Genomic DNA, 57,671 nt, shown 5'->3' with positions numbered 1-57,671 from the left:
TCGCAACTTGTGTTGTATAAAAGACATTTAGTCTTCTACCTTTATCTGTTGGAGTAGGATTCATTGAAATTGCATCAGTCACTACTTCGTTTAATGTTGAACTTTGTACACGTTTTTTATGATTTTCACTTGCCTCTTTAATATAAGGGAATAACGTTTTCAATCTTAATTGTTCTTTAGCTGAGACAAAGGCAATTTGTGCGTAGTCTAAGAATTGGAATTCTTTTCTAACGTCTTCTGTAAATTTCTTCATCGTTTTACTGTCTTTTTCTACTGTATCCCATTTATTAACAACAATGACGATTGCTTTACCTTCTTCATGCGCATATCCAGCGACACGTTTATCTTGTTCAATAATACCTTGTTCTGCATCGATAACAACTAAGACGACATTTGAACGTTCAATTGCTTTTAATGCTCTTAAGACTGAATACTTTTCTGTAGATTCGTATACTTTACCTTTTTTACGCATTCCAGCTGTATCTATTAACACGTAATCTTGACCGTCGAATGAATATTCTGTATCGACAGCATCTCTTGTAGTACCAGCAACATTAGAAACAATGACACGTTCTTCACCTAAAATGGCATTGACTAAACTAGATTTCCCTACATTTGGGCGACCAATAATTGATAAACGAATTGTATCATCATCGTATGGGTCTTCTTGTTCTTCACCAAAGTTTTCAACGACGGCATCTAATAGATCACCTAAACCTAAACCGTGCGAACCTGAAATTGGATAAGGTTCTCCAAATCCTAAAGAATAAAAATCATAGATGTCGTTACGCATTTCTAAGTTATCTACTTTGTTTACTGCGAGAACGACAGGTTTCTTACTTTTATAGAGCATTTGTGCTACCATTTCATCGCTTTGTGTTAATCCTTCTCTAACATTAACCATAAATACGATAACGTCCGCTTCGTCGATGGCTATTTCTGCTTGTGCTCTAATTTGTGTTTGGAATGGTGCATCTCCTATTTCAATACCACCTGTATCTATAATATTGAATTCATGAGTTAACCATTCACCTGATGAATAGATTCGGTCTCTGGTTACACCAGGCGTGTCTTCAACGATAGAAACACGTTCGCCGACTACTCTATTAAAAATTGTAGATTTCCCTACATTAGGCTTGCCTACAATTGCTACTATAGGTTTAGTCATTTGTTAACTTCCTCTCTTTCTTAATCTCTATAATTTTATCACATGCAAGCACTGATTCAAAATACGTTTGTAACAAACGACTAAATATATTAAATAATACTTGAGAAGATGTAAAAAAACACTCCAATTAAAGAGATAACTCTAATTGGAGTGTAAATATAATTTATTGTTTATTAAAATTTAAGGTCTTTAAATTTATCACCAAAGACATCACCTAAAGTAGGGTTATCCTCTTCAGTATCTTTATTTAAATAAGATTGTGTTGTAGAAGCATCACTTTCAACTACATCTTCGTTTGGTAAAGTAGCTTTGATAGATAATGATACACGTTCATTGTCTTCATCAATACCTAAGATTTTAACACTAACTTGTTGACCTGGTTCTAATACTTCACCTGGTGTACCAATGTGCTTATGATCAATTTCTGAGATATGAACTAAGCCTTGTACTCCAGGAGCAATTTCAACGAATGCACCGAAGTTAGCTAATCTTACAACTGTACCTTCGATAACATCATTTTCATGGAATTGACCTTTAATTTGTTCGAATGGTGTTGGTAAAGTATCTTTGATTGATAATGAAATACGTTCAGTATCTTTATCAACTGATTTTACTTTTACTTTCACTTTTTCGCCAACTGAAACAACCTCTTCTGGAGATTGAACATGTTGATGTGATAATTCAGAAACGTGAACTAATCCATCTACACCACCAATATCAACAAAAGCACCAAAGTTTGTTAAGCGAGCAACTGTACCTTCAATCACGTCTCCATCATTAAGTGATTCTAATAATGATGCTTTTTTAACGTCATTTTCAGCTTGTTCAACAGCTTTACGGCTTAAGATTACACGGTTATTTTCAGGATCTAATTCTTCAACTTTAATTTTGATTGTTTGTCCTTCAAAGTCAGAGAAATCTTCGATAAAGTCTGTTGAAATTAATGAAGCAGGTACGAAACCACGTTGCCCTACATCGACAACTAATCCGCCTTTCACAACTTCTGTTACTTTAGCTTCAATTATTTCATTGTTATCAAGTTTTTCTTGTAAATAGTCATATGATTTTTCAGTTTCAAGTTGTCTTTTAGATAAAATATATGCACCTGAATCATTTTCTTCATCAAATTCAATTTTCGTTACATAGGCTTCTATTTCATCGCCTTCTTTAACTACTTCATTAGTTTTTTCAATATGATGTGTGGATAATTGGCTAATAGGGATTATACCATTGTATTTTCCACCATTAATATGCACAACTACTTGTTTATCTTCAACCTGTTGTACTTCTCCAGTGACTTTGTCACCTTCTTTAATATCTTTAATCATTGATTCGTTGAATTCTTCAGTCATCTTGTCTGCCTCCTTATACACTACATAAGTATAACATCTTACAAACTGACTGAATTGTCAAGAAATTCCCCTTTTACACTTTAAGAAACTTTATGTTGATTTCGTAGATGCAATTAAAAAGTGAATTTTTTAAATAAATTTCAATTTAAAGTTGAAGATGTATATTTATAGTGTTTATTAATATTAAGATTCAATCTAATTCTATTATAAGGGATAATAAAAGCTATATAAACGTTTCTGCTTATAACGTTTACATAGCTTTTAGTTAATTATTTAATTTGATCCACCATTTTTAAAATTTCGTTAGTTACTGTTTCAATAGATTTACCTGTTGTATCTAATGTAACGGCATCATCAGCTTTTCTTAGTGGTGAAATCTCTCTATTCATGTCATAGTTATCTCGTTGTTCAATTTCAGTTTTTAATTGTTCCAAGTTTGACTCGATGCCACGTAATTCATTTTCTTTTTGACGACGTTCAGCGCGTTCCTCAACAGAAGCAATCATATATACTTTTAGTTCAGCATTTGGAAGAACAACTGTACCGATATCTCTTCCATCCATAACAATACCTTTTTTAGCAGCTAAGTCTTTTTGCTTTTTAACTGCAAATGATCTAACTGGTTCTTTTGAAGCGACATATGAAACGTTGTTAGTAACATCATTTTCTCTTAAATAATCTGTTACATCTTCATTATCAAGCATTACACGTTGGCCTTTTGTTTCGTCATAAGTTAATTCTAATGTTGTATTTTTAATCAGTGCTTCAAAATCTTCTGTTTGGTTTGTACGTATATATTTGTATGTAATTGCTCTATACATAGCACCAGTATCTACATAAATCATAGAAAGCTTACTAGCAACTTGTTTAGCAATTGTACTTTTACCTGCAGCTGCAGGACCATCTAAAGCAATATTAATTAAACTCATTATCGAAATACCTACCTTGTTGTTTGATGAATAATATTTTATCATAAATATGTATTTTATTAATAGGAGGAAAAGTATGAAACGTCTACTTGTTATTCATACCGGTGGCACAATCAGCATGTCACAGGATAGTTCTAATAGAGTTATTACAAATAAAGAAAATCCAATTTCGCAACATCAAGATATTATTAAACAATATGCACAAGTAGATGAGATTCATCCTATGAATGTACCATCTCCACATATGTCTATACAACATGTGAAGCAATTAAGAGATATCATTGTAGAAGCTCATCATGATAAAGACAATTCATATGACGGATTTGTCATTACTCATGGAACAGATACTCTTGAAGAAACTGCATACCTTTTAGATTTATTATTAGATATAGATGAACCAGTTGTTATAACAGGTGCTATGAGATCTGCCAATGAAATAGGTTCTGATGGTCTATACAATTTTATTTCAGCGATTAGAGTGGCCTCTTCTGCAAAATCTCGTCGTATGGGTGTTATGGTCGTATTTAATGATGAAATACATACAGCACGCAATGTGACTAAGACACATACATCTAATACGAATACATTTCAAAGCCCTAACCATGGCCCATTAGGTGTACTAACAAAAGATAATGTACAATATCACCATCATCCTTTAAGTCATACAAGTTATCATAATATAAATCCTGGCTTAAATGTCCCACTCGTTAAATCATACATGGATATGCCAAGTGATATATTTAAATTTTATGCATCACAAGAAATCGATGGTTTAGTAATCGAAGCTATGGGACAAGGTAATCTTCCACCTACTTGTTTAGATGGACTAAATGCCTGCATAGATAAGAATATTCCTATCGTCATGGTATCTCGTTCATTTAATGGCATTGTAAGTCCAGTTTATGCCTACGAAGGTGGCGGATATCAACTTGCTAACAAAGGATTAATATTTTCTAATGGGTTGAATGGACCCAAAGCACGGTTGAAATTATTAGTGAGTTTAAGTAATGAACTTGAACGACACGATATTAGACAATATTTTGAAGAGTAAAATAAAAAATAATGGCGTAGAATTGATTTGATACTATCAATCTACGCCATTTATTTATGATTCTAAAGGTGTTTGCTTTTTAGCAAGAATACTTTGTGTTATTAAACCACCATGATATTTACCATTTTCTATAAAGATAGTATTGGCATCGTTGCCTGCTGCAATTACTCCGGCAATATAACAGTTTTCAACATTTGTTTCGTATGTTTCGCGGTTATATACGGGTGCAGTGCCGAATTCATTCGTATTAATATCTATTCCGATAGATTTTAAGAATTCATAGTCAGGGTGATAACCTATCATAGCAAATACATAATCATTAGGTATTTCAATAGTGTTACCATCTTTTTCGTAAACTACTTTATCCTCTGTAATTTGAGTTACATTGGCATTAAATTCCATTGTAATTTTTTCATGATTGACTAGTGATTCAAAATTAGGAAGAATCCACGGTTTAATTGCTTTAGGATAACGATCTCCTCGATATATTACAGTGACATTTGCGCCAGCTTTTTCCAATTCTAAGGCTGCATCTACAGCAGAATTTTTACCGCCTATAATGACTACATTTTGGTCGAAATAAGGGTGTGCTTCTTTAAAATAATGACTTACTTTTGGTAAATCAGCACCTTCAACTTCTAATGTATTATGCTGACCATAATATCCTGTCGCTACAGTTAAAAATTTACATTCGTACACATCTTTAGTAGTTGTAATTGTAAATCGGTTATTCATCTTTTTAACAGTTAATACTTCTTCAAATGGATTAATATTTAATTGATGATGTTTAACTACTTCACGATAGTATACTAATGCTTGGTTTCTATGTGGTTTACTTTGTTCAACGATGAATGGTACATCGCCAATTGATAATTTATCGCTTGAAGAAAAGAATGTTTGATGTGTTGGATAATTGTAAATAGCTTCAACAACATTACCTTTTTCAATAACTAATGTTTCAATACCTTTTTTCTTTTGTTCAATGGCTGCACTTAAGCCACAAGGTCCACCACCAATGATGATACTTTCTATTTTTTGCATGTCATACGGCCTCCTTTAATCACCAAACTATTATATCAGTTATGATCTATTTACGCGAAGTCCTTGATTAAGAAAAATTTATAATTTTAGTGACGTTTTAAGAAATGGAAAATAAATGATTTTGGATAAATAAAAAAACTGTGAGCAATGATTTAACATTACTCACAGTCTATAAATGGTTATAAATAAAACCTATGGTATTACTAATGTTTGACCATCATGGATATCATTACCACTTATACCATTTGCTTGTCTAATTTTTTGAACATTGGCTGGTGAACCACTGCCATAATATTGAATTGCAATTCTGTATAAGTTCTCTTTACCATTAACAGTATGTGTTTGTTTACCTTGTTGGCTATTACTGCTTTGACTATTATTTGATTGTTGACCGTTTTGTTGAGAATTTTGACTTTGGCCATTTTGGTTATTGCTGCTATTTTGACTATTTGTAGCTTGAGAATTAGCACTATTACTATCATCATTTGAGCTATTACTACTTGAGCCATTGTCGTCTGAATCTGAATCAGATGCTGAATTACTATTTGAAGAATCATTTGATGTTGCTTTATCTTTATCAGAATCACTTGATTTATCTTTGTCTTTAGAGCTATCTTTATCTTTTTTGCTATCTTTGTCTTTGCTTGTATCATTATTTTTCATGCCGTCTTTGCTGTCTTCATTAGCTACTTTATTATCATTATTTCCACTATTGTTGTGGTTATTTAAAGCCATACCAGCAAAAATAGCTATAGCACCTAAAATTAATACAGCAGCGATAATTGGTAAGATGATCTTCATGAAGCCGCCCTTTTTCTTACCATGATTATTATCATCATGGTCATGATCATCATTATGATTGTTATCATGGTCATGATCTTTTGCTTCATTTTTATCATGATGATGTTTAGCTAACCCAGCGGCACCTGCAGTCCCAGCAGCACCTGCTCCTACTGCAGCCGCTTTTTTACCTTTGCCTGATTTTTCGTTATCTTTTTTAGGTTCGTTGTTATCATCTTTATGATCGTGTTTGTCATCATGCTTATCATCGTGTTTTGAATCATGTTTGTCAGCATGCTTATCATTTTTATCGTGATGATGTTTAGCTAATCCGGCTGCACCTGCAGCTCCAGCAACTCCTGCGCCTGTAGCGGCAGCTTTTTTACCTTTGTTATCTTTCTTATCTTGACGGTCAGCATCTTCATGACGAGTATCTTCATCTTTGTGACCACGTTGATCATTGTCATGATCTTTTAAGTTATCGTCATGTTGTTTATCATTTGTTGTATCATGGTTATCACTATTTAGATGCTTATCATCGTGTTTTGAATCGTGTTTGTCAGTATGCTTATCATTTTTATCGTGATGATGTTTAGCTAGTCCGGCAGCACCTGCAGCGCCAGCAACCCCAGCGCCTGTTGCAGCTGCTTTTTTACCTTTATTATCTTTTTTATCTTGATGGTCAACATCTTCATGACGAGTGTCTTCATCTTTATGACTACGTTTTAATGTTTCGTCTTGTCGAGAGTCTTTGTCAGATTCGTGGTTTGAAGTATTGTCATGTGTTGTTTCTTGTCTGTGATCATTATTTACTGTTTGATGCTCTTGTGATTTGCTTGAAACATCCTTAGATGAAGCATCATAGTTTTTGTTGTCTCCGTTATGTAATGATGTATCATCGAATCTATCATCTAATGAGCCATCTTGGTTAGAACTAGTTTGTGATTCAGATTGACGATTATTATTTGTAGCGACATCTCTACGACGTTTACGTCTCTGCGCATTTCTTGGTGGGAATTGTTGATTCGCTTTTTCTTCTACTTTGTCTGTAGGTTTGTCTTCATGATGTTCGTTTGAAGATGTGTGTTCTTTATGATCTTCTGAGTCTATAGATTGACGATTCTTTTCAAAATCATCTTTGAAGTTATTATTAGACACATTCATCATCCTCTCTATTTTAATTTTGTTTTGATACATAAACTATACCCACAAAATAAATGATTATGTATGTTAATCAAGAATTTTTAAAGGTATTAAAGAATTGTTCATAGATTAATTATAGCTTGAATATTTCGTTAAGCAAAATGAAATCTATAGCTCTAATAAATTTTGAAGCTTTTCTTTATAATTTAGCTTACGTTTTACCTTTTTACGGTTAATGACTTTAATTTCAGATAGTTCTGTATCATTATCACAACATTGATTTGGGATTTCTGGTTGTTCATTAAAAAATTCTAATAAATATTTACGACGACATTGATCTAATTGTTTATAACCTAACATTCTACTATATCCTAATTTCTTTCGTTTATAAGATTGATCAAAAATATAATGAAGTTTAGCAATAGTATATTGATTGTACAATATGGACAAAATAGTTTCTTTCTCCGGAGGTATAAATTGACCTAATTCAAATTGATTAATATCTTCGGGCGTAATTCTATCTGCAAATAAAATAGTTTCTAATATATATGCATCGTCAGGTTGATATAGACTTATAGCTTGGCTTTGACTACCATCTCGACCCGCTCGTCCAATTTCTTGTAAATAATTAGATGGACTTGAAGATAAATGGAAATGGATCACTGTTCTTATGTCTTTTTTATTTATACCCATGCCAAATGCGCTTGTTGCGACAATAACGGGTATATCATTATTTAAAAATTGTTGTTGAACAGTATGTCTCTCTTGATAACTTAAATCTCCATGATAAATACCAGTTAAAAAACCAGAATCATATATTAGATTAGCTAAAGTTAAGCACATTTTTTTAGATGACACATATATGATTGTGGGTCCGGTAGACGTAAGTTGTGGTAAAAGCCAATTTATTTTTTCTTCGTCAGATGCAAAGTTCATATGTCTTAAAGAGATGTTTAGACGGTTCATACTTGTTTTAACTGTATGAAGATTAACATTTAATATCTCTTTTAAATCATTTTCTAAATGTGGTGGTGCTGTGGCTGTTAAAGCTAAAATTGTTGATGATTTAAAATGAGAAGTGATTTTTCCAATTAGAGCATAATGTGGTCTGAAATCATAGCCCCACTCTGATAAACAATGGGCTTCATCGAGAACGATTAAACCAAAATCAATATTTGCAATCAGTTTGAAGTTTTGAGTTTGTAAAATAAATTCCGGACTGAGATATATAAATTTACTTTGATTAATCTTTTTAAAATTTTGTCGTTTTTCATTTTCATCCATACCTGAGTGTATACAACTAACGGCATGTTCTCCATTTAATTTCATTTGCATAACTTGATCATCCATTAATGAAATTAGAGGTGAAATAACAAGTGTAGGTTTTTCTAAAATATATGTAGGTAGCTGATAACATAAGCTTTTACCGCTGCCTGTTGGCAATATGCCAAGTGTATGTTGTTGATTTAAAACACTAGTTATTATTTCTTCTTGTCCGGGTTTAAATGAATCAAATCCGAACCATTGTTTAAGTTTCTCTTGTAGCAACTATGTCACCTCTTTCTATACCAACAATCATCAATTTAATTTGAAAGTATGATAGTTTAGAGAATTGTTGTTTATATTCTCGAAGTTTCAATCCTAAATTTGAGCTATAGTAATTTATAAAAATGTCTTTTTCCGATAAATCAATAAATGTTTCATAATCGTGCATATATCCTTTTATAAATAATTCTAATAAGTGGTCTTCTATAGTGTTAATTTTAACGTTTTGAATAGTTGCAATTTCTTGGGGTGATTGACCTTGTTGTATTTGTCTGTATGTCATTTTTGTTTTGTTTAGTAATGTAGGTAAAATAATTGTCTGATGTAGTGTGGGATAATCGTTATTATTTTCTAGTTCATACATCAGGTCTACTAATTGATTCATTTCCAATTCAAATAATTCTTCTTGGCTTATGGATTCTATTAAACTTACTTGTTGTCTAGTATACATAGGCTCTTCATAGCCTTGTAAATAATAATGCAAATAAATATGGTCATTTTTACTTGCTAATTTATCAAATAGTTGATGAATTTCGTTATAAACTTGTGTTTCTAGCTGCTGTTCTCTGATTAGTTTGTATATATCTTTAACACGTTGTTGTATGTATGTTTGTTGAGCAACAGGGACAAATTTATATGCTTGATGTTGACTTTGGGAAACTGTTTGAATCAGTAACTGTATACAATTAAATGTCTTAATAAGACTGTCATAAGTAAATCTAGGATGCATTTTAATTTCGTATAAAGCATCATAATTATCTAGTTCATTTAAATATCGCTCAAAAGACGGATATTTTAATCTGGGTAAACTATGATATAATGACAAAAGTTGTTGACTACAAGCGTCGAAAAATGTTTGATGAGATTTCTTTCCCATCAAAATATTATATATACTTTTATTTGTTTTGTAGTTGAATGCATGTTGATAAGCATGTTTGATAATTTGATACAAAATGAACCCTCACTCTATAAAACGAATATATTGAAAATTAGACTATCGATGTCTACAATAGTAGTATTGTAATTACTAGTGTAGCATTTTTTTCAAAGGAGGCGAATGAAATTGGCTAAATATACAATCGTTGATATGGATACTTGTATTGCATGTGGTGCATGTGGTGCAGCAGCTCCAGATATCTATGATTATGATGACGAAGGTATAGCATACGTAATCCTTGATGATAACCAAGGTACTGCAGAAGTGCCTGAAGAGTTATATGAAGATATGGAAGATGCACTAGAAGGTTGTCCTACTGACTCTATTAAAATTGAAGAAGAGCCGTTCGATGGTGACGCGCTTAAATTTGAATAATAAATATTTAAATCTCCCTATCACATTTTGTGAAGGGAGATTTTTTAGATCGTCGACAAAGTTATTGACTTTGCAGGCAGCTTTATATGTATATATTTTCCCAAGGTACAGTTTCGGCCTAAAATTCTATACAGATAAATCTGTAAGAATTTATTTAGTCTTCAACTAGTACTGTTCCTTTGGGATTCAGCACATAAATACTGACCTATATTTTTATATTATAAATGTATATTATTTTTAACTCTGTTATATATGAAGAAGAATATCAGTGAAATAACAATTCCTTTAATAATATTGAAAGGAATAACACCAGATACGATAATTACTTTTAGGTTATGGACAATGTCTGTTAAGTTAAATATCATACCGTAAAGTGGTAGTAAAACGAAATAATTTAAGATACTTAACACGATTGTCATAACAATTGTACCGACAATAAGTCCCATTGTTAAAGATTGATTACTACGTTTATTTTTATAAATATAGTAAGCAGTTAATAGGAAACTTGTAATTGCAAGGAAGTTGGCAACTGGCCCAACTGGATCTCCCATGTTAAAGAAAAAGTTAAGTAAGTTCTTAATAAAAGCGACAATTATACCAGCTACTGGCCCTAATAAAAATGTAGCTAGCAATGTAGGTACATCACTAAAATCTAAAGTTAAGTATGGTGGTAAAAATGGCAATGGAAATTTAATGAAAGTTAGTACAAATGCCACAGCACTTAACATACTTATTGTAATTAAACGTTTGTTTTGGTTTTGTTGCATATTAAATTTTCTCCTTTCATTCATCTTGCTAGAAAAGGAGGAAATTTGCACAACAAAAAACCTCCATCTTCTCCCATCCAGACTATACTGTCGGCTTCAGAATCTCACTGAATCAAGCAAGAAAAACGCATATATTTATACATAGTGTTCTTCTAGCGTCGCAGGCTTTATTTACTGCCGGTTGGGAATTACACCCGACCCCGAAGATGAATTGAATATTATTTTTTTATTTAAATATATCATACATGATAACTCTGTAATGCACAATGCGTTTGCTCGTTAGAGTGTTGATATCATTCCTAATAGTGACACTAAATAAATTGATATGGATTTCTAATAGTTTGTATTAGTAATTTAAGTTTGAAATCCAAGTTATACATTTTTAATATCGCACTCAAAAAAGCACTAAGATGATTTCATGTTAATCACCTTAGTGCTTTTAGCTTGTTAATTATATTTTGGACTGATCAATTTTAGGTAATTTAATAATAAATGTAGTACCTTCTCCTAGTTGGCTTTCTACTTCAATAGAACCACCATGCTCCTCAATGATCATTTTACATATAAATAGTCCTAAACCAGTACCTTGTTTACCTCTTTTTCTTGAGGCGTCTACTTTATAAAAGCGGTCAAATACTTGTTGTAAATGTTCTGGAGCTATACCAGTACCTGTATCTTGAATGCGTAAAATATCTTGATTGTCATTTACATCTGTAGTAACTGATATAGTGTCGCCAGGTTGAGTATATCTTGACGCATTATCTATCAAGTTAGTTAATACTTGATCCATTCTATCCATATCATAGCTCCATAAATTATCATTGTTCACATCGAAATACATGTTTAATTCTAAATCAGTAGCTTGTTGGCGGTATTTCATATTCATCTTATTTAATAAATCTGAAATAGGTTGTATTTCTTTTTCTACTGATAAGCCTTCTGCATCCATACGTGCAACATTTAATAATTCATTAACTAATCGATTTAATCGTTTAGATTCATCTAGAACAATAGCTAAGGATTCATGAATCTCGTCAGGTTCTGTCACTATACCGTCTACAATAGATTCAGTATATCCTTGTAATAGCGCTATTGGAGTACGTAACTCGTGAGATACATTAGCTATGAAATCTTTTTTCATTTGATCTAAATTATGTTCATTTGTCATATCACGAATAATCGCTACAATACCGCTTCTTCCATCATTTTGGATTCTATCAATATAGCTCATAATAACGACGTAGTATCTTGTATTAGCTTCCAATTCTTGGAATTGTGTTTCTTTTGTATTAAAGGTTTGTTCAATTTGTTGTTCTATTGATTCAACAGCACATTCATCTAAGTTATGGAAGACTTGGTCTGCCATTTTATTAGATATAATGATTTCTTTTTGCTCATTAATACCTATTACACCTTCAACCATTGAATTAATTAAACTATCACGTATATTCTTAGATGTTGATAATGCTTCAACATGCTCTTGAATTTCAAAACTCATGTTATTAAATGCACGAGACAATTCACCAATTTCGTCTTTTGTAGTAACAGATGTAATTTGTGAATAATCACCTTGCGATACTTTTTGAGCTTGATTTCTAAGTTGACGTAAAGGTTTTGTGATTCGTGATGATAAGAAAAATGCAAAAACAGTACTCACCGCTAAGAATATAATTGCTGTTATTAATATAATGATAGTAATCGCATTATTTGTATCCTCAATAGATTTTAAATCTTTAAAAATGAATACACCACTATAGTTTGAATCACTACCATCTTGAGCTTTCATTGGATAACCAACAAGTATATAAGGATGAGATTTACCCTTTTCATTAACAGTGACATTACGTGTTAATGGTTCACCATGTTCAAATACATTATTAAATTCTTTATTACTTTTAATTTCTTTAAGCATGGATTGCTTTGATGATGACGTTGTTTGTTGATAGGCAGTGTTATTATTTTTCATAATAATTAAACCACCTGGATTATCTATTAGCGTTTGACTATTTTTAATGGCTATATTTTGATTTTGAGAGCTTTCTACTAAATGACTAATTCGTTTGGCGTCTTCTTTAATTGAGTCTTCAGCTTCTTGAGTATAATAATATTGAATAAACGTAATGAGCGCGGCACTTAATAAAATTAAAACTGTCGTTACTATAAAGATTATAGTTAACCACAGTTTTATTACTACACTATTTAGCCGGTTCATCGTTAGCATTTACCTCAAATTTGTAGCCGACTCCCCAAACCGTTTGTATCATATGAGCTGCGTCACTTGATACTTTGTTAAGTTTTTCTCTCAATCTTTTAACATGCGTATCTACTGTACGCAAATCGCCATAGAATTCATAGTGCCAAACTTCTTTTAATAAATGTTCTCTTTCAAAAACTTTGTTAGGTGTTTTTGCTAAATAAATTAAAAGTTCGTATTCTTTTGGCGTTAAATTTACCTGTTCATTATCAGCTAATACTCTATGTGCATCGTTATCTATAATTAAATGATTAAATTCAATTACATCTCTTGCATGAGGTTCACTTTTCTCAGGTGTTGTTGATTGTGTTCTTCTTAATAACGCTTTGACTCTTAATACCACTTCTCTTGGTGAGAATGGTTTTACAATATAGTCGTCGGCACCTGACTCAAATCCTTCAACACGATTTGTTTCTTCACCTTTAGCAGTAAGCATTATGATAGGAGTATCTTTATGCTCACGTAATTGAGTGGCTACTTCGATACCGTCCAATTCCGGTAACATTAAATCTAGAAGAATGCACGCATAATCATTTTCCATTGCAAGTTGTAAAGCTTCTTTACCATTACTTGCTTCATGTGTTTCAAAAGATTCTCTTTCTAAATAAAGCTTTAGTAATCTTCTGATTCTGTCTTCGTCGTCAACGATAAGTATTTCATTCGTCATAATACTAATTTACCTCCCACACATGCTGTTCATTTCATTTGTTATTATAGCATATGAAATAATATTTAAGTTAGTATTTAAAATAACTTTGTGAAAAAAATCTCAAACATTAATTTCTACTATCTTATACATTACCATTTTCAGCTAAATGTCTAATAGTTTTAACTTCATGTGGTGTAAGTACTCGTCCTTCACCAGCATTTAAACCTTTTAAATCTAACGGTCCAAACTGGATACGAGTTAATTTACTAACTTGATGGCCGAAATGTTCAAACATACGACGTACTTGTCTATTTCTACCTTCACTTATAGTAATTTCAACTAATGTAGTATTCTTGTCTTTATCTTGATTTTTAACTTTAACTTGAGCTGGTTGTGTAAACCCATCTTCAAGTTCAATACCTTTTTCTAAAGCTTTCACTTCTTCACGCATCAAATAACCTTTAAGTTTAGCTACATATTTCTTTTTAATATGGTATCTAGGGTGTGTCATTAAATTAGTAAATTCACCATCATTAGTTAACAATAATACACCAGATGTATCGTAATCTAATCTACCAACTGGGTATATACGTGTTTCGATATCTTTAAAGTAATCAGTAACAACTTTACGACCACGATCGTCAGATACACTCGTAATAACTTGAGCTGGTTTATTAAATAAAATATAAAGTTTATCTTCTTGTTCTAATTTAATCCCTTCAACTTCTACAGTGTCAGAACTTGAAACTTTAGTTCCTAATTCAGTAACTACTTGACCGTTTACTTTAACCTTGCCATCTGTAATTAGTGTTTCTGCTTTACGGCGTGACGTATAACCACTACTTGCAATTCTTTTTTGTAATCTTTCTAATTCTTTACTCATTTGTATCTCCTTTTTGATTTACCAAGTTACTAAAGAATGCGTCCATTTCTTCGTCATCTTCTTGAGTGGTTGGTAAATCTTCTAATTTTTCTATACCAAATACATTTAAAAATAGATCTGTTGTAATTAATTGTTGACTACGTGAATTTTGGACTTCTTTTGCTTCAACTAGACCTCTTGCAATAAGTGTTTTAACAGCGCCATCAGAATTGATACCTCTAATCATTTCAATATCGCTTCTAGTTAGTGGTTGATTATAAGCAATGATAGATAAAGTTTCCATCGCTGCTTGAGATAATTTCATTTTAGACTTCTGCTCTATGAGTGCTTCGATATAATTTGCCGCTTCTTTCTTAGTAGTAAGAACACAAGTTGTTCCAAATTGTTGAATGATGAGACCATTTGACTCATAAGTTTCGATTAACTTTTTTAATTCATCTTCATTTACTTCTAATATTTCGAGCAACTGTTTAACTTCTAGTCCTTCATCACCAGAGGTATATAACAAAGCTTCTAATATGCCGTGCTTATTCAACGCTGTAATTCACTCCTCTTAAAATGTTAATATCATCAAAATTATGGTGTTGTTCAATATTAATGATACCTGATTTAGACATTTCTAAAATTGCTAAAAAGTGTGTGACCACTTGTTCGATTGGTTCTGTAAATGTAAATAGACTAAAGAAATTAAATGATGCATTGTTCTTTAATCTATCAGTTACTTGATGTGTAGCTTGTTGAATTGTAAATGTTTCTTTTCTGATTTCTACTGAATGAGGTTTATTAATTTCAACACGATTTTTAACACGTTGATAAGCGACTATTAATTCGGTTAAGTCAATTGTATTAGATGGATCCCATGATTCATCTGTTTCCAAATGTGATAAATCAGTTGGATGTTTTGTATAATAATAATCACGTTCTGCTTTCATGTCATTTAGAATTTCAGTGTATTCTTTATAATTTTGGTATTCAATTAACCTACCTACTAAATCTTCACGAGGGTCTTCATCTAAGTCTAAATTTTCTTCTGATTGTGGTAATAATAATTTACTTTTTATCATTAATAATTCAGAAGCCATAACCAAGTATTCGCTAGCAACGTTAATTTCTAATTGATTCATAGCGTGAACATACTGCATGTATTGTTCTGTTAAAGATTTCATAGGTATATCATAAATATCTATTTCAAATTTTTGAATTAAATGTAATAACAAATCTAGAGGACCATTAAATGCGTCCAGTTTTACTTCATACATAGTATCTACCTCATATTGCAACTTATGTGCATATTTCACTAAAATATTATAGCATGAATTTATATAACTTTTAAAATTAAGGTGAAAATCAGATGGAACAAGCATTAATTCAGTTTTACTATCAGTTTCATAAAAATCAACATTATTTTTTATGCCATGATATTTTGGAAGAAGCGTGGAAAGAAAATAATGATTACAGTAAACAAGATGCTGTTGTAAGTTTAATCTTATGTGCAACAGCATGCTATCACTATAGAAGACGTAATTTCAAAGGCGCAATAAAATCTTTTAATAAAGCAAAGCAAGTGATTACTCATGCTTCACGAAAAGATCAAATGACACTTCATTTAGACATTGCCATGTATATTCAATTGCTTGAAATGCAAATAGATAGAGTTGAACAACAATTACCATTTATACCTATCCAGTTACCAATAAATATTCAAATGTTAAATCAATTAGAATTAACATTTCCAGATTATTACTTTATGTCCACACCTGTAAAAAATGAAAACATTGTTCATCATCATTTGTTGAGAGACCGTAGCGAAGTAGAATTAGCTAGACAAGCGGCATTAGAAGAAAGACATTATAAAATAAAAGATATTGATAATAAGAAAGACCAGTAATATAGGTGTATTTACCCTATTATTACTGGCCTTTTATAATATAATAACTATGCTCTAGGATGATATTGATTATATATTTTTCTGACTTGAGATTTTGATACATGTGTATATAACTGAGTTGTTGAAATATCTGAATGTCCTAGCATCTCTTGTACTGCACGTAAATCAGCACCATTTTCAAGTAAATGAGTAGCAAATGAATGTCTTAGTGTATGTGGTGTTAATGTTTTGTTGATATTAGCTTTAAGACCATTTTGTTTAATCATTTTCCAAATACCTTGTCTTGATAATGGTTTCCCATGCATATTTAAAAATAAAACATTCGTTACAGTTTGTTTTAATAATTGAGGTCTAACTGTTTCGATATAAGTCGTTAAATAATCTATAACTGTATCACCTAAAGGAACAATACGCTCTTTATCACCTTTACCAAATACTCTTACAAAGCCCATCATTAAATTAACGTCTTCAATTTCAATTTGTATCACTTCAGATACCCGCATACCAGTTGCATAAAGTAGTTCTAACATTGTGCGATCACGGTAGCCATTATTTTTATTTAAATCTGGTGCATTTAATAATTGAATAACTTCGTCGACTTCTAATACGTCTGGTAATTTTTTCTCATATTTGGGCGTTTCGATTAATACTGTAGGATCTTTTGCAGCATATTTTTCGCGTAATGCAAATTGGTGAAAACTGCGTATTGTTGAGATGAAACGTGCAATAGATTTTGAAGATTGACCTTGATCTATTAAATAACCTAAGCATTCTTGAATTATTTGTCGGTCTACAAAGTCAATATTCGCTATTTTTTGTAGTTCTAAAAACTCTTTGTATTTATTTAAATCTCTTCGATAAGCACCAATTGTATTTACGCTTAATCCTTTTTCAATTTGTATAAATTTTAAATACTCTTCTATGATTGTATCTATCATAAAGCACCTCTTTTGAAGCGGTGGCTTCTTAATTAAATTACTTCACCATTAGAGATATAAAGACTTTCTCAGTTAATAATGCAATATGATTGTATTATTGGCTGTGTAATTAACTATAGTGAGGATAATCTTTATTATTTCTGTTCGGATTGCTTTTTAGCTTGGCAATCTGAACATACACCGTGGAAAGTTAAGCGGTGATCTAAAATTTTGAAGTTAAATTCTTTTTCAACACGATTTTCAACTTCTGGTAATAGGTCTTCTTCAATTTCTTCTACTTTACCGCATTCCATACAAACTAAATGGTGATGGAAATGTTTAGCGCCCTCTTTACGTAGATCAAAACGTGCAACCCCATCACCAAAATTGATTTTATCTAAAACTTTTAATTCTGCTAATAATTCTAAGGTACGATATACAGTTGCTAAACCTATTTCTGGAGATTTATCTTTAACTTTTAAATATACATCTTCGGCACTTAAATGGTCTTTCTCATTTTCTATTAGAACTCTTACAGTAGCCTCACGTTGTGGAGTTAATTTATATGAAGACTGTTGTAATTGTTGCTTCACGCGATTTAATCGTTCTTCCACGGAAGCCTCACTCCTCTACTAAGAATTATAATCATTTTAATCTAAAGTATGATTCACAATATAAATTACCAGTATTCTCAATAAAACGCAAGGATATTCCTTTATTATTTAGAATGATTATAATTTAATAATAGATGCTGAAGTGCGATAATTGTTTTCGCATCTTCAATTTCAGCGTTTTGCAAGGCTTTTCTCACTTCTTCAATTGAGAATTTATGAACTTCAACGAATTCATCGTCATCTAGATTCATTTCGCCTACTTCTAAATTATCAGCAAAATAAATCGTTAATTTCTCATTTGAAAAGCCAGGAGAACCATACATATCAGTAACATACTGTAAATCTTTAGCAATGTATCCTGTTTCTTCTTCAAGTTCTCTTTTTGCTGCTTCTTCACGTTCTTCATCTTTTTCCAATTTACCCGCAGGTATTTCAAGTAGTGGTTTTTCTACTGGTTTTCTAAATTGTTTTACAAGTAATACTTCATTTTCAGGAGTAACTGCACATATTGCAACTGCGCCGTTATGATAAATCAATTCACGTTTAGATGTTTGTCCATCGGGTAATTCAACATCGTGGATTTCTAAATCTATAATTTTACCATTATAAATCACAGTTCTATCTATCGTTTTTTCGTTAAATTCCATTTATAATCACGGTCCTTTTAAATGTTTTAATAAATTGATAAACTTAATGCGTTAGTTAAAGTGTATCGAAAGGAGAAACTACATGCAAAAGAATATTTTGAAAAGTGGTTTAGAAATTTCTGAGTTAGGTTTAGGTTGTATGAGTTTAGGTACTGATTTTAAAAATGCCCAACCTATTATTGAAAGTGCAATCGAAAACGGTATTACTTATTTTGATACTGCAGATATGTATGATCAAGGTATAAATGAGGAAATCGTTGGCAAAGCATTGAAACAATATCAAAACCGAGATGATATTGTCATCGGTACAAAAGTTGGAAATCGACTCACTGAGGATGGTAATATCACTTGGGACCCATCTAAAAAGCATATTAAAGAAGGCGTAAAAGGTTCATTACAACGTCTTGGATTAGATCATTTAGATTTATATCAATTACATGGTGGTACTATAGACGATCCATTAGATGAGACAATCAGTGCATTTGATGAATTAAAACAAGAAGGTGTCATTCGAGCATATGGTATATCTTCTATTCGCCCTAACGTTATAGACTACTACTTAAAACATAGTCAAATTGAAACATTGATGTCTCAATTTAATTTAATCGATAATCGTCCCGAAAGTCTATTAGATGATGTTCACGAAAAGCAAGTTAAAGTATTAGCTAGAGGTCCTGTATTTAAAGGATTACTAACATCTAATAGTAATAATGCATTGGATAAAAAGTTTGCTGATGGTATTTTCGATTATACAAATGATGAGTTAGGAGAAACAATTGCCTCTATTAAAGAAATTGAAAGTAACCTTACTGCCCTTTCATTTAATTACTTAACTTCTCATGATGCATTAGGTTCAATCATTGTTGGTGCAAGTAGTGTTGAACAATTAGAAGAAAATGTTAAGAACTACTATAAAGATGTTAGCTTAGATCAAATTAAAGCTGCAAGAGAACGTGTGAAAGACTTACAGTATACACAACATTTAAAATAAATTAATTATAGTTTGAGCCATTAATTGATGTCATATAACATTGATTAATGGCTCTTTTTCTTTTATGAATTATATTCTATTTACTTAGTGATTCGTTTTATTCTTAAACAATGAAGAAAAATGTTTCTCTAAAAATCTTGGAGCTAATTGATATAGTTTTAACATATTGTGCATCCATGATGGTTGGTTAATTTCTTCTTTCTCTAAAATGATACCTTCTACTATTCTAGAAGCTAGTTGTTTCGAATTAATCATGATTGAGCGATATTGATTAAAATAAGATAATGACGGATCAGCTTTTTGATGAAAAGGTGTATCGATTGGACCTGGGTTAACAGTCATCACATGGAGATGTGGTTCTTCTAATCGTAAAGCATTAAGAATTTGGTTAAAAGCAGCCTTAGATGCACCGTAATGTGCTGCATGCGCTTGTGTGACAAAAGCAGCTTGGCTTGAAATGCCTATAATATGTGCGTGTTCTACTAGATGAGGTTTTAGTATTTTAAAAAGTAAATTGAAGCTAATGATATTTATATTATACGTTTCTATGATTTCATCGGTTGTATGAGCCGATAAAGATTTAAAATATCCTAAACCAGAACTATACACTAGTCCATGAATTGGAGATTTAATTTTATTCGATAAAGCCCTAATATCATTTTGATTTTGTAAATCACATTTTAAGACATCAACCAAATAGGATTGAGAACCAAAATTGATTTGCTGAAATTTTTCAATATTACGTGCAAGAATTGTTACTTTAGCACCTCTTTTAATAAGTTGATGTACAATTTCTAATCCCAGTCCACTTGTTCCTCCTGTAACTATATAATGTTGTCCTATCATGTTTAATCCCTCCTTCGTATATACCGTTTACAATTTATGTTACTATATATTTATATTCTTAAAGTATCATTATTTTATAATTAAAATGAAGGTGATGTGAAGTATATGAAACTTGTATTTTATGGTGCTGGTAATATGGCACAAGCGATTTTTACAGGTATAATAAACTCTAGTAATTTAGATCCTAATGACATTTATTTAACTAATAAGTCTAACGAGAAAGCTTTAAAAGATTTTGCTGAAAAATTAGGTGTCAATTATAGTTATGATGATGAAGCATTACTTAAAGATGCAGATTACGTATTTTTAGGCACTAAACCCCATGATTTTGAAGCTTTAGCTGAGAGAATTAAAGATTCAATTACAGAAAATAACCGTTTTATTTCTATTATGGCTGGATTATCAATTGATTATATTAGAGAACAATTGAATACTAATAATCCTTTAGCACGTATTATGCCTAATACTAATGCCCAAGTAGGTCATTCTGTAACAGGTATAAGTTACTCTAACAATTTCGGTCCTAAATCTAAAGATGAAGTTAATGAATTAGTTAACGCATTTGGTTCAGTTATTGAAGTTTCAGAAAACCATTTACATCAGGTAACAGCTATAACTGGAAGCGGACCTGCATTTTTATATCATGTATTTGAACAATATGTTAAAGCAGGTACTGAATTAGGTTTGGAAAAAGATCAAGTTGAAGAGTCTATACGTAATTTAATTATAGGTACGAGTAAGATGATTGAACGTTCAGATTTAAGTATGGAACAATTAAGAAAGAATATTACTTCTAAAGGTGGTACAACACAAGCTGGTTTAGATGCCTTATCTCAATATGACTTAGTAGCTATTTTCGAGGATTGTTTAAGTGCAGCTGTTGATCGCAGTGTTGAATTATCTAAAACTGAAGATTAATTTATTATATACTAAAACGCCGCAGAATTTGTCTCTGTGGCGTTTTAAATTTAAATTTTGAATGAGTCAAAATCATTAACGAATGTAAAGTTAGGTGTGTCTGTGGTATTTTTCAACTCATTATAAACTTCATCAATATATTCTTTTGTATATCTATTGCTCATATGTGTTATCAAACTTTGTTTAACATTTGCTTTGCTCATCAGTTCAAAGACATCATCTATATGACTATGATGATAGCTATTTGCGAGCGTCTTTTCCCCTTCAATGTATGTTGCCTCATGTACCATAACATCAGCATCTTTCGCTATGATATGTTCGTTATGACATGGCTTGGTATCTCCAAAAATAGCAACAATTGGTCCAGATTTAGCATTTCCTTTAAACTGATCAGATTGGTATATCTTCCCATTAAATTCAAAAGTATCATTCATTTTAACTTCTTGATATTTAGGGCCAGGCTCAAGACCGATTGATTTAAGTGATTCTACGTCTATTGTTCCAGGTGTTGTAGGTGTTTCTAATCGATAACCGTATGACGTTATCCCATGATTCAAAATTTCAGCATGAACTGTAAAACCGTCATGATGATAATCTAAACGTTCATCGATTTCTATGTATGTAATTGGATAATTGAGATGTGATTCTGACAACGATAATGTTGTTTCTACATACTGTTGTATTCCTTTAGGTCCAATTAATGTAAGAGGTTTATTTTCTCCACCTTGAAAGGACCTACTCGTTAGTAACCCTGGAAGCCCAAAAATGTGATCTCCATGCATATGAGTAATAAAAATATGATCAACTTTACCTAATTTTATTGAATGATGAAGAATTTGATGTTGGGTACCTTCTCCTACATCAAACAACCAAATTGAATTGGAATAGGGTTCTAGATTTAAAGCAATTGCTTGCGTATTTCTCTCTTTAGTTGGTAGTCCGGCACTAGTACCGAAAAATGTGACTTCCATGCTCACACCTCCCTCTCTTCGATTCATTCTATCATATATAATGACAATTTTTATAATAAGAAATAAAATATAATTATCAATATTCCATTTGAGTACAACGTATTAGTTTTAATTTCATATCATAGTTTTACACATGTTTGTGAGTCGTATAATTTGGTAAATATGTATGATATCGATTATCATTTATTTAAATGATAAATTGCTTATGAACTTTAATAAAGCATATTATATGACCATAAGTTTTCTTTATCATATAATATAATAATCATATATCTTTTATAGAATTGAGGTTTTATTCTTGAGTACAAAACAAAAACACATACCTTGTTTAATTACAATTTTCGGAGCAACTGGTGATTTAAGTCATAGAAAGTTATTCCCTTCCATTTTCCATCTTTTCCAACAAGACAACTTAGATGAACATATAGCTATTATAGGGATTGGACGTCGTGATATTAGTAACGATACATTCCGTGAACAAGTTAAAGCGTCAATCCAAAATCACGTTAAAGAAACACAACGAATTGATGAATTCATGGAACATGTGTTTTATCATAAACATGATGTGAGTGATGAAGAAAGTTATCAATCATTACTAGAGTTTAGTAATCAATTAGATACTCAATTCAGTTTAAAAGGTAATCGTCTGTTTTATCTTGCTATGGCGCCACAGTTTTTCGGAGTCATTTCAGATTATTTAAAATCATCTGGATTAACTAATACTAGTGGTTTCAAACGTTTAGTTATTGAAAAACCATTCGGTAGTGATTTAAAATCAGCAGAATCACTAAACAATCAAATTCGTCGTTCATTTAAAGAAGAAGAAATTTATCGTATAGACCATTACTTAGGTAAAGATATGGTTCAAAATATTGAGGTATTACGCTTTGCTAATGCAATGTTTGAGCCTCTTTGGAATAATAAATATATTTCTAATATTCAAGTAACATCTTCAGAAATTTTAGGTGTAGAAGATCGTGGCGGCTATTATGAATCTAGTGGCGCTTTAAAAGATATGGTTCAAAACCATATGTTACAAATGGTTGCTTTATTAGCTATGGAAGCCCCTATTAGTTTGAATAGTGAGGATATACGAGCTGAAAAAGTTAAAGTATTAAAATCATTGCGTCAATTACGTCCACAAGATGTTAGAAAGAATTTCGTTCGTGGACAATATGGCGAAGGAGTAATTGATGGTAAACAAGTTAAAGCTTATCGCGATGAAGATCGTGTTGCAGAAGACTCTATTACACCTACATTTGTATCTGGTAAATTAACTATCGACAACTTTAGATGGGCAGGCGTACCGTTCTATATTAGAACTGGTAAACGCATGAAATCTAAAACGATTCAAGTCGTTGTAGAATTTAAAGAAGTTCCAATGAACTTATATTATCAAACTGACAAATTATTAGATTCAAACTTATTAGTTATTAATATTCAACCAAATGAAGGTGTATCACTACATTTAAATGCTAAGAAAAACATTCAAGGCATTGATACAGAACCTGTACAACTTTCTTATGCTATGGGTGCACAAGATAAAATGAATACAGTTGATGCATATGAAAATTTACTTTTCGATTGTCTTAAAGGCGATCCAACTAACTTTACTCATTGGGAAGAACTTAAATCAACTTGGAAATTTGTTGATGCTATTCAAGAACAATGGTCAATGGTGGAACCAGAATTCCCTAACTATGAATCTGGTACGAACGGTCCATTAGAAAGTGACTTACTACTAAGTAGAGATGGTAATCATTGGTGGGACGATATTCAATAAAAAGTTTAAATTGAAAATGTGACTAAATAAATCAAATAGTGAATGATTATAGTATAACTGTGATGTTTGATATCTTATCTCCAAACAAGTGAGTTGAGTTCATCAACATTTCAGTTTCTGTAGTCGTTCACTTTTTTATTAATTTGATTTATTGATAGGCTTTCAGGTGTATATTTAGTCAAAATAATGTAGAATAAAAGTTAATGATTGAAAATAATTGGAGTGAATATATTGGACGTTATCAAGCAAATACAACAGGCAATTGTTTATATCGAAGACCGTCTACTTGAGCCGTTTAATTTGCAAGAATTAAGTGATTACGTTGGTCTCTCCCCCTTTCACCTTGAACAATCTTTTAAAATGATTGTAGGGTTATCACCAGAGGCGTATGCACGGGCAAGAAAACTCACATTAGCTGCTATAGATGTTAAACATAGTGCGAGTCGCTTGGTAGATGTTGCTAAAAAGTATAGATATGCAAATTCAAATGATTTTGCAAATGACTTTAGTGATTTTCATGGCGTTTCACCAATTCAAGCATCAACTAAAAAAGATGAACTCAAAATGCAAGAACGAATTTATATAAAATTGACAACTACAGAAAGAGCACCTTATCCATATAGACATGAAAAGACTGATGATATTTCGTTAGTTGGATATGCACGTTATATTGACGCTAAGGATTTATCAAATCCTTTTAATGTTCCTGATTTTTTAGAAGATTTGTTGTTAGATGGTCAATTAAAAGAGTTACAGCGTTATAATGATGTAAGTCCATTTGAATTATTCGTCATAAGTTGCCCTCTTGATTCTGGTTTAGAAATTTTTGTAGGTGTACCAAGTGAACGATACCCTGCTCATTTAGAAAGTAGATTCCTACCTGGTAGGCATTATGCTAAGTTTAATTTACAAGGTGAAATTGATTATACGGTGAATGAAGCTTGGTATTATATTGAAACAAGTTTGCAATTAACTTTACCTTATCAAAGAGATAGTTTATATGTGGAGGTATACCCATTAGATATATCATTTGATGATCCTTTTACAAAAATACAACTGTGGTTACCTGTAGAACAAGAAAATTATGATTATGACAATTGAAAATGTATAAAAAAGCATGCCCTTAATAATGACTATATGTCAGTATTAAAGGCATGTTTTTCATTAAATATAATTAAATTTTAAGCACAAAAGCTTCATAAGGTTGAATCTTATCAAAATTAACATCAGTATCATAATTGTGAAGTAATATATCGAATACTTTGATGTCGTCATCTAAATTAAGTTTACTTTCTTTATCAGTTAAGTTACCAACAATTAATACTTTTTCGTTATCAAGCGTTCTAGTATAAGCAAATATATTTGGATTATCAGCATCAATTAAATCAAATTGACCGTATGTGTAAATATCAGCTGATTTTTTTAATTGAATTAATGATTTATAAAAATTTAGAACAGAATTTTCATCTTCTAATTGGTCAGCAACGTTGATTTCTTTATAATTTGGATTGACTGGGAACCATGGTTCTACATTGGTAAATCCGGCATAATTATTGCTATTCCATTGCATAGGCGTACGTGAATTATCTCTGTTTTCCATTTTATACTTATCTAATAATTGATTAACATCTCCACCATTTTCTTTAACGATTTGGTATTCGTTTTTAACTGCAACATCATTAAAGGTTTCTATACTTTCGAATGGATAATTTGTCATACCAATTTCTTGACCTTGATAAATAAACGGCGTGCCTTGTTGAAGGAAATAGACAACAGCATGGCTAGTGGCAGATTCGTACCAATATTGACTATCATTACCCCATGTGGACACACGACGAGGTTGGTCATGATTTTCAATAAAGAGCGCGTTCCAACCTTTACCTTCTAGTTGCTTTTGCCAACGATTTAATACATTTTTATAAGCAGTAACATCAAATTGTGAATCTCCTGTACTCCATAAACCTAGATGTTCAAATTGGAAAATCATATTAAATTTACCATTAGTTTCGCCAACCCATTCATCGGCATTATCTGGTGTTACACCATTTGCTTCTCCAACAGTCATAATATCGTATTGAGATAATGATTCATCTTTCATTTCTTGTAACCAATCTTGAATACCAGGTTGGTTCATATCTACATCAAATGCCGGCGCATATGTTTTACCTTCTGGTACTGGTAAATCACCTGCTTCAAAAGTTTTCTTAATATGCGTAATAGCATCAACTCTAAAGCCGTCGATACCTTTTTCAAACCACCAATTCATCATATCGAATACAGTTTGTCTTACTTCTTTATTATTCCAATTTAAATCTGGTTGTTTTTTACTAAATAGATGGAAATAGTATTGCCCAGTATGCTCATCATATTCCCAAGTTGACCCGTTAAAAATGCTTTCCCAGTTATTTGGTTCGGAGCCATCTTCTTTCGGGTCCTCCCAAATGTACCAATCACGTTTAGGATTGTCCTTACTTGATTTAGATTCGATAAACCATGGATGCTCATCAGAAGTATGATTAACAACTAAATCAAGTATTAATTTCATACCTCTTTGATGAACTCCTTCCAATAAACGATTAAAATCATCCATTGTACCAAATTCATCCATTATATCTTGATAGTTACTAATATCGTACCCATTATCATCATTAGGAGATTTATACATTGGGCTTAACCAAATGACATCAATGCCTAGGTCTTTTAAGTAATCTAATTTCTCAATAACACCTGGTAAATCCCCGATACCATCATTATTACTATCTTTGAAACTTCTTGGATATACTTGATATGTTACTGCCTCTTTCCACCAATTTTTTGTCATTTGAAAACACACCTCTATTAATATTTTGTTATGAAACCGGTTTCTTTAGTAATTATTTTATCTTTAAAATGAAACGTCGTCAAAATATTTATTTTATATAGTAAATCAGTTACTTATATCTTTGGGAGTAATAAAAAGATTATAAAAAACGCCTTACATATGTATGTAAGACGTTAAAATAATTTATTTATTCTTCTTCAACCCATTGTGTATGGAATACACCTTGTCGATCTTTACGTTCATAAGTGTGAGCACCGAAGTAGTCACGTTGTGCTTGGATAAGGTTAGCAGGTAAATCTTCTGAACGATAACTATCGTAATAGTTTACACTTGCAGAGAAACCTGGTGTTGGAACACCATTTTTAACTCCTGTTGCAACAACGTCTCTTAAAGCGTCTTGATAATCTGTTACGATATTTTTGAAGTAAGGATCTAATAATAAGTTTTCAAGGTTTGGATTGTTATCATAGGCATCTTTAATTTTTTGTAAGAATTGAGCACGAATAATGCAACCTTCTCTCCAAATCATTGCAAGCTCGCCTAATTTTAAATTCCATTCATGATCTTCACTTGCTTTTCTCATTTGAGCAAAACCTTGTGCGTATGAACAAATCTTACTCATGTATAAAGCTTTTCTAATTTTTTCTAAGAATTGTTGTTTATCACCATCAAATGAAGCAGTTGGACCATTTAGTGATTTTGATGCATTTACACGTTCTTCTTTGATAGATGAGATGAAACGAGCAAATACTGATTCAGTAATAATTGTTAATGGAATACCTAATTCTAATGCGTTAATAGAAGTCCATTTACCAGTACCTTTTTGACCAGCTGTGTCTAGAATCTTTTCAACTAAAGGTTCGTTATCTTCATCTAATTTAGTGAAAATATCACCAGTAATTTCAATTAAGTAACTTTCAAGTTCTCCTGCATTCCAATCTTTGAAAGTTTGAGAAATTTCTTTATGACTCATACCTAACAAGTCTTTCATCATTGCATAACTTTCAGCAATTAATTGCATATCTGCATATTCAATACCGTTATGAACCATTTTTACATAGTGTCCAGCACCATTTGGTCCAATATAAGTTACGCAAGAAGCGCCATCTTGAGCTTTTGCTGCAATAGCATCAAGGATATCACTAACTTTATTATATGCATCTTCTTGTCCACCTGGCATTAATGAAGGACCAGTTAAGGCACCAACTTCTCCACCAGATACACCCATACCAATAAAGTTAACACCACTTTCAGCTAAAGCTTTATTACGACGGATTGTATCTTGATAGTTAGTATTACCGCCATCAATAAGAATATCATCGTCATCTAATAAAGGTAATAAACCATCTATTGTTGCATCAGTAGCAGGTCCGGCTTTAACCATTAATAAAATTTTACGGGGTTTTTCTAAAGAATTAACAAATTCTTCTAATGAATATGTTGGGTGGATACTTTTTCCTTTTGATTCTTCTACCATTTCATCTGTTTTTTGTCTTGAACGGTTATAAACAGATACACTGTAACCACGTGATTCGATGTTCCATGCAAGGTTTTTACCCATTACGGCTAAACCTACTACACCTATTTGTTGTGTCATATTACTTACCTCTCTTATTCGAATATTTCAATAGTATTGTATCACAAATTAAGTATTTACTTCACTAAATTGACCGTGCTATTCTGCTACGAGTTCAATTATTTTTAGAACTTGATTTGTTAATAAATTAAGGTCTTTTACTGCTATTCTTTCACTAGTAGTATGGATATTTTCATAACCAACACCTAAAATGACAGACGGTATTCCATAAGTATTGATAATACTACCATCTGATCCACCACCAGAAATAACAGTATCACCTTTAAGACCTAAACTAATTGCACTTGCTTTAGCAAATTTGGTTACTTCGGCATCATCACTAATTTTGAAACCAGGATAACTTTTCTCGATTTCTACTTGAGCTTGACCTCCAAGTTCACTTGCAGTTTGTTCAAAAGTATCTTTCATGTGTTGAGCTTGTTGTTCAATACTTTGTTCATTATGTGAACGTGCTTCTGCCTCTATAACAACTTCATCAGCCACTATATTAGTAGCAGAACCACCATGAAACTTACCTATATTAGCAGTTGTTAAGTCATCAATTTGACCAAGTTTCATTTTACTAATCGCTTTAGCTGCAATATTTATAGCGCTTATACCTTCTGTTGGCGTACTAGCATGTGCGGTTTTCCCTTTTATCGTTGTGTTGATTTTCATTTGTGTTGGCGCACCAACAACTGTAGTTCCAACGTCAACACTCGCATCAATTGCATAGCCAAAATCAGCATCTAATAAAGAAGTATCTAGTGCTTGGGCACCAAGTAATCCTGATTCTTCACCTACAGTAATAACGAATTGGATTTGTCCATGTGATAAATTTTGTTCGTTAATTGTAGTGATTGCCTCTATGATAGCGGCTAAACCTGCTTTATCATCAGCCCCCAAAACTGTTGTTCCATCTGAGTATACATAGCCATCATCCGCTACATTAGGTTGAACTTTAATTTCTGGCACAACTGTGTCCATATGGCTTGTAAAATACAACTTCGGAACATCTTTATCTGATAAATTGCTTCTTAATGTACAAACAAGATTGTTAGAACCTAATCCTTCTGTCTCACTTGCTTGATCTTCCTTAACTTCTAAACCAAGTGATTCAAATTTCTCTTTTAAAATGGGTTGGATGACTTGTTCATGTCCAGTTTCTGAGTCAATTTTTACTAATTCTAAAAATGTATTTAAGAGACGTTCTTTATTCATCTTTAATATTCCCCCTTAATCATATAACTATAGTTTAACTGAATTCTGAATATATCAAAAATAAATTGATTGCATTCTCGATTTAAATCATATAATGTTATCTTATAATTAGATTTCGTATTAAATTAAGACACAATTTAATATGTATTAGGCAATTGGAGGAACACCTTATAATGAATAAAGTTTTACGTATTATTATTATTGTTATGTTAGTTGCTGTAGTTTTAGCACTACTACTTACAAGTTTAGTTCCTATGATGAATTAATCTGATATTAAAAGATGTTCTTAATAGAAGTAGCCAGTGGCATATATGCCACTGGCTATTTTTTAATATACTTATTAGTTTTTTATGCGAAGTTCTTAATTTCACTATGCATTTTTAATGAACCAAAGTGAGATTTAATATTCAAATATTCTTCTAATTCATTTAACAACTGAATGATATTAGCACGTGAATTGAGTGCTTGATGTGATGTTGGTAAAGGTAATTCATCTAATGATAGTCGTATTTCATATAAGGAATGTAATCTTAAAGCAGTATAATCATTACTATTGACGTTATGACCAATTTCACAAAGCAATTGTGAAATATGCTCTAAAATAGGATCTTTAGTTTGAATATTTTCTATTAAAAATTTCATTCGTTTTAATAATTCAACTTGTTCTTCTCGCATATCAAAATAATGATAATATGAGTTTTCATTTCTCACGAAGTGGTTTTTAACATCTCTAAAAGCTAAAGATTTTGCTTTTTTAATATTTAAAACCAGTGGTTCGAACGTTATATTTAGGTCATGGTTTTGTTGTTTGCAAGCTTTGTCAAATGCAATAAATACATCGGTGATTTGGTGTTCAATGTCATTTTTATAGCGTTTTAATGTTTTATCTAAACTTGGCATCATTAAGTTCATAATAAATGCTATACCTAGCCCAACAATGAGTAATAGTATTTCATTTATTATAAGATGTCCATCGATTGTTTTAGCATTAAAAACGTGTAATAAAATAACACAACTTGTAATGACACCTTCTTGTGCATTCAATACAACTGTTAACGGTATAAATAGCAATACTATTAAACCTAACACAATTGCGTGTTGTCCAAGTATGGAAAATATTGCAGAACCTAAAAATAATATTAATAAACAAGATACTAAACGTGAAATAATAGCAGTTAAAGAATGCATTTTTGTATGTTTTATACAAAGAACTACTAGGATCGCACTTGAAGCATAATTATCAAGGCCTAGTAGTTTACAAATAATAACGCCTAGAGTCATACCAACAGCTGTCTTGAGTGTTCTAAATCCAATCTTATAAGGATTTAACTTGAGCATCTAATTATGACCTCTTATCTTTCTTCACAATATTGATCAAATAATCCTTGTAATTGACTAATGACATTCATTACATCATGTCCTTCGATTTGATGACGTTCAATCATTTCAGTGATTTTACCATCTTTAATAAGTGCGAAAGAAGGACTTGATGGTGCATAACCTTCAAAATAATCTCTTGCTTGTTGTGTTGCTTCTTTATCTTGACCAGCAAACACTGTTACGAGTCTATCAGGTAATTTATCATAATGAAGTGCATGTGTAGCCGCAGGACGAGCAATACCACCCGCACAACCACATACAGAATTAACCATAACTAATGTTGTGCCATCTTGTTTTAAAACTTTATCTACTTCGTCTGCTGTAGTTAATTGTTCATAACCAGCTTCTTCAATTTCATTTCTAGCTTGATCTACGACTCCATTCATATATAAATCAAAATTTAAATCCATAAATTAGAATCACCTTTCATTTTTTTAATTTACTGTCTTTATTTTACTAATTATAGTTACATACTTCAACATGCTTGATTAACCTATATGATAATAGGCATAAATACTTCCTAACATATGAAAGCATTTATGCCTAATCTTATAGTTGAATTTACTCTTGCTTTATAAATCTAAATATCTTTTAATCATTCTGACCTTATGAACGGTAATGTTATTGTATAGAGTTAACTATATAGTAAGTTTAATAAATATTTGTATTTTCTACAGTATATTGTTCAACACGTTGCTTAATATGATTCATAAATTGACCAGTTTGTAAGCCATCTAAAATTCTATGATCAATAGAAATACATAAATTAACCATGCTTCTAATTGCAATCATATCATCGATAACAACAGGTTTCTTAACGATTGATTCAACTTGTAATATAGCAGCTTGAGGATGATTAATAATACCCATAGAAGATACTGAGCCGAATGAGCCAGTATTATTCACTGTAAATGTTCCACCTTGCATATCTTCTTGAGTTAATTTGTTATTTCTAGCTTTTTGAGCAAGTTCATTAATTTCTCTTGCTATACCTTTAATTGATTTTTCGTCAGCATGTTTAATGACTGGAACGAATAATTTATTTTCATGAGCTACTGCTATAGAAATATTAATATCTTTATGAATTTTAATTTCGTTACCATTCCAACTACTGTTTAACATTGGATAAGCTTTTAATGCATCCGCTACTGCTTTTACAAAGAAAGCAAAGAATGTAAGATTATAACCTTCATTTTTCTTAAAGCTATTTTTAAAGTAATTTCTAGTTTTCACTAGGTTAGTTGCATCAGCTTCAATCATCATCCAACCGTGTGGAATTTCAGTAGCACTTGTAACCATATTTTGAGCAATCGCTTTACGCACACCATTCACTGGCATTGCATTTTGAGTAGATTCGATTTGATCTTGTGAATGATTAGGTATAGTAGTTGATTTTGGTTCATTTTGTGGTTGTGCATGATTGTTATTAGTTTGATTTTCAGTTGGATTATTAATATAAGCTAATACATCTTTTTTTGTAACTCTACCTTCAAAACCTGTACCCGTAACCTGTGATAAATCGATTTGATTTTCAGAAGCTAATTTAAATACTACTGGTGAAAATCGACCATTATTTTTAGATTTGTCTGAGTTTTCTTTTGATGTCGAGTTTTGTTGGACACTAGATTGTGTATCTTGATGATTTACTTGAGTGTTTTCAGTTTTCTCTTGTTGTTGATTATCATTAGAAGTATTTTCTACATTATTTTCATTAGGTGAATCGATTTTACAAATAACAGTATTAATTTCTACTGTTTCACCTTCGCTAATAACTATTTCAGTAATTGTACCTGCAACAGTAGAAGGCACTTCAGCAGTTACTTTGTCAGTAATTACTTCACATAACGGTTCATATTCTTCAACATAATCGCCAACAGATACTAGCCATTGTTCTATAGTACCTTCATGTACACTCTCGCCTAGTTTTGGCATTTTGATATCCATTATTAAGCCTCCTTAAAATTCTGCGAGTTCTCGCATTTTCGCTTGTATTTTTTCTGGATTCATCATTAACTCGTTTTCTAATACTGGAGAGAATGGCATTGATGGTACATCAGAACCTGCTAAACGCATGATTGGTGCATCTAATTCGAATAAGCAATTTTCAGCAATAATAGCTGAAACCTCTGACATTACGCTACCTTCCAAGTTATCTTCAGTTACTAGTAGTACTTTTCCTGTTTTCTTAGCACGATCAATGATTGTTTCTTTATCTAATGGATAAACAGTTCTTAAATCAACAACTTCTACATTGATACCATCTTCTGCAAGAATATCGGCAACTTGTAAGCAATAATTAACCATTAAACCATAACAAAATACAGTGATATCATCACCTTCACGTTTTACATCAGCTTTACCTAAAGGAACTGTATAATATTCTTCTGGTACTTCTTCTTTTAAGAAACGATATGCCTTTTTATGTTCAAAGAAAAGTACTGGATCATTTGATTCAATTGAAGACAATAATAATCCTTTAGCATCATATGGAGATGAAGGGATAACGATTGTTAAACCTGGTGTTGATGCAAAAATACTTTCAATACTTTGTGAATGGTATAAACCACCATGCACGCCACCACCAAAAGGCGCTCTTATAGTAATTGGACATTGCCAATCATTATTTGAACGATAACGCATTTTTGCAGCTTCACTAATAATTTGGTTTGTTGCAGGTAAAATAAAGTCGGCAAATTGAATCTCTGCAATAGGACGTTTACCTAACATTGCAGCACCAATAGCTGTACCAACTATATTAGATTCTGCTAAAGGTGTATCAATGACGCGTTCTTTACCATATTTACTTTGTAGACCAAGAGTAGCACCGAATACGCCACCTTTTTTACCAACATCTTCTCCAAGAATAAAAGTATTTTGGTCTTTTTCCATAGCTACATCTTGAGCTTGGCGAATCGCGTCTAAATAAGTCATCTTAGTCATGATTGATACTCCCTTCTTCTTCATAAACATAGGCATAAGCTTCTTCTACAGAAGGATATGGTGCTTCTTCAGCAGCTTTAGTAGCATGATTAATGATTTGTTTATGCTCCTCTTCAATTTCTGCTAACCAAGCGTCATCAATAATTCCTAAATCTAATAAATGGTTTTTAAAATGAATATTACAATCTGCTTCTTTTAATCCATCACGTTCTTCTTGTGTTCTATATTTATCATCATCATCAGATGAATGAGCAGTCATTCGAGAAGTTACGGCTTCGATTAGTGTAGCACCTTCTCCGTTAAGTGCGCGATCACGTGACTCTTTCATCGCTTTATATACAGCTATTGGATCATTACCATCAACTTGTTCTCCATGCATACCATAACCTATTGCTCTATCTGATAGATTTTTAGCAGCATATTGTAAAGAATCTGGAACAGAAATAGCATATTTGTTATTAATAATGACACAAACAAAAGGTAATTTATGTACACCTGCAAAATTTAAACCTTCATGAAAATCACCTTGGTTTGAACTACCTTCACCAACTGTTGCAGTTGCTATATTTTGTTTGTTGTCCATTTTTAAAGCTAAAGCTGCACCAACTGAATGTGGTATTTGAGTAGCCACGGGTGAACTTTGTGATAAAATCCCCTTTTCTCTGTGACTATAGTGGGATGGCATTTGTTTACCACCTGAATTAACATCATCTCTTTTACCGAAAGAAGCTAACATCGTATCTAAAGGTGTAATACCCATATATGTTACGAAAGCTAAATCTCTATAATAAGGAGAAGATATATCACCTTGTTTCATAGCGTAAGCCATTCCTATTTGAGTTGCTTCTTGTCCTTGACCACTAACAACGAAAGGAATTTTCCCAGCTCTATTGAGTAACCAAAGTCTTTCGTCCAGTTTTCTGCCAAGATCCATCCATTTATACATATTTTTTAGGTCTTCTTCTGTAAGGCCTGCTGACTTATAGTCAATCATGTCATTTCCTCCCTAATTATACGTGAATTGCTCTGTCTTCAACTTTTAGTCCAAGTTCCATCAATACTTCAGAAAGTGATGGATGGGCATGTGTAGTTAATCCGAGTTCTAATGAAGACCCATTCATAAATTGTAGTAATGATACTTCATTAATTAACTCAGTTACATGTGGACCTATCATATTTAGTCCAATAATTTCATCTTGTTCTTGATCAATAATGATTTCACAAAATCCATTTCGATTATCAATTGAATCAATCATGGCTTTCCCAATTGCTTTAAAAGATACTTTAAAATTCTTGGCTTTAATATTATCATTTTTAGCTTGTTCTAAATTTTTACCAATTGATGCAATTTCAGGATAAGTGTAAATACATTTTGGCATTAAATCATAATTAACTGGAAGTGGAGCATTATCAAACATATGTTCAACTGCCACTATTCCTTCTTTAGAACCAACATGAGCAAGCTGAAGTTTACCAATACAATCACCTGCTGCATATATATGTTTATCTTCAGTTTGTTGATATTGGTTCGTAATAATGTGACCAGATTTTGTTGTCTTAATTTTAGTATTATTAAGTCCAATATCAGTTGTATTAGGCTTTCTACCAACTGATAATAGGATACGTTCAACAGTGATTTGTTCATCATTAATTTTAATTGTTGCTTCATTAGTTTCATCATTAATAGAAACACTTTGATTATCTAAGGCAACATTTTCAAAAAACTTAGTTCCTCGATTTTCGAGCTCATTCTTAATTGTTTTAGCAATTTGTTTACTTTCATTCGATAAAATACGCTCATTAGCCTCAATTACGGTAACTGAAACACCTAAATCAGTTAAATATGAGGCGAATTCTAATCCAATTACGCCCCCACCTATAATAGCTATACTATTAGGTAATTGATCCATTTTTAAGATATCATCGCTAGATAAAATAACTTGATGATCAAATTGTAAAAATGGCAATTCTGAAGGAGTTGAACCGGTAGCTATTAATACAAATTGATTAGGAATCATTTCATTTTCGCCATCTTCAAATTCTACTGAGATAGTTCCACTTTGTGGTGAAAAGATAGACTCACCTAATATGCGTCCAGTTCCATTATAAATGTCGATATGGTTTTGTTTCATCAAATGTTGTACACCTTGATACATTTGATTGACAATTTCGTCTTTTCTTTCTAATATTCGTTCATAATTAAGGCTATATTCAGGAACTTCGATCCCAAATTGCTTAGCGTGTTTCACTGTATGGAAGACTTCTGCAGATTTTAGTAATGATTTTGTAGGGATACAACCTTTATGTAAGCATGTACCACCTAAAAGAGACTTTTCTACAATTGCAACTTTCTTACCAAGTTGTGATGCACGAATTGCTGCCACATAACCAGCAGTTCCTCCACCGAGTACTACTAAATCATATTGTTTTTCAGACATTTGCTTACTCCTAACTCTATGTATAGAGAAATTCAATATACATGTGTTATTGAATATTCTCATATAAATTGTTATTAACTATCTAACGTTCTCTCAAATAAAACAATACTTTAATATTTTACATCAGTTAAAACATTTTAGAAATTCTAAAATGTTCATTTTTTTGAATAAAAAGTGACTAAACACATTATTTGTTTAAAAGAAATTTCAAAGTTTATGATTTTCTTTGATTTTGAGCAATCATTTCTTTTGCATTTTCTCGGGTAAGATCAGTTACGCTAGCTCCCGAAATCATACGTGCAACTTCATCAATTCTATCATCATCTTCTAATTCTTTTACTTGAGCCGTCGTACGATCTTCTGTTGTCTGTTTAGAAATAAGTAAATGATGATCACTCATTGTTGCAACTTGTGGTAAGTGAGAAATACATATAACTTGAATATATTCAGCAATATCACGCATTTTTTCTGCCATTTTTTGGGCTGCCTGACCAGATACTCCAGAATCAACTTCATCAAATAAAATAGCAGTTTGTCCTCTAGATTGAACAAATATACTTTTTAACGCTAACATAATTCTAGATAATTCTCCTCCTGAAGCTATTTTATTTAAGCTTTTTAGAGGTTCACCTTTGTTAGGACTGATTAAAAATTCTACAAATTCTATACCTTCGATATTAGGTTCATCTAAGGGTTTGAAAGATATTTCAAGATTTGCGTCTTTCATTTGGAGATTTTGAATTTCTGCGACGATGTGGTCTCTTAATTCTCTTGCAACTTTTCGTCTTTCTCCTGATAAAGATTTACCTATTTTAATCACTTGTTTATATAAATCGTTAATTTCTTCGCGTAATTGAGAAGTACTTTCTTCATAATTTTCAATTTTACTTATTTCATTTTCTAATTTACCTTGGTATGCGATGAGTTCAGAAATATCTTTACCATATTTTCTTTTTAGATTATTAAGTAAATTCATACGCGATTCTAGTTCATTTAACATTTGCTCATCAAATTCTGTATTTGTCATTTCATCGTATAATTCATGTTTTGCATCTTCTAAAGTATAGTAAAATTGATCCACTTCTTCTTTTAATTTTACATATTTATCTGGAAGAATATCATTAATTTCATTTAGAAAATTGCTTAATTCGTATAATCGATCAGTGATAGCATTTTCATCAGTTAGTGTTAAATGCGCATTATTTAAAGCAAGACTTAATTTTTCTGAGTTTTGTATTCTTTTAATATCTGTTTCTAACTGTTCAACTTCACCTTCTTTTAATGAAGCTTCAGATATCTCTTCTAATTGGAATTTCATTAAATCTAATCTTTGTAATAACGCTTGGTCAGCTGATTCTAATTCCTCTAGCTCTTTACGTTTAGCTTTATATTGATTAAATACACTATGATATTCTGAAAGTAACTGACTATATTGGTCACCAGCATAATCATCGAGTAACTGTAAGTGATACTTCTGCTTTAATAGAGATTGTGTTTCATGTTGGCCATGAATATCTAATAATTCTTGCATCACTTTTCTTAAATCTTGTAAAGTGATTGTCTGATTATTAATTCTACAAATACTTTTACCTGAGCTAAAAATTTCTCTCTTTACTAATAAAAAATCTTCATCTATATCAATATTTAGATTTTGTAGGACATGAATTGCATCTTTACTGTTATCGATATCAAAAATACCTTCAATTATAGCTTTCTTTTCACCGTGTCTAACATAATCTGATGAAGCTCGCATACCAATGAGTTGACCAATTGCATCGATAATGATTGATTTACCTGCACCAGTTTCACCACTTAAAACAGTTAAACCATCTGAAAATTGAATTTCTAATTCATCGATGATTGCAAATTGTTTTATTGATAAGGTTTGTAACATAAATTCATCGCATCCTTATAATAAATTGAAAATTCTAGTTTTAATTTCTTCACTTGCTTCTTCATTACGACAAATAATAAGGCAAGTATCATCACCACAAATTGTTCCTAATACTTCTTCCCAATCAATTTGGTCTAAAATTGCGCCTATAGATTGAGCGTTTCCTGGTAATGTTTTGAGTACAAGAAGATTACCAGTTCCTTCTATATTTACAAATGAATCCATTAAATATCTTCCTAATTTTTCTAAAGGATGATATTTACGATCATTTGGTAAACTATATACGTATTGACCTGAAGCAGCAGGAACTTTGATCAATTGTAGTTCTTTAATATCTCGTGAAACAGTTGCTTGTGTTACATTAAGTTCGTATTCATTTAAACGTTTTACTAATTCATCTTGTGTTTCAATTTGTTCATTCGAAATAATTTCTCTAATCTTTATATGTCTTACAGATTTCTTTGGCAAAATTAACACCTCTAGTTACGAATATTTATACAATTATTTTAACATATGCATTTCATATCTACTACTCATCACCATTCGAAATACTACTATAAATTAAGTTCAATAGGCATGATGATAATGATGTAATAACAACTGAAGATAAATTAATTAATAGTTAATTATATGCATTTTAGAAATATAGTGAATATTTATTGTATAACGACAGTGAGATTCTAATTAAAACATAAAATAAGGTTAACAAAAATTGAATGTAATTTCTGTTAACCTCTTATTGAAAAATTATTATAAGTACTAAATGGTTTAGTGATCTCGATTGTAAAATAATTCTACGATTTGTTTTAAGTTAGAAGTATCATATTTATCATTAATATTTTCTAAAGATTTAAGTGCTTCATTTTTATGATAATTTAACTTTTCTTCTGCACCGTCTTTATTTAATAGTGATACATAAGTACTTTTATCATTTTCTAAATCACTACCAACTTTTTTACCTAATTTTTGTTCGTCACCATAGATATCTAATAAATCATCTTTAATTTGGAACATTAATCCTAAATGATCACTAAATTCGTTTAACATTTCTGAAGTTTGTTCGTCAGTATGAGCAATATCTACTGCACTCATAATTGCAAAAGTTAATAGTGCACCTGTTTTTGTTCGGTGAATTGCTTCTAAAGTTGATAAATCTATTGCTTTGTCTTCACTTTGCATATCAAGAGTTTGTCCACCGACCATGCCTAAATGTCCGCTAGCATATGCTAAACGTTGGATGACTTTGATTTTAGTTGTATCGTTTATATTTGTGTCATTCGATACTAGATCAAAAGCTTTTGTTAAAAGTGCGTCACCTGCTAAAATTGCTTTCCATTCGCCAAATACTTTATGATTTGTTAGTTTACCTCTACGGTAATCATCATTATCCATCGCTGGAAGATCATCATGAATAAGCGAATATGTATGAATCATTTCTAATGCTAAAGCAGTTTGCATTCCTTTTTGGTAATCTACCTCTAACATATCTAATGTAAGAAGTAAGAGAACTGGACGGAGTCTTTTGCCGCCTGCATTAAGTGAATAAAGCATACTTTCCTCTAAATCAGTATTTAAATTCGACTGTGGAATAGTTTCTTTTAGAGCGATATTAATCTCATTAATTAAATCATTCATTTGTAGATTCTTCATTATCTTGCTCCTCGTTTTCCTCTTGCATTAATTTGTTTACCTTTTTCTCGGCATCTTTTAATGTTGAGTCACACGCTGTAGATAGTTTCATTCCTCTTTGATATAAATCTAAAGATTCCTCTAATGAGACGGTTTCATTATCTAATTTTTGTACGATACTTTCTAATTCTTGCATCATTTCTTCAAAGCTTTGTTTTTCTTTACTCATCATTACACCTTACTTTCTTAACAATGGCGTCGACTTGACCATCTTTCATAGTTAATACTATGTCATCATTTTCAGACATATCTTTAGTACTAGTTATAACATTGTCATCTTTATTAACAATAGCGTAACCACGTAACATCGTATTTGTTGGACTTAACTGATTAAGTTGTTCTAGCTTAGATTTAAGTTCTTTTTTATATTGAGTTAAATCATAATTCATCTTTTGTGACAGACGAGATTTGAATTGATCATTTTGTTGCTGATTTCTAATAATAGATGTTTGTAAGTGTTTAGGATTAAATCGTTGCTTTAATAAATTGAGTTGATGTTGTTGTTGTTCTAATTTAATCGTTAATTTTTGTTTTAATTGCTTTTCTAAATCGTCTCTTTTTTGAATTTGTTGATCATATAATAAAGATGGTTGTTTGAATTTATAATATGATGACAAATGCTCAAGATGTTTCTTTTGCTGTTCGACATATTGTTTAATGTGTCTAGTTAATGTGAATTGATATTGTTTGATTTGTTGCAATAATTCATACTGGTCTGGCGTTGCCATGACAGCAGCTTGAGTTGGCGTTGCAGCGCGTACATCCGCTACAAAATCACTTAATGTAAAATCTGTTTCGTGTCCAACTGCAGAAATAATAGGTGTTTCACATTCGAAGATTGCTTTAACAACTTCTTCTTCATTGAAGTTCCATAAATCTTCAATGGAACCACCGCCACGACCAACTATAATTGTATCAACATCAAGACTATCAGCATATTTAATTTTCTCTATAATGTCTTCTTTTGCTTGTTGTCCCTGTACGAGTGTACTTATTTGTACTTGTTCAACTATAGGATATCTACTATTGATTGTTGAATGTATATCTCTAATAGCTGCTCCTGTACTTGCTGTTAATACCGCAATTTTCTTAGGGAATTTAGGAATAGATTTTTTATTACTATTATCAAAATAACCTTCTTTTGAAAGTTTCTTTTTGAGTTCTTCTAATTTTTGATATAAATTGCCTATTCCATCCAACTGCATCTTATTAACATAAATTTGATAGTTACCTCTACGCTCATAAACAGAGACTCGTGCTTCTAATAAAACTTCGTCGCCTTCTTTAGGTTCGAAGTTAAGTTTTGACGCACTACCTTTAAACATCATTGCACTTATGACACTTTCTTTATCTTTCACATTAAAATATAAGTGGCCGCTAGAATGTTTTTTGAAATTGGATAACTCGCCTTTGATTAGAACTGATTGTAAATGTGGATCTTGATCAAATTTGTATTTAATATATTTGGTTAATGTTGAAACTGTTAAGTAATCAGTCATAATTATCACTCAATTTTATTAGTTTATATTACTTAATACACCATTGATAAATTTATAATGGTCGTCATCACTAAATTGCTTAGCTAGTTCTACGGCTTCGTTAATAACTACTTTTGCTGGAGTTTCACTATGCAAAATTTCAAATGTTGCCATACGTAAGATGATACGATCTGTTTTTAGTAATCTTTCAAGTGACCAATCTTTAAGGTATGGTTTTATTTTTTCATCTAAAACAGGTTCATGATCCTTAACTCCAGTTACAAGCCAATGAATAAAATCGAAATCTAAATCTGGATAATCATCTTTGATAAAGTTTATAGCTTCATTAATTGTTAAATCTGTATCTTTTATCTCTAATTGAAATAAAGTTTGGAAAGCTTGGACTCTTGATTCTTTACGACTCATAAATTACTCCTTCAAACGTTTTTATAAAAGACAAGGTACTGTTGAGAAATATTATTTTAATTTTAAAATCTCTGAACAAGTACCTATCTTAAGTTAATATTTATTTTTCTATTACTATTTGAGTAATATGAACATTAATTTGTTGTGGTTCAATGGCTGCCATTGTTGATATTTGATTAAAAATAGCAGTTTGAATTTGATTTGCGGTTTTGGAGATATTGATACCATGCTTAAGTGCACAATAAACATCAATATAAATACCGTCTTCTCTTGCATCTATTTTTAAATCTCTATTTAAATTTTTACGACTAATTTTTTCTAAGTTAGTATTTTTAAGTTCTGCAAAATGTCCTGTAATGCCATCTACTTCTGATGTGGCAATACTTGCAATAACAGATAAAACTTCTGGAGCAATTTCGATTTTGCCTAAATTTGTATGAGAATAATCTGCAACATTGACCATTGTTTTAACCTCCTATTGTTTGTCATCAGCCATAATATTATATTTTTCAAGGAATTTCGTATTAAATTCACCACTTCTGAATACATCATTATTCAATAATCTTAGGTGGAAAGGTATTGTCGTATCTATTCCTAAAACTAAATACTCACTTAAAGCTCTAATACCTGTCATGATAGCTTCATCGCGCGTTGATTCATGAACGATTAATTTCGCTACCATAGAATCATAATAAGGTGGAATTGTATAATTAGTATAACATGCAGACTCGATTCTTACTCCGAATCCACCCGGTGCTAAATACTGAGTAATTTTACCTGGAGAAGGCATAAAATCTTTATATGGATTTTCAGCATTTATTCTAAATTCAATAGCATGACCATTAATTTTGATGTCTTTTTGTTTGAATGGTAATGCTTCACCCATTGCAACTTTTAATTGTAATTTAACTAAATCAACACCTGTTACCATTTCAGTTACTGGGTGTTCAACTTGGATACGTGTATTCATTTCCATAAAGTAGAATTTATCATCATTTAAGTCATATATAAATTCGATTGTACCTGCGTTTTCATAGTTTACAGCTTTAGCTGCTCTAATAGCTGCATTACCCATTTCTTGGCGTGTTTCTTCAGATAATATAGGTGATGGTGCTTCTTCAACTAATTTTTGCATACGACGTTGAATTGTACAGTCTCTTTCACCTAAATGGATAACATTTCCGAAACTATCACCAATAATTTGGATTTCAATATGACGGAAGTTTTCGATGAACTTTTCTAAGTATAAACCGCCATTACCAAATGCAGTTTCCGCTTCTTGTTGTGTCATTCTATATCCAGTTTCAAGTTCTTTCTCATCACGAGCAACACGGATACCTTTACCGCCGCCACCTGCAGTAGCTTTAATAATGACTGGGTAACCAATTTTCTTAGCGACTTTCTTTGCATCATCGATATTATGAACTAAGCCTTCACTACCAGGTACAACAGGTACATTAGCTTTGATCATTTCTGCTTTCGCAACGTCTTTGATACCCATTTTTTGGATTGATTCATAACTAGGTCCGATAAATTTTAACTGACATGCTTCACATAATTCTGCGAAGTCGGCATTTTCAGCTAAAAATCCATACCCAGGATGTACACCATCACAGCCAGTTGATGTTGCAATTGATAGGATATTTGGAATATTTAAATATGAGTCTTTAGACAGAGTTGGACCGACGCAGTATGCTTCATCAGCAATTTGAGTATGTAAAGCGTCTTTGTCTCCTTCTGAATAAACTGCAACTGTTTGAATACCTAACTCATGGCATGCTCTTATAATTCTTACAGCAATTTCACCACGATTAGCGATGAGTATTTTCTTCATTATTTCACCTTAAATAACGGTTGGCCATACTCTACCATTTGTCCGTCTTCTACTAATATTTCTACTATTTCTCCTGAAATTTCAGCTTGAATTTCATTAAATAACTTCATTGCTTCTAAGATACAAACAGTTGTATCGTTGGAAACTTTATCTCCAATTTGTACATATGCACCCTCTTCTGGTGAAGGTGATTTATAAAACGTTCCAACCATTGGTGCGTTAATTGTTTCGTAATTATCTGAAGCTGTTTCTTGAGTTTGATTATCTTCACTAGGTTGTTGAACTGGTTGAGTAGCTTGTTGAGGTTGTGCTATTGATTGCGCTGGTGCTTGTGCTACTTGTGGCGTTATAATTTCAGTTTCTTTTTGTTTTTTTAAGTTAACTACGCTACCTTTGTTATCTTCAATGTTAATTTCAGTTAAGTTTGATTGATCAAGAATCTCAATTAATTCTTTTATTTCTTTAAAGTTCATAATTATTACTGACTCCTTCAGTTTGTTTTCATCTACCCGTCTATTTTACTTGAGTAAACCGCTCAATTCAAGCATGAGAAGATATCCTCTAATTTCATTTTAAATTGAGAGCGATATATCAACGATTAAATTGATAAGTAATATAAATAGATTAATCGTATATAGTCATTTGTAAAACATAAAAAACGTGAAAGATCGTATGTTGATTGCTTTCACGTTATTGTGTTAGTTTAATATTTTTTATTGAAAATTTGATTTAAAATGCTTATTGCTTTATCAATTTGTTGTGAAGTAATAGTAAGTGGAGGTAGTAATCGAATAACATTTTGGCCTGCTGGTAAAACAATTAATCCTCGGCGACGAGCTTCGTTAACTAATTGTTCTATATTTAATGTTGTTTCAATACCAATCATTAACCCTTTACCACGGATGTCTATAATATTTGGATTATCTTTTAATTGTTTTTTTAATTTAGCAAGTAAAGTTTTACCTTTTAAACTAATTTGATTTAAAAATTCTTTATCTTTTACTATTGAGAGGGTTTCTTTAGCCACTGTCATTGCTAATTTATTTCCGCCAAATGTAGATCCATGACTACCATAATCAAAGGCATGGCTCAAACGACAATGTCCTATCATAGCACCACACGGTATACCATTTGCTAGTCCTTTAGCAGTTGTAATAATATCAGGTTGAATACCATACTGTTCATATGCAAATATCGTTCCAGTGCGACCAATTCCAGTTTGAATTTCATCTAATATCAATAATATGTTGTTGTCTTTGCATAACTGATTTAGTTGATTAATAAATGTTGATTGCGCCAGATGTATACCTGATTCACCTTGAATTAATTCGAACATAATTGCTGCAGTATCACTAGAAATCAATGTTTTAACACTTTCAATATCATTTAATTTGGCAAACGAAAAATGTGGAACACCATCACCAAATCCATATTTAATTTTAGATTGTCCTGTCGCTGACATTGCACCATAAGTCCTACCATGAAATGATTGTTCAAAGCAAATTATAGATTGTTTACTAGTGAATTTTCGTGCTAATTTAATGGCTGCTTCGTTTGCTTCGGCACCACTATTACAAAAGTAAACACAATAGTCTTGTTCACCTACTAACAATTTTGCAACTTCTTCTTGTAATGTATTTATGTATAAATTAGGTGTGTGCCATATAAGGTTAATTTGCTGTTGTAATGTATCAATAAGTTGTGGATGAAATCCTAAATTTGTAACACCAATTCCTGATGAAAAATCGAGATATTTATTACCATTTTCATCAATTAGTTCATTGCCTTGTGCTTTTACGAATTCAATATTTGATCGTTTATAATTTTGAAATAAATAACTCATTTGATGTTCCCCTCTATGACTGTCCCTGTTAACAAGTTGTCACCTATGATAACTTTATTGACCCCTGCCTTTACTGTATCAACAGCACTTTCAATCTTAGGAATCATACCCCCAGTAATAATGTTTTCTTTTATTTTAGTTTGTACCTCATTTATATGTAATCGATTGATGAGTTTCCCGTTTTCTATGACACCTTTTACATCTGTCATCAGAATCAATTTTTGTGCTTTTAGTGAAATAGCTATGGCAGTTGCTAAATGGTCCGCATTAATGTTGATTAATTCACCATTTATATGAGTTCCTAATGATGCTAATACTGGGATATTATTTTTATTTAAAAGATCGTTAATATAATTTGGATTAATTTGTATAGATGTACCTACAGAACCATATATTTTATAATTCAAATACTCTGCTTGTATAAAAGAGAGTTGCTTTTCTTTTAAGTGATTGACTGCTATGTTTTGCTTCTTTAAATATGCAGTTAATTGTGCCCCGACATGATTGAAAAGTGCTTCTTTAATTATAGGAAGATCTGACTGTGATGTTATTCTAAGACCATCTTTTTTTATTGTAGTATGGCCAGCATTGATTAATAATTCTTCGATCACTTTTCCTCCGCCATGTACGATAATAATTTTATATCGTTGTTTAATCCAAATTTTTAATTGTTGAATTGTTTCAGGTGTAATGTTTTTTGTTGCAATACCGCCCATTTTTATTACTATAATTTTATTCATATTATTACCTCTAAGTTGTATATAAAGCGTTTATTTTTACATAGTCATAAGTTAGGTCACATCCCCAGGCAGTTCCATTTTGATTTCCTTGATGCATATTGATAGAAATTTTAATATGATCTTTTTTTAATAGATGTTGCATTTGTTGTTTATCAAAAGCTTCAGGAGTTGAATGAGTCATAACAAGTATATCTTCAATAGCAATGTCTATATTTGTTACATCAAAGTTTGTCTTTGTATAGCCTATAGAGGCAAGAATACGTCCCCAATTCGGGTCTTCTCCAAAAATTGCTGATTTAACCAAACTAGACCCCACTACTGTTTTAGCAATCATTCTAGCAGATGTTTCTGTAGGCATTCCCATTACTTTAACTTCTATTAGTTTGGTTGCACCTTCTCCATCTTTAGCGATTTTCATAGCAAGATTTCGCATGACGTGCTCTAACATATTGCAAAACGTTATGTATTCCTCCGTGTTCGGTAAAATTTCCTGATTACGTGCTAAGCCATTTGATAATACAAGTACTAAATCATTAGTTGATGTGTCTCCATCTATTGTGATTTGATTGAACGTTTTATTGACATTAGTTTGTAATGCCAGCTGTAATGTTTCAGTTGATATATTGGCATCACAAGTGATAAACGCTAACATAGTAGCCATATTTGGATGTATCATACCTGATCCTTTTGCGACACCTGCCATAGTGATTTTCTGTTGATGAATGGTTTCAGTGACCACACATGTTTTAGTAGTTAAATCAGTAGTTAATATTGCTTTTGCAAAATGATGAGCGTTACCATTTTTATTTAACCGTCTAATCCCATTGTCGATGATATCCATTGGCAAGTGTTTACCAATGACACCTGTAGATGCGACAGTTACTAGATTTTGATTAATGTTCAGTGCATTAGCAGTGAGTTGTTGCATTGAGACAGCATCTTCCATACCTTGAGAGCCAGTACATGCATTTGCAATACCAGAATTAACAATAATAGCTTGTACTTTACCATTTGCCTGAATAGTTTCATTATTTAAAATTAAGGGAGCGGCTTTAACTTTATTAGTTGTTTGTACATATGCAACACTTGCGGGTATTTCAGACACAATCCATCCTAAATCTAAGTTTTTCTTTTTTATGCCTGAATGAATACCATCTGCGGTATAACCAATAGGACTTGCTATGTTTCCTGTGATTTCTATCATGTTGTTACTCCTTACTACACTATTGATGGTAAAGTGCGAAGACCTTCTGTTTCATCAAACCCATACATAAGATTAATATTTTGAAGGGCTTGTCCAGAAGCGCCTTTGATTAAATTATCTAACACTACCATAATTGTTAAAATATTCATAGATTTATTATATTTAAAACCAATATTTACAAAATTTGAACCAATCACATCTGTCAATTGAGGCATGTTATTCACTATACGTATAAAATACTTATCTTTATATGCTGAGTCATAACTAAGTTTAATTTTACTTGGATGAATGTCACTATTTAACTTGCAATAAATAGTAGAAATAATTCCTCTATTAACAGGTATTAATGATGTAGAAAATTGAATATTCTGTAAATTTTTATCGTACTTTTTTAGCATTTGTAGAATTTCTGGTATATGCTGATGTTCATTCAATTTATATGTAATATAATTATTGTTTATATTTACAAAATGACTAGTAGTGGTTGGGTTTTTACCTGCTCCAGATAATCCACTCTTTGCGTCAACGATGATTGAATCTAACTGAATTAATTTATCTTTTACTAGTGGTATAAGTGCAAGTTCTACTGCTGTTGCGTAACAACCTGGGTTTGAAATGAATTTTTGGTTTTTTATATTAGAAAATTCAGGAAGACTATATGTAAATTGTTCTTGTATATCTAATGAAACTGCTTCTTTCTTGTACCATAATTGGTAATCATCAGGAGGCAGTCTATGATCTCCGGATATATCAACGACTGGAAATTGATAATTAATAAAGTATGAAGATAATTGACTTGCTATTCCGCTAGGTGTGGCAAATACTACTAAATCTGCATGTTTCATTATGTAACGAGCATCAAATGGTTTAATTACTAAGTCACAGATACCTTTTAAATGTGGATAGATTTCAGATAGTTTAGTGCCAGTAGATTGAGTCGCATGTATAGAAACAACTTCTAAGTGATTATGCGAATGGATAAGTCGCACTAATTCTAATCCAGAATAACCAGTAATCCCCACAATACTAATACGCATACTTAAACCTCTTTTCGTATTTTTATACAATTATATTGTATACTTATAAAATTATCAAGCCTACAATATAATATTTTAGTTAATTAAAATGCAAAAAAACACTCACAACTATCATTTCTGACAGTTATGAGTGTTGAAGAACATCAATTTGATGACTATCCTCTTGAAATGTAACTTCCGTCTCCAGTATTAATTACTAGAATGTCACCTTCGTTAACGAATAAAGGTACGTTCAATGTATAACCAGTTTCAACTGTAGCTGATTTTGTAGCACCAGTTGCAGTATCACCTTTAATACCTGGTTCAGTTTCAGTAACTTCTAATTCAACAGTTTTTGGTAATTCAAGTCCAATTACTTCTCCATCATAAGATTGAATTTGAACTTCCATATTAGCTTTTAAATAATTTAATTCATCTTTTAGATAATCGCCTGGTAATTCTGTTTGATCGAATGTTTCATTATCCATGAATACATGATTATCACCATCTGCATATAGGTATTGCATACGACGATTTTCAATCATAGCTTGTTCAACTTTTTCGCCTGCTCTAAATGTTTTTTCTTGAATAGCACCAGTTCTTAAATTACGTAATTTAGAACGAACGAATGCAGATCCTTTTCCTGGTTTTACATGTTGGAAATCAATTACTTTCCAAATACCATTATCTACTGATATTGTTAAACCTGTTTTAAAATCATTTACTGAAATCATTCAGTTTCCTCCTCAATATACACGCTTATTCTAAAATAATAAGGTCTTTTGTGCATTTAGTAAAGACTTCACAACCATTTTCTGTAATTAAAATATCATCTTCAATTCTAACGCCACCTAATCCATCAACATAAATACCTGGTTCAATCGTAACGCAATTATTAACTTGAAGATGTCCAGATGCTTTTTGTGAAAGCAATGGTCCTTCGTGTATGTCTAAACCAATACCGTGACCTAATGAATGGCCAAAATGCTCACCATATCCTTTTGCTTCAATGTAATTACGGGATAATGCATCTGCTTCTTTAACAGTTAAGCCCGGTTTAATTTCATCGATAGCTTTTATTTGTGCTTTTAATACTATATCATAAATTTCTTTCATTTTTGGATCTGGTTCACCTATCGCAAATGTTCTTGTTATATCAGAACAATAACCTTTGTAATATGCGCCAAAATCCAATGTGATCATATCGCCTTGCTCAATAATTTTATCACTTGCCACACCATGAGGTAAAGCGCCTCGATAACCTGATGCTACAATCGTATCAAAAGAAGGACCATCTGCTCCTAATTGTAACATTTTACTTTCTAAGGCAGCTTTGACTTCACGTTCTGACATACCAGCTTTTACAACTGTTAATATATAGTCATATGTTTCGTCAACGATTTGTGCAGCTTTTTTAATTATATCAATTTCTTCTTCTGATTTTACTTCTCTAATTTTTTCAATTGCATCAGAAATACTGATTAATGTAATCATACCTTTATTTAATTCGAGGTACGTATCATAACTCACCTCATGACCTTCAAAACCTACATTTTCTAATTTTTCTTTTTCAAGAATAGATTTGATTTCGGAAATCATATCATTTTTTCTATTTACAATTTCAAACTCAGTAGCTTGTTTTTTAGCTTGTTCTGTATATCTAAAATCTGTAACTAAATATTTGTGGTTTGATGAAATAATCAATGCCCCACTTGTACCAGTAAATTCTGATAAATATCTTCTGTTGTAATCTGAAAGGATGACAATTGCATCTAGTTTTTTAGATTTTAATAATTGTTGAACTTGCTCTAATTTATTCATATAATACCTCCATAATTAGTATAACGTTTGTACATTTTATTTGAATACATTAAAATGATAGCATAATCAATAAATAATATAATAGTTTTTAGTTTAGGGAGATAATCATGAAGAAATATATAATCGTGATTGGCGCATCTTGCTTATTAGCTGGTTGTGGTAGTCAAAATCTTGCACCACTAGAAGATAAAACTACAAAACTTAGAGATGACAATCATCAATTAAAATTAGATATTCAGCAATTAAATCAAGATATTAGCGATCAAAAATCTAAAATTGCAGGATTACAAAAAGATAAAGAAAATAGTAAGCAAACAGCTACTAATAAGAAAAAAGAAAAGAATTTAAATGCAAGCTCTTCTTATTATAATAAAATTGCAAAATCTATAGAGAAGTATAATGACATAGATGCGGATGTGACTAAAAATAAAGGAAGTAACTCTATCCAAAAGAAATTATCAACAATTACATCTGATTTAAACGATGCTTATAGTACATATAAATCTGATATAGATGAAGACTCAATGACAAGTGAAGATAAATCAACGAAAAAAAGTATTAATAAGATAAATAAAAATATAACTTCAGCCTTTAGTGACATCGAACAAGGTTATCAAGAAAAAAATAAAAAGAAAATTAATAAAGGACAGAAAAAATTAGCTAGTGTACAAAGTGAAGTTAATTAGAATTAGGTGGATTTAAATGAAAAATATAATGTTTTATATCGTTATAGCGATTGCAGCATTTGGTTTGATAATGAATTTAGACGTATTTTTGTTTTCAATCGTTAAAATGTTAATTAGTTTCGCAGTTTTAGTGTTAATTATTTATCTAATATACTACTTTTTCTTTTTAACAGAAGATCAAAGAAAGTATAAACGAGCTGCAAGAAAATATCGTAAAAGAAATAAATAGTAATAAAAATAAGCAGTAGTCATTGATATCATTAATTTGATGATGACTACTGCTTTATTATTGATTATATTACTTTCTATATGTCCATTCATCTGAACGGAATTTTTCTTCTAGTTCTTTAACTTCGTTCATTTGTTCATCGGTAAGTATTAATGGTTTAAATTCAATTTGTAAACCTTCTTTAAAACCTTCTTTAAATGCATTTTCCATTTCATTTAGGGTTATGTGCTTTTCTGAGATGTCGTTAATCGCTACCGCTTTATCTACAAATGCTTCTTTCATTTTGTTTTTTAATCGATCATGTTTAAAAATAAATAAGTCAAAAAGTTCGTCTACATCAATGTCTTGTAAAATAGATCCATGTTGTAGAATCACGCCTTTTTGTCGTGTTTGTGCACTTCCAGCAATTTTACGACCTTCAACAACGAGTTCATACCAACTAGGTGCATCGAAGCAAACTGAACTACGTGGTTGTTTTAATTTTTCTCTTTCTTCTTTGGAACGAGGAACAGCAAAATAAGTTTCAAAACCTAAATTTTTAAATCCTTCTAATAATCCTTGAGAAATAACTCTATAGGCTTCAGTTACAGTTGTAGGCATTTTAGGATGTGATTCAGGAACAATAACACTGTAAGTTAGTTCTTTGTCGTGTAACACACCTCTTCCTCCAGTTTGTCGTCTCACTAGTCCATAGCCTTTTTCTTTTACCTTTTCAATATCTATTTCTTTTTTTAATCGTTGGAAGTAACCTATTGATAGTGTCGCAGGATTCCATGTATAAAACCGTATGACCGGATCAATTTCCCCCCTAGAAACGAAATTAAGTAGTGCTTCATCCATTGCCATATTGTAATATGGATCTTTACTACCAGTGTTAATAAAATTCCATGTTTCTGTCATGATTAAATCCCCCATTAATAATTGCTTTAGTAACAAATTTGATTATAGCCCTATAATTACGAATAAATTATTAAAACATCTGTAAATGTATAAAAATATTTTGATAATTTGTTCTAACAGTCTTATAATTATAATATCGGTAAATTAGGGAGGATGCAACATGAGTATCTCTTTGTATATTGCAATTATTATTTTAATAATAATTGGTTATATGGTCGTTCAACAAATTCTTAATAAACGAGCTGTTAAAGAATTAGACCAAAATGAATTTCATAAAGGTTTACGTAAAGCACAAGTAGTTGATGTGAGAGAAAAAGTTGATTATGATTATGGTCACATTAACGGTGCTCGAAATATTCCAATTACTATGTTTAAACAAAGATTCCAAGGTTTAAGAAAAGATCAACCTATATATCTTTGTGATGCGAACGGTATAGCAAGCTATCGTGCTGCTCGTATGTTAAGAAAAAATGGCTATAATGATATTTATATGCTTAAAGGCGGCTATAAAAAATGGACTGGTAAAATTAAGTCCAAAAAATAGTCATTTGATATTTTTATGAAAATATTAAATGATTTCGGAGTAAAGATAATGTGACTTATATAAAGTCGCATTATCTTTACTCTTTTTTATGTAAAAAGAGCCCGTTAGTGTACTGGAATGATACACTAACGGGCTCTATAAAAATTATTATTTTTCAGCATGTAGATTTTCAAATTTAAGAATTGGTTTTCTTGCAGCTGTTGTTTCATCTAATCTGTCTATTATTGTAGTATGAGGGGCTTCAAGAACTTTATCCGGATCGTCTTTAGCTTCATTAGCAATTTGGATTAAAGTATCTGCAAAATGATCTAATGTCTCTTTTGATTCAGTTTCTGTAGGTTCAATCATCATACCTTCTTCCACATTTAATGGGAAGTAAATTGTTGGTGGATGTACACCAAAGTCTAATAATCTTTTAGCCATATCTAATGTTCTAACGCCATATTGTTTTTGTTTAATACCACTTAACACAAATTCGTGTTTACAATATTGTTGATATGGAATCTCAAAATGATCATTTAAGCGTGCTTTTAAGTAGTTAGCATTTAATACCGCAGCTTCTGAAACTTCTTTAAGGCCTTTTGCACCCATTGTTCTAATATAAGTATAAGCTCTTAGATAAATACCAAAGTTACCGTAGAATGGTTTAACTCGTCCAATAGAGTTTTTGATATCATTATCATATTTATAATAGTCATTTTCTTTAATTACCATTGGTTTTGGTAAATAACTTGCTAATTCTTTTACAACTCCCACAGGTCCAGAACCAGGGCCACCGCCACCATGTGGACCAGTAAATGTTTTATGAAGATTTAAATGAACTGCATCAAATCCCATGTCTCCTGGGCGAACTTTATCCATAATAGCATTTAAGTTAGCGCCATCATAGTATAATAAACCACCAGCTTCATGGACAATTTCTCTAATTTCCATAATATTTTTTTCAAAAATACCTAATGTATTAGGATTCGTTAACATGATCGCTGCTGTATTTTCATTTACAACACGTTTTAAGTCTTCAATATCGACTTCTCCACGTTCGTTTGATTTTACGGTAACTGATTTGAACCCAGCAAATGATGCTGACGCAGGGTTTGTTCCGTGAGCTGAGTCAGGAACGATAACTTCATCACGATGACCTTCACCATTATTTTGGTGGTAAGCTTTGAAAATCATTAATGCAGTCCACTCACCATGTGCCCCTGCAGCTGGTTGAAGCGTAACTTCATCCATACCTGTAATTTCTTTAAGTTCTTCTTGTAAACTATAAATAATTTCAAGAGATCCTTGGATTTGGTTTTCATCTTGAAGTGGGTGTACTTCACTGAAACCAGGAATTCTTGCTACCTTTTCATTAATTTTAGGATTGTATTTCATAGTACATGAGCCTAACGGATAAAAACCAGTGTCGACACCGAAGTTTTTGTTAGATAACTCTGTATAGTGACGTACTAAATCTAATTCAGCTACTTCAGGGAATTCAGCTTTATCTTTTCTAATAAATTTATCATCTAAAATCGATTCAAATGAATTGTTGTTAATTTCGCTTTGCGGTAAAGAATAGGCATATCTACCCTCTTTAGATCTTTCAAAAATAAGTGGACTTGATTTACTTACCATTAATTTCACCAGCTTTCTTAACAAATGTATCGATTTCTTCTTTAGTTCTTAATTCAGTAACTGCAATTAGCATATGGTTATTGAATTCACTTGAAACTACACTCAAGTCAAAGCCACCAATAATGTCTTCCTCAGCTAAAGCTTTATTAACTTCGGTAATTGGTTTATTAAATTCTACTACGAATTCATTGAATGAAGTACCTTCTAAAACATTAAATCCAGCGTCTTTAAATGATTGTTTAGCATAGTTAGCATGTTCAAAGTTTTGTACAGCTATATCATATATACCTTGTTTACCTAAAGCTGACATTGCAATAGATGAAGCTAGAGCATTTAACGCTTGGTTAGAACAAATATTTGAAGTTGCTTTATCACGACGAATATGTTGTTCACGTGCTTGTAAAGTTAATACAAAACCTCTGTTTCCTTCATCATCTTGGGTTTGACCAACTAATCTACCTGGTACTTTACGCATTAGCTTTTTAGTAGTAGCGAAGTAACCACAATGTGGTCCACCGAATTGAGATGGAATACCAAATGGTTGTGTATCTCCAACTACTATATCAGCACCGAATGATCCAGGAGGTGTTAATAAACCTAATGCTAAAGGATTTGCATAAACAATAAATAATGCTTTTTTATCTTCTATAAAGCTTTGAATTTTCTCTAAGTCTTCTATTGAACCAAAGAAATTTGGATATTGTACAGCTACTGCTGCAGTATCATCGTCAACTGCTTGTTCTAGTTTTTCTAAATCAGTTATAGTACCATCTAAATCTACTTCTACGACTTCAAATTCTTGACGTGTTTTAGCATACGTATTTAATACTTGTAATGCTTGATAATGTAATCCTTTTGATACAACAATTTTATTCTTTTTAGTGTGACTATAAGCTAAAATACATGCTTCAGCAAAACTAGTCATACCATCATACATAGAAGAGTTTGCTACATCCATATTAGTTAATTCACAAATTAATGTTTGAAATTCGAAAATAGCTTGTAGTTCGCCTTGTGAAATTTCTGGTTGATATGGTGTGTAAGCAGTATAAAATTCTGATCTAGAAATCATTGCATCTACAACAGAAGGTGCATAGTGGTCGTACACGCCAGCACCAAGATAAGATGCGTGAGTTTCTTTTGTAACGTTTTTACTAGCAACTTTATTTAAACGTTTTAATAAAGTTGTTTCAGATTCACTCTCTCCAATGCCTAAATCTCTATTTAATAAAATATCTGAAGGAACGTCTCCAAATAATTCATCAATTGATTTTGCACCTATAGTGTCTAACATTTCTTGCTTATCTTGATCAGTTAATGGTATATAACGATGACTCAATTCGTCCACCCCTTTGTTCTATTTTTCAATTTGGTTCTTCTTAACAATTTTTGCTTTTACTTGTCTTTTTCTAATTTGAACAAGTACTTCTTTACCCATTTCAAACTCATCTCTATTGATAATAGCTAATGCGATTGATTTATCAGAAGAAGGAGATTTTGTTCCTGAAGTTACTTCTCCAATTTGATTACCATCTAAATCTAATACTTCGTATCCAGTTCTAGCAATACCTTTATCTAAAATTTCTAATCCAACAGTACGTCTTGTTGAACCATTTTCTTTTTGGTCTTTTAATACAGATTTACCGATAAAATCTTCTTCAATTAAAGGTTTAGCAGCAAATGCAATTCCACCTTCATATGGAGTAATTGATTCAGTTAAATCTTGACCATGTAATGGTAAACCAGCTTCTAATCTTAAAGTATCTCTAGCTCCTAAACCACAAGGAACTACGTCGTATTCTAATAAACCATTCCAGATATCTACAGTATCTTTAGCATCACAATAAATTTCAAAACCGTCTTCACCTGTATAACCTGATTGAGAAAGAATAACGTTTTTATTTAAAAGTTGAACATCTTTTTTAAATTCAAACATACCCATTTCAGAAATATCTATGTCTACTAATTTTTGAATTAAGTCTCTAGCTTTTGGTCCTTGCAATGCTAATTGACCATAATCTTTAGAAAAATTTTTTACTTCAACATCAAATTTTTTAGATTGTTTTTCAATCCATTGGAAGTCTTTATCGGTATTTCCAGCATTAACAACTAATAAATAGTCATTATCTGCTAATTTATATGTAACCAAGTCGTCAATAATGCCGCCTTCTTCATTACATAAAGCAGTGTATAGAGCTTTTGAATCAGTTAGATTATTAGTATCATTCGATAAAATATATTGTACGAATGCTTTAGCATCTGTACCTTGGATTTGAATTTCTCCCATATGACTTACATCGAATAAACCAATTTCATAACGAACTGCATTGTGCTCTTCTTTAATACTTGAAAATTGAACAGGCATTGACCATCCACCAAATTCTACTATCTTAGCACCACTGTCTACATAATTTTGATATAATGGCGTCTTTTTTAACTCGCTTGTCATGTCAAAACCCCCTATATTTATTTAAAAACAGAGTAGCAAAACAATTGCTACCCTGTTTAAAGTTATTCTCCAGGAACGCGTAACAGTATTATCCTTTTGCCTGAGAGTTTCGTAGTATTGCTACTTGCACCTTCGGCGATAAAAGCTTTCTTTTATTCTCTCTAATACTGATCAATCGCTAGTTAATGAAGTTGTAATTTCTTGATAAATATCTGATACATTTTGATTACTATTCACTTTCATGAATGCGATTTCATTATATCTTGAAATCCTTGATGAATACAAGTTTTTTAGTTGATTTAGTGACTTATTATTAGCATTTGGTCTATGAGGATCATTAACAATCCTTTCAAATACAATTTCAATGTCACAATCTAACCAAATTACATTTTTTTGTAATTTTAATAAATCAAGAGAAGCTTGATTTTCAATTATTCCACCACCTGTAGAAATAATATCAAACTTATTTAAAG

At 31.4% G+C, this 57,671-nt stretch carries 57 protein-coding genes and 2 riboswitches (1 of these 59 running past the window's edge); of the genes, 10 read left to right on the top strand and 47 right to left on the bottom strand.

Annotation, left to right across the window (positions count from 1 at the left end):
• The 3 genes from der to cmk form a co-directional block, all read right to left on the bottom strand.
• Window positions 1–1,168 carry the 5' portion of a ribosome biogenesis GTPase Der gene (gene der, locus CD121_RS02875; protein WP_017637960.1) on the bottom strand. Its footprint begins 143 nt before the window's first position, so 1,168 of the gene's 1,311 nt are visible here — the first part of the coding sequence; it begins with the start codon at window positions 1,166–1,168; its stop codon lies off the left edge, out of view.
• A 173-nt stretch (window positions 1,169–1,341) separates the two neighbouring features.
• On the bottom strand, window positions 1,342–2,520 hold the full coding sequence (gene rpsA, locus CD121_RS02870; RefSeq protein ID WP_126567410.1) for a 30S ribosomal protein S1: 1,179 nt from the start codon (window positions 2,518–2,520) through the stop codon (window positions 1,342–1,344).
• Between the two features lie 269 nt (window positions 2,521–2,789).
• The gene (cmk, locus tag CD121_RS02865) at window positions 2,790–3,449 is read right to left on the bottom strand and encodes a (d)CMP kinase (RefSeq protein ID WP_017637958.1); all 660 of its coding nucleotides are present in this window, start codon (window positions 3,447–3,449) and stop codon (window positions 2,790–2,792) included.
• Window positions 3,450–3,525: 76 nt separating this feature from the next.
• Here cmk and CD121_RS02860 point away from each other — a divergent pair, with 76 nt between their 5' ends.
• Window positions 3,526–4,500, top strand: a complete 975-nt coding sequence (locus CD121_RS02860) for an asparaginase (protein WP_126567409.1) — start codon at window positions 3,526–3,528, stop codon at window positions 4,498–4,500.
• Between the two features lie 54 nt (window positions 4,501–4,554).
• Here the strand turns inward: CD121_RS02860 and ypdA are convergent, their stop codons facing one another.
• The 4 genes from ypdA to CD121_RS02840 all read right to left on the bottom strand — a co-directional run bounded on the left by ypdA (window position 4,555) and on the right by CD121_RS02840 (window position 9,961).
• The gene (gene ypdA / locus CD121_RS02855) at window positions 4,555–5,541 is read right to left on the bottom strand and encodes a bacillithiol disulfide reductase YpdA (protein ID WP_029055321.1); all 987 of its coding nucleotides are present in this window, start codon (window positions 5,539–5,541) and stop codon (window positions 4,555–4,557) included.
• Window positions 5,542–5,733: 192 nt separating this feature from the next.
• Complete coding sequence (ebpS, locus tag CD121_RS02850) at window positions 5,734–7,485, bottom strand: elastin-binding protein EbpS (protein WP_246456632.1); 1,752 nt, start codon at window positions 7,483–7,485, stop codon at window positions 5,734–5,736.
• A gap of 147 nt (window positions 7,486–7,632) precedes the next feature.
• Complete coding sequence (locus CD121_RS02845; RefSeq protein ID WP_126567407.1) at window positions 7,633–9,012, bottom strand: RecQ family ATP-dependent DNA helicase; 1,380 nt, start codon at window positions 9,010–9,012, stop codon at window positions 7,633–7,635.
• Entirely contained in the window at window positions 8,993–9,961 is a 969-nt protein-coding gene (locus tag CD121_RS02840; protein WP_126567406.1) for a YpbB family protein, read from the bottom strand. The genes CD121_RS02845 and CD121_RS02840 overlap by 20 nt, the downstream gene beginning before the upstream one ends.
• 111 nt (window positions 9,962–10,072) lie before the next feature.
• Between CD121_RS02840 and CD121_RS02835 the strand changes: the two genes are divergently transcribed.
• Window positions 10,073–10,321: a ferredoxin gene (locus CD121_RS02835; RefSeq protein ID WP_017637952.1), complete on the top strand. Its 249-nt coding sequence runs from the start codon at window positions 10,073–10,075 to the stop codon at window positions 10,319–10,321.
• A 218-nt stretch (window positions 10,322–10,539) separates the two neighbouring features.
• Here the strand turns inward: CD121_RS02835 and CD121_RS02830 are convergent, their stop codons facing one another.
• The 6 genes from CD121_RS02830 to CD121_RS02805 all read right to left on the bottom strand — a co-directional run bounded on the left by CD121_RS02830 (window position 10,540) and on the right by CD121_RS02805 (window position 16,133).
• Complete coding sequence (locus CD121_RS02830) at window positions 10,540–11,088, bottom strand: ECF transporter S component (RefSeq protein WP_017637951.1); 549 nt, start codon at window positions 11,086–11,088, stop codon at window positions 10,540–10,542.
• A 61-nt stretch (window positions 11,089–11,149) separates the two neighbouring features.
• Window positions 11,150–11,300: riboswitch (FMN riboswitch) on the bottom strand.
• A 239-nt stretch (window positions 11,301–11,539) separates the two neighbouring features.
• Window positions 11,540–13,300, bottom strand: a complete 1,761-nt coding sequence (locus CD121_RS02825; RefSeq protein ID WP_126567405.1) for an ATP-binding protein — start codon at window positions 13,298–13,300, stop codon at window positions 11,540–11,542.
• Window positions 13,284–14,009 carry a response regulator gene (locus CD121_RS02820; protein WP_126567404.1) on the bottom strand — a complete coding sequence of 242 codons (726 nt, stop codon included), beginning with the start codon at window positions 14,007–14,009 and terminating at the stop codon, window positions 13,284–13,286. Before CD121_RS02820 ends, CD121_RS02825 begins: the two co-directional genes overlap by 17 nt.
• 124 nt (window positions 14,010–14,133) lie before the next feature.
• A complete protein-coding gene (locus CD121_RS02815; protein WP_017637948.1) occupies window positions 14,134–14,874 on the bottom strand; it encodes a pseudouridine synthase in 741 nt (246 codons plus the stop codon).
• Window positions 14,867–15,409, bottom strand: coding sequence for an SMC-Scp complex subunit ScpB (scpB, locus tag CD121_RS02810; protein WP_070453817.1), 543 nt, complete (start codon window positions 15,407–15,409; stop codon window positions 14,867–14,869). Before scpB ends, CD121_RS02815 begins: the two co-directional genes overlap by 8 nt.
• Window positions 15,402–16,133 (bottom strand): segregation and condensation protein A, encoded by a 732-nt coding sequence (locus CD121_RS02805; RefSeq protein WP_017637946.1) that lies wholly within the window; start codon window positions 16,131–16,133, stop codon window positions 15,402–15,404. Before CD121_RS02805 ends, scpB begins: the two co-directional genes overlap by 8 nt.
• A gap of 92 nt (window positions 16,134–16,225) precedes the next feature.
• On the opposite strand from CD121_RS02805, the gene CD121_RS02800 reads away from it, so the two are divergent.
• Window positions 16,226–16,762: a DUF309 domain-containing protein gene (locus CD121_RS02800; RefSeq protein WP_070453819.1), complete on the top strand. Its 537-nt coding sequence runs from the start codon at window positions 16,226–16,228 to the stop codon at window positions 16,760–16,762.
• 47 nt (window positions 16,763–16,809) lie between these two features.
• Here the strand turns inward: CD121_RS02800 and xerD are convergent, their stop codons facing one another.
• The 3 genes from xerD to CD121_RS02785 form a co-directional block, all read right to left on the bottom strand.
• Window positions 16,810–17,697, bottom strand: coding sequence for a site-specific tyrosine recombinase XerD (gene xerD / locus CD121_RS02795; protein WP_026083518.1), 888 nt, complete (start codon window positions 17,695–17,697; stop codon window positions 16,810–16,812).
• Between the two features lie 137 nt (window positions 17,698–17,834).
• A complete protein-coding gene (fur, locus tag CD121_RS02790; protein WP_017637943.1) occupies window positions 17,835–18,293 on the bottom strand; it encodes a ferric iron uptake transcriptional regulator in 459 nt (152 codons plus the stop codon).
• Window positions 18,294–18,397: 104 nt separating this feature from the next.
• Window positions 18,398–18,940: an NUDIX domain-containing protein gene (locus CD121_RS02785; protein ID WP_017637942.1), complete on the bottom strand. Its 543-nt coding sequence runs from the start codon at window positions 18,938–18,940 to the stop codon at window positions 18,398–18,400.
• An 82-nt stretch (window positions 18,941–19,022) separates the two neighbouring features.
• On the opposite strand from CD121_RS02785, the gene CD121_RS02780 reads away from it, so the two are divergent.
• Window positions 19,023–19,931, top strand: a complete 909-nt coding sequence (locus CD121_RS02780) for an aldo/keto reductase (RefSeq protein ID WP_017637941.1) — start codon at window positions 19,023–19,025, stop codon at window positions 19,929–19,931.
• Between the two features lie 84 nt (window positions 19,932–20,015).
• Here the strand turns inward: CD121_RS02780 and CD121_RS02775 are convergent, their stop codons facing one another.
• Entirely contained in the window at window positions 20,016–20,777 is a 762-nt protein-coding gene (locus CD121_RS02775; protein WP_017637940.1) for an SDR family NAD(P)-dependent oxidoreductase, read from the bottom strand.
• A gap of 105 nt (window positions 20,778–20,882) precedes the next feature.
• Between CD121_RS02775 and proC the strand changes: the two genes are divergently transcribed.
• Window positions 20,883–21,695, top strand: a complete 813-nt coding sequence (proC, locus tag CD121_RS02770; protein ID WP_017637939.1) for a pyrroline-5-carboxylate reductase — start codon at window positions 20,883–20,885, stop codon at window positions 21,693–21,695.
• 50 nt (window positions 21,696–21,745) lie between these two features.
• Here proC and rnz read toward each other — a convergent pair whose 3' ends face one another.
• Window positions 21,746–22,666: a ribonuclease Z gene (gene rnz, locus CD121_RS02765; protein ID WP_126567403.1), complete on the bottom strand. Its 921-nt coding sequence runs from the start codon at window positions 22,664–22,666 to the stop codon at window positions 21,746–21,748.
• 298 nt (window positions 22,667–22,964) lie between these two features.
• Here rnz and zwf point away from each other — a divergent pair, with 298 nt between their 5' ends.
• Window positions 22,965–24,449 carry a glucose-6-phosphate dehydrogenase gene (zwf, locus tag CD121_RS02760; RefSeq protein WP_017637937.1) on the top strand — a complete coding sequence of 495 codons (1,485 nt, stop codon included), beginning with the start codon at window positions 22,965–22,967 and terminating at the stop codon, window positions 24,447–24,449.
• A gap of 231 nt (window positions 24,450–24,680) precedes the next feature.
• Window positions 24,681–25,550, top strand: a complete 870-nt coding sequence (locus tag CD121_RS02755) for an AraC family transcriptional regulator (RefSeq protein ID WP_017637936.1) — start codon at window positions 24,681–24,683, stop codon at window positions 25,548–25,550.
• Between the two features lie 73 nt (window positions 25,551–25,623).
• On the opposite strand, the gene CD121_RS02750 is transcribed toward CD121_RS02755, so the two are convergent.
• The 24 genes from CD121_RS02750 to CD121_RS02635 form a co-directional block, all read right to left on the bottom strand.
• Entirely contained in the window at window positions 25,624–27,270 is a 1,647-nt protein-coding gene (locus CD121_RS02750) for a glycoside hydrolase family 13 protein (protein ID WP_126567402.1), read from the bottom strand.
• A gap of 187 nt (window positions 27,271–27,457) precedes the next feature.
• Window positions 27,458–28,867: an NADP-dependent phosphogluconate dehydrogenase gene (gene gnd / locus CD121_RS02745; RefSeq protein WP_108000360.1), complete on the bottom strand. Its 1,410-nt coding sequence runs from the start codon at window positions 28,865–28,867 to the stop codon at window positions 27,458–27,460.
• A 78-nt stretch (window positions 28,868–28,945) separates the two neighbouring features.
• Window positions 28,946–30,067, bottom strand: a complete 1,122-nt coding sequence (locus CD121_RS02740) for a M20/M25/M40 family metallo-hydrolase (RefSeq protein ID WP_126567401.1) — start codon at window positions 30,065–30,067, stop codon at window positions 28,946–28,948.
• 348 nt (window positions 30,068–30,415) lie between these two features.
• Window positions 30,416–31,405 (bottom strand): aromatic acid exporter family protein, encoded by a 990-nt coding sequence (locus tag CD121_RS02735; RefSeq protein ID WP_029055306.1) that lies wholly within the window; start codon window positions 31,403–31,405, stop codon window positions 30,416–30,418.
• A gap of 14 nt (window positions 31,406–31,419) precedes the next feature.
• On the bottom strand, window positions 31,420–31,857 hold the full coding sequence (brxB, locus tag CD121_RS02730) for a bacilliredoxin BrxB (protein ID WP_017637930.1): 438 nt from the start codon (window positions 31,855–31,857) through the stop codon (window positions 31,420–31,422).
• 241 nt (window positions 31,858–32,098) lie between these two features.
• Window positions 32,099–33,391, bottom strand: a complete 1,293-nt coding sequence (locus CD121_RS02725) for a dihydrolipoamide acetyltransferase family protein (protein ID WP_126567400.1) — start codon at window positions 33,389–33,391, stop codon at window positions 32,099–32,101.
• Between the two features lie 12 nt (window positions 33,392–33,403).
• Window positions 33,404–34,387 carry an alpha-ketoacid dehydrogenase subunit beta gene (locus CD121_RS02720; protein ID WP_017637928.1) on the bottom strand — a complete coding sequence of 328 codons (984 nt, stop codon included), beginning with the start codon at window positions 34,385–34,387 and terminating at the stop codon, window positions 33,404–33,406.
• Window positions 34,380–35,381 carry a thiamine pyrophosphate-dependent dehydrogenase E1 component subunit alpha gene (locus CD121_RS02715; RefSeq protein WP_017637927.1) on the bottom strand — a complete coding sequence of 334 codons (1,002 nt, stop codon included), beginning with the start codon at window positions 35,379–35,381 and terminating at the stop codon, window positions 34,380–34,382. The genes CD121_RS02720 and CD121_RS02715 overlap by 8 nt, the downstream gene beginning before the upstream one ends.
• A 16-nt stretch (window positions 35,382–35,397) precedes the next feature.
• Window positions 35,398–36,825, bottom strand: a complete 1,428-nt coding sequence (lpdA, locus tag CD121_RS02710) for a dihydrolipoyl dehydrogenase (protein WP_126567399.1) — start codon at window positions 36,823–36,825, stop codon at window positions 35,398–35,400.
• 214 nt (window positions 36,826–37,039) lie between these two features.
• Complete coding sequence (gene recN / locus CD121_RS02705; protein ID WP_126567398.1) at window positions 37,040–38,719, bottom strand: DNA repair protein RecN; 1,680 nt, start codon at window positions 38,717–38,719, stop codon at window positions 37,040–37,042.
• Window positions 38,720–38,734: 15 nt separating this feature from the next.
• Window positions 38,735–39,187: a transcriptional regulator AhrC/ArgR gene (gene ahrC, locus CD121_RS02700; RefSeq protein ID WP_017637924.1), complete on the bottom strand. Its 453-nt coding sequence runs from the start codon at window positions 39,185–39,187 to the stop codon at window positions 38,735–38,737.
• Window positions 39,188–39,487: 300 nt separating this feature from the next.
• Window positions 39,488–40,369 (bottom strand): polyprenyl synthetase family protein, encoded by an 882-nt coding sequence (locus tag CD121_RS02695; RefSeq protein ID WP_029055300.1) that lies wholly within the window; start codon window positions 40,367–40,369, stop codon window positions 39,488–39,490.
• A complete protein-coding gene (locus CD121_RS02690; protein ID WP_017637922.1) occupies window positions 40,347–40,577 on the bottom strand; it encodes an exodeoxyribonuclease VII small subunit in 231 nt (76 codons plus the stop codon). The genes CD121_RS02695 and CD121_RS02690 overlap by 23 nt, the downstream gene beginning before the upstream one ends.
• The gene (gene xseA / locus CD121_RS02685) at window positions 40,570–41,907 is read right to left on the bottom strand and encodes an exodeoxyribonuclease VII large subunit (protein WP_029055299.1); all 1,338 of its coding nucleotides are present in this window, start codon (window positions 41,905–41,907) and stop codon (window positions 40,570–40,572) included. The genes CD121_RS02690 and xseA overlap by 8 nt, the downstream gene beginning before the upstream one ends.
• Window positions 41,908–41,925: 18 nt before the next feature.
• Window positions 41,926–42,312, bottom strand: coding sequence for a transcription antitermination factor NusB (nusB, locus tag CD121_RS02680; RefSeq protein ID WP_017637920.1), 387 nt, complete (start codon window positions 42,310–42,312; stop codon window positions 41,926–41,928).
• A gap of 100 nt (window positions 42,313–42,412) precedes the next feature.
• Entirely contained in the window at window positions 42,413–42,775 is a 363-nt protein-coding gene (locus CD121_RS02675; RefSeq protein ID WP_017637919.1) for an Asp23/Gls24 family envelope stress response protein, read from the bottom strand.
• 12 nt (window positions 42,776–42,787) lie between these two features.
• Window positions 42,788–44,146, bottom strand: coding sequence for an acetyl-CoA carboxylase biotin carboxylase subunit (accC, locus tag CD121_RS02670; RefSeq protein WP_017637918.1), 1,359 nt, complete (start codon window positions 44,144–44,146; stop codon window positions 42,788–42,790).
• Complete coding sequence (gene accB / locus CD121_RS02665; protein ID WP_119622742.1) at window positions 44,146–44,619, bottom strand: acetyl-CoA carboxylase biotin carboxyl carrier protein; 474 nt, start codon at window positions 44,617–44,619, stop codon at window positions 44,146–44,148. The genes accC and accB overlap by 1 nt, the downstream gene beginning before the upstream one ends.
• Before the next feature lie 230 nt (window positions 44,620–44,849).
• Window positions 44,850–45,989 (bottom strand): acetylornithine transaminase, encoded by a 1,140-nt coding sequence (argD, locus tag CD121_RS02660; RefSeq protein ID WP_126567397.1) that lies wholly within the window; start codon window positions 45,987–45,989, stop codon window positions 44,850–44,852.
• The gene (argB, locus tag CD121_RS02655; protein ID WP_117239011.1) at window positions 45,986–46,729 is read right to left on the bottom strand and encodes an acetylglutamate kinase; all 744 of its coding nucleotides are present in this window, start codon (window positions 46,727–46,729) and stop codon (window positions 45,986–45,988) included. Before argB ends, argD begins: the two co-directional genes overlap by 4 nt.
• A 10-nt stretch (window positions 46,730–46,739) precedes the next feature.
• Complete coding sequence (gene argJ / locus CD121_RS02650) at window positions 46,740–47,933, bottom strand: bifunctional glutamate N-acetyltransferase/amino-acid acetyltransferase ArgJ (protein WP_070453844.1); 1,194 nt, start codon at window positions 47,931–47,933, stop codon at window positions 46,740–46,742.
• A gap of 14 nt (window positions 47,934–47,947) precedes the next feature.
• On the bottom strand, window positions 47,948–48,970 hold the full coding sequence (argC, locus tag CD121_RS02645; RefSeq protein WP_108000534.1) for an N-acetyl-gamma-glutamyl-phosphate reductase: 1,023 nt from the start codon (window positions 48,968–48,970) through the stop codon (window positions 47,948–47,950).
• Window positions 48,971–49,125: 155 nt separating this feature from the next.
• Entirely contained in the window at window positions 49,126–49,683 is a 558-nt protein-coding gene (efp, locus tag CD121_RS02640) for an elongation factor P (protein WP_017637912.1), read from the bottom strand.
• Window positions 49,684–49,708: 25 nt separating this feature from the next.
• The gene (locus tag CD121_RS02635) at window positions 49,709–50,770 is read right to left on the bottom strand and encodes a M24 family metallopeptidase (RefSeq protein ID WP_017637911.1); all 1,062 of its coding nucleotides are present in this window, start codon (window positions 50,768–50,770) and stop codon (window positions 49,709–49,711) included.
• A 107-nt stretch (window positions 50,771–50,877) separates the two neighbouring features.
• Here CD121_RS02635 and CD121_RS02630 point away from each other — a divergent pair, with 107 nt between their 5' ends.
• Window positions 50,878–51,456: a hypothetical protein gene (locus tag CD121_RS02630; protein WP_126567396.1), complete on the top strand. Its 579-nt coding sequence runs from the start codon at window positions 50,878–50,880 to the stop codon at window positions 51,454–51,456.
• A 16-nt stretch (window positions 51,457–51,472) separates the two neighbouring features.
• The gene (locus tag CD121_RS02625) at window positions 51,473–51,685 is read left to right on the top strand and encodes an SA1362 family protein (protein ID WP_029055294.1); all 213 of its coding nucleotides are present in this window, start codon (window positions 51,473–51,475) and stop codon (window positions 51,683–51,685) included.
• 69 nt (window positions 51,686–51,754) lie between these two features.
• Here the strand turns inward: CD121_RS02625 and lipM are convergent, their stop codons facing one another.
• Window positions 51,755–52,585 (bottom strand): octanoyltransferase LipM, encoded by an 831-nt coding sequence (lipM, locus tag CD121_RS02620; protein WP_126567395.1) that lies wholly within the window; start codon window positions 52,583–52,585, stop codon window positions 51,755–51,757.
• A 160-nt stretch (window positions 52,586–52,745) separates the two neighbouring features.
• Here lipM and CD121_RS02615 point away from each other — a divergent pair, with 160 nt between their 5' ends.
• Window positions 52,746–53,129, top strand: a complete 384-nt coding sequence (locus CD121_RS02615) for a rhodanese-like domain-containing protein (RefSeq protein ID WP_126567394.1) — start codon at window positions 52,746–52,748, stop codon at window positions 53,127–53,129.
• A 147-nt stretch (window positions 53,130–53,276) separates the two neighbouring features.
• Here CD121_RS02615 and gcvPB read toward each other — a convergent pair whose 3' ends face one another.
• From gcvPB to CD121_RS02595, 4 genes are all read right to left on the bottom strand, one after another.
• On the bottom strand, window positions 53,277–54,749 hold the full coding sequence (gcvPB, locus tag CD121_RS02610; protein WP_126567393.1) for an aminomethyl-transferring glycine dehydrogenase subunit GcvPB: 1,473 nt from the start codon (window positions 54,747–54,749) through the stop codon (window positions 53,277–53,279).
• The gene (gcvPA, locus tag CD121_RS02605) at window positions 54,739–56,088 is read right to left on the bottom strand and encodes an aminomethyl-transferring glycine dehydrogenase subunit GcvPA (protein ID WP_046466728.1); all 1,350 of its coding nucleotides are present in this window, start codon (window positions 56,086–56,088) and stop codon (window positions 54,739–54,741) included. The genes gcvPB and gcvPA overlap by 11 nt, the downstream gene beginning before the upstream one ends.
• An 18-nt stretch (window positions 56,089–56,106) precedes the next feature.
• On the bottom strand, window positions 56,107–57,198 hold the full coding sequence (gene gcvT / locus CD121_RS02600) for a glycine cleavage system aminomethyltransferase GcvT (RefSeq protein ID WP_126567392.1): 1,092 nt from the start codon (window positions 57,196–57,198) through the stop codon (window positions 56,107–56,109).
• A gap of 78 nt (window positions 57,199–57,276) precedes the next feature.
• Window positions 57,277–57,373, bottom strand: a riboswitch (glycine riboswitch).
• Window positions 57,370–57,671 (bottom strand): shikimate kinase (locus tag CD121_RS02595; RefSeq protein WP_306669221.1); only part of this gene is annotated, 302 nt, incomplete at its 5' end. Its footprint overlaps the riboswitch before it by 4 nt.

The sequence above is a fragment of the Staphylococcus pasteuri genome (assembly GCF_003970495.1).
GTDB classification, from domain to species: Bacteria; Bacillota; Bacilli; order Staphylococcales; family Staphylococcaceae; genus Staphylococcus; species Staphylococcus pasteuri.
Note: the sequence above shows the minus strand (reverse complement) of the source record. Positions and strands in the feature narration are given on the sequence as shown.

What these genes read in the sequence shown, in the direction of transcription:
- CD121_RS02690 (WP_017637922.1), bottom strand. Translation starts at nt 40,577, where the DNA reads ATGAGTAAAGAAAAACAAAGCTTTGAAGAAATGATGCAAGAATTAGAA.
- proC (WP_017637939.1), top strand. Translation starts at nt 20,883, where the DNA reads ATGAAACTTGTATTTTATGGTGCTGGTAATATGGCACAAGCGATTTTT.
- CD121_RS02675 (WP_017637919.1), bottom strand. Translation starts at nt 42,775, where the DNA reads ATGGTCAATGTTGCAGATTATTCTCATACAAATTTAGGCAAAATCGAA.
- cmk (WP_017637958.1), bottom strand. Translation starts at nt 3,449, where the DNA reads ATGAGTTTAATTAATATTGCTTTAGATGGTCCTGCAGCTGCAGGTAAA.
- argB (WP_117239011.1), bottom strand. Translation starts at nt 46,729, where the DNA reads ATGAATAAAATTATAGTAATAAAAATGGGCGGTATTGCAACAAAAAAC.
- brxB (WP_017637930.1), bottom strand. Translation starts at nt 31,857, where the DNA reads ATGGATTTAAATTTTGATTTATATATGAATGGAGTCGTAGATCAAGCT.
- efp (WP_017637912.1), bottom strand. Translation starts at nt 49,683, where the DNA reads ATGATTTCAGTAAATGATTTTAAAACAGGTTTAACAATATCAGTAGAT.
- ebpS (WP_246456632.1), bottom strand. Translation starts at nt 7,485, where the DNA reads ATGAATGTGTCTAATAATAACTTCAAAGATGATTTTGAAAAGAATCGT.
- CD121_RS02630 (WP_126567396.1), top strand. Translation starts at nt 50,878, where the DNA reads ATGAAGAAATATATAATCGTGATTGGCGCATCTTGCTTATTAGCTGGT.
- recN (WP_126567398.1), bottom strand. Translation starts at nt 38,719, where the DNA reads ATGTTACAAACCTTATCAATAAAACAATTTGCAATCATCGATGAATTA.
- nusB (WP_017637920.1), bottom strand. Translation starts at nt 42,312, where the DNA reads ATGAGTCGTAAAGAATCAAGAGTCCAAGCTTTCCAAACTTTATTTCAA.
- CD121_RS02800 (WP_070453819.1), top strand. Translation starts at nt 16,226, where the DNA reads ATGGAACAAGCATTAATTCAGTTTTACTATCAGTTTCATAAAAATCAA.
- accB (WP_119622742.1), bottom strand. Translation starts at nt 44,619, where the DNA reads ATGAACTTTAAAGAAATAAAAGAATTAATTGAGATTCTTGATCAATCA.
- CD121_RS02815 (WP_017637948.1), bottom strand. Translation starts at nt 14,874, where the DNA reads ATGAGTAAAGAATTAGAAAGATTACAAAAAAGAATTGCAAGTAGTGGT.
- CD121_RS02750 (WP_126567402.1), bottom strand. Translation starts at nt 27,270, where the DNA reads ATGACAAAAAATTGGTGGAAAGAGGCAGTAACATATCAAGTATATCCA.
- ypdA (WP_029055321.1), bottom strand. Translation starts at nt 5,541, where the DNA reads ATGCAAAAAATAGAAAGTATCATCATTGGTGGTGGACCTTGTGGCTTA.
- argJ (WP_070453844.1), bottom strand. Translation starts at nt 47,933, where the DNA reads ATGATAGAAATCACAGGAAACATAGCAAGTCCTATTGGTTATACCGCA.
- gcvT (WP_126567392.1), bottom strand. Translation starts at nt 57,198, where the DNA reads ATGACAAGCGAGTTAAAAAAGACGCCATTATATCAAAATTATGTAGAC.
- accC (WP_017637918.1), bottom strand. Translation starts at nt 44,146, where the DNA reads ATGAAGAAAATACTCATCGCTAATCGTGGTGAAATTGCTGTAAGAATT.
- CD121_RS02860 (WP_126567409.1), top strand. Translation starts at nt 3,526, where the DNA reads ATGAAACGTCTACTTGTTATTCATACCGGTGGCACAATCAGCATGTCA.
- xseA (WP_029055299.1), bottom strand. Translation starts at nt 41,907, where the DNA reads ATGACTGATTACTTAACAGTTTCAACATTAACCAAATATATTAAATAC.
- rnz (WP_126567403.1), bottom strand. Translation starts at nt 22,666, where the DNA reads ATGGAAGTCACATTTTTCGGTACTAGTGCCGGACTACCAACTAAAGAG.
- CD121_RS02635 (WP_017637911.1), bottom strand. Translation starts at nt 50,770, where the DNA reads ATGAATAAATTAGAGCAAGTTCAACAATTATTAAAATCTAAAAAACTA.
- CD121_RS02615 (WP_126567394.1), top strand. Translation starts at nt 52,746, where the DNA reads ATGAGTATCTCTTTGTATATTGCAATTATTATTTTAATAATAATTGGT.
- CD121_RS02715 (WP_017637927.1), bottom strand. Translation starts at nt 35,381, where the DNA reads ATGATTGACTATAAGTCAGCAGGCCTTACAGAAGAAGACCTAAAAAAT.
- CD121_RS02820 (WP_126567404.1), bottom strand. Translation starts at nt 14,009, where the DNA reads ATGACGAATGAAATACTTATCGTTGACGACGAAGACAGAATCAGAAGA.
- lipM (WP_126567395.1), bottom strand. Translation starts at nt 52,585, where the DNA reads ATGACAGAAACATGGAATTTTATTAACACTGGTAGTAAAGATCCATAT.
- lpdA (WP_126567399.1), bottom strand. Translation starts at nt 36,825, where the DNA reads ATGTCTGAAAAACAATATGATTTAGTAGTACTCGGTGGAGGAACTGCT.
- argC (WP_108000534.1), bottom strand. Translation starts at nt 48,970, where the DNA reads ATGCGTATTAGTATTGTGGGGATTACTGGTTATTCTGGATTAGAATTA.
- CD121_RS02695 (WP_029055300.1), bottom strand. Translation starts at nt 40,369, where the DNA reads ATGAAGAATCTACAAATGAATGATTTAATTAATGAGATTAATATCGCT.
- CD121_RS02805 (WP_017637946.1), bottom strand. Translation starts at nt 16,133, where the DNA reads ATGTATGAAGTAAAACTGGACGCATTTAATGGTCCTCTAGATTTGTTA.
- CD121_RS02735 (WP_029055306.1), bottom strand. Translation starts at nt 31,405, where the DNA reads ATGCTCAAGTTAAATCCTTATAAGATTGGATTTAGAACACTCAAGACA.
- CD121_RS02825 (WP_126567405.1), bottom strand. Translation starts at nt 13,300, where the DNA reads ATGAACCGGCTAAATAGTGTAGTAATAAAACTGTGGTTAACTATAATC.
- CD121_RS02785 (WP_017637942.1), bottom strand. Translation starts at nt 18,940, where the DNA reads ATGGAATTTAACGAAAAAACGATAGATAGAACTGTGATTTATAATGGT.
- CD121_RS02775 (WP_017637940.1), bottom strand. Translation starts at nt 20,777, where the DNA reads ATGATAGGACAACATTATATAGTTACAGGAGGAACAAGTGGACTGGGA.
- CD121_RS02780 (WP_017637941.1), top strand. Translation starts at nt 19,023, where the DNA reads ATGCAAAAGAATATTTTGAAAAGTGGTTTAGAAATTTCTGAGTTAGGT.
- argD (WP_126567397.1), bottom strand. Translation starts at nt 45,989, where the DNA reads ATGAGTTATTTATTTCAAAATTATAAACGATCAAATATTGAATTCGTA.
- rpsA (WP_126567410.1), bottom strand. Translation starts at nt 2,520, where the DNA reads ATGACTGAAGAATTCAACGAATCAATGATTAAAGATATTAAAGAAGGT.
- gnd (WP_108000360.1), bottom strand. Translation starts at nt 28,867, where the DNA reads ATGACACAACAAATAGGTGTAGTAGGTTTAGCCGTAATGGGTAAAAAC.
- CD121_RS02720 (WP_017637928.1), bottom strand. Translation starts at nt 34,387, where the DNA reads ATGACTAAGATGACTTATTTAGACGCGATTCGCCAAGCTCAAGATGTA.
- CD121_RS02725 (WP_126567400.1), bottom strand. Translation starts at nt 33,391, where the DNA reads ATGGATATCAAAATGCCAAAACTAGGCGAGAGTGTACATGAAGGTACT.
- CD121_RS02625 (WP_029055294.1), top strand. Translation starts at nt 51,473, where the DNA reads ATGAAAAATATAATGTTTTATATCGTTATAGCGATTGCAGCATTTGGT.
- CD121_RS02830 (WP_017637951.1), bottom strand. Translation starts at nt 11,088, where the DNA reads ATGCAACAAAACCAAAACAAACGTTTAATTACAATAAGTATGTTAAGT.
- gcvPB (WP_126567393.1), bottom strand. Translation starts at nt 54,749, where the DNA reads ATGGTAAGTAAATCAAGTCCACTTATTTTTGAAAGATCTAAAGAGGGT.
- CD121_RS02740 (WP_126567401.1), bottom strand. Translation starts at nt 30,067, where the DNA reads ATGAATAAAGAACGTCTCTTAAATACATTTTTAGAATTAGTAAAAATT.